This is a genomic window from Nocardiopsis sp. B62, assembly GCF_018070675.1.
Lineage (GTDB): Bacteria > Actinomycetota > Actinomycetes > Streptosporangiales > Streptosporangiaceae > Nocardiopsis > Nocardiopsis prasina.
The window spans coordinates 1-56,798 of the sequence record NZ_JAGPXK010000017.1; the positions used below are offsets into that span (position 1 = coordinate 1).

Annotated in this window: 55 protein-coding genes (1 of these 55 running past the window's edge); 22 read left to right on the plus strand and 33 right to left on the minus strand. The window is 70.3% G+C overall.

All coding sequences use genetic code 11. The features are described from left to right. On the minus strand, positions 1-232 hold a 232-nt coding region (locus KBX21_RS17870; protein ID WP_374225730.1), incomplete at its 3' end, for a hypothetical protein. A gap of 360 nt (positions 233-592) precedes the next feature. Further along, complete coding sequence (locus KBX21_RS17875; protein ID WP_210842581.1) at positions 593-1,264, minus strand: GntR family transcriptional regulator; 672 nt, start codon at positions 1,262-1,264, stop codon at positions 593-595. Positions 1,265-1,362: 98 nt separating this feature from the next. Between KBX21_RS17875 and KBX21_RS17880 the strand changes: the two genes are divergently transcribed. The 6 genes from KBX21_RS17880 to KBX21_RS17905 all read left to right on the plus strand — a co-directional run bounded on the left by KBX21_RS17880 (position 1,363) and on the right by KBX21_RS17905 (position 8,456). Then, a complete protein-coding gene (locus tag KBX21_RS17880) occupies positions 1,363-1,794 on the plus strand; it encodes a VOC family protein (protein WP_210842582.1) in 432 nt (143 codons plus the stop codon). 51 nt (positions 1,795-1,845) lie between these two features. Then, positions 1,846-2,511 carry an NAD(P)H-binding protein gene (locus KBX21_RS17885; protein ID WP_049578115.1) on the plus strand — a complete coding sequence of 222 codons (666 nt, stop codon included), beginning with the start codon at positions 1,846-1,848 and terminating at the stop codon, positions 2,509-2,511. A 644-nt stretch (positions 2,512-3,155) separates the two neighbouring features. Continuing rightward, positions 3,156-4,670, plus strand: coding sequence for an AMP-binding protein (locus KBX21_RS17890; protein WP_210842583.1), 1,515 nt, complete (start codon positions 3,156-3,158; stop codon positions 4,668-4,670). 290 nt (positions 4,671-4,960) lie between these two features. After that, entirely contained in the window at positions 4,961-5,905 is a 945-nt protein-coding gene (locus KBX21_RS17895) for a DUF3830 family protein (RefSeq protein WP_210842584.1), read from the plus strand. 59 nt (positions 5,906-5,964) lie between these two features. Next, positions 5,965-7,650, plus strand: a complete 1,686-nt coding sequence (locus KBX21_RS17900; protein ID WP_210842585.1) for a hypothetical protein — start codon at positions 5,965-5,967, stop codon at positions 7,648-7,650. A 101-nt stretch (positions 7,651-7,751) separates the two neighbouring features. Beyond that, complete coding sequence (locus KBX21_RS17905) at positions 7,752-8,456, plus strand: TNT domain-containing protein (protein WP_210842586.1); 705 nt, start codon at positions 7,752-7,754, stop codon at positions 8,454-8,456. Positions 8,457-8,757: 301 nt separating this feature from the next. Here KBX21_RS17905 and KBX21_RS17910 read toward each other — a convergent pair whose 3' ends face one another. Further along, complete coding sequence (locus tag KBX21_RS17910; RefSeq protein ID WP_210842587.1) at positions 8,758-9,120, minus strand: helix-turn-helix transcriptional regulator; 363 nt, start codon at positions 9,118-9,120, stop codon at positions 8,758-8,760. Positions 9,121-9,257: 137 nt separating this feature from the next. Here KBX21_RS17910 and KBX21_RS17915 point away from each other — a divergent pair, with 137 nt between their 5' ends. After that, a complete protein-coding gene (locus tag KBX21_RS17915; protein ID WP_049578111.1) occupies positions 9,258-10,367 on the plus strand; it encodes an NADH:flavin oxidoreductase/NADH oxidase in 1,110 nt (369 codons plus the stop codon). Positions 10,368-10,626: 259 nt separating this feature from the next. Here the strand turns inward: KBX21_RS17915 and KBX21_RS17920 are convergent, their stop codons facing one another. Together KBX21_RS17920 and KBX21_RS17925 are read right to left on the minus strand one after the other, a co-directional pair. Further along, a complete protein-coding gene (locus KBX21_RS17920) occupies positions 10,627-11,271 on the minus strand; it encodes a dihydrofolate reductase family protein (RefSeq protein ID WP_049578109.1) in 645 nt (214 codons plus the stop codon). 230 nt (positions 11,272-11,501) lie between these two features. Further along, positions 11,502-11,789, minus strand: coding sequence for a DUF397 domain-containing protein (locus tag KBX21_RS17925; RefSeq protein ID WP_156208149.1), 288 nt, complete (start codon positions 11,787-11,789; stop codon positions 11,502-11,504). Between the two features lie 406 nt (positions 11,790-12,195). On the opposite strand from KBX21_RS17925, the gene KBX21_RS17930 reads away from it, so the two are divergent. Next, positions 12,196-12,687, plus strand: coding sequence for an SRPBCC family protein (locus KBX21_RS17930; protein WP_247665935.1), 492 nt, complete (start codon positions 12,196-12,198; stop codon positions 12,685-12,687). 380 nt (positions 12,688-13,067) lie between these two features. On the opposite strand, the gene KBX21_RS17935 is transcribed toward KBX21_RS17930, so the two are convergent. After that, positions 13,068-13,259 carry a DUF397 domain-containing protein gene (locus tag KBX21_RS17935; RefSeq protein ID WP_374225731.1) on the minus strand — a complete coding sequence of 64 codons (192 nt, stop codon included), beginning with the start codon at positions 13,257-13,259 and terminating at the stop codon, positions 13,068-13,070. Positions 13,260-13,264: 5 nt separating this feature from the next. After that, positions 13,265-14,104, minus strand: a complete 840-nt coding sequence (locus tag KBX21_RS17940; protein WP_210842590.1) for a helix-turn-helix transcriptional regulator — start codon at positions 14,102-14,104, stop codon at positions 13,265-13,267. Positions 14,105-14,291: 187 nt separating this feature from the next. Here KBX21_RS17940 and KBX21_RS17945 point away from each other — a divergent pair, with 187 nt between their 5' ends. The 4 genes from KBX21_RS17945 to KBX21_RS26685 all read left to right on the plus strand — a co-directional run bounded on the left by KBX21_RS17945 (position 14,292) and on the right by KBX21_RS26685 (position 16,454). Then, entirely contained in the window at positions 14,292-14,549 is a 258-nt protein-coding gene (locus KBX21_RS17945; RefSeq protein ID WP_210842591.1) for a hypothetical protein, read from the plus strand. Continuing rightward, a complete protein-coding gene (locus tag KBX21_RS17950; protein WP_210842592.1) occupies positions 14,549-15,082 on the plus strand; it encodes a hypothetical protein in 534 nt (177 codons plus the stop codon). The genes KBX21_RS17945 and KBX21_RS17950 overlap by 1 nt, the downstream gene beginning before the upstream one ends. A gap of 233 nt (positions 15,083-15,315) precedes the next feature. Next, on the plus strand, positions 15,316-15,867 hold the full coding sequence (locus tag KBX21_RS17955; protein ID WP_210842593.1) for an ATP-binding protein: 552 nt from the start codon (positions 15,316-15,318) through the stop codon (positions 15,865-15,867). After that, positions 15,864-16,454, plus strand: a complete 591-nt coding sequence (locus tag KBX21_RS26685) for a hypothetical protein (RefSeq protein WP_247665936.1) — start codon at positions 15,864-15,866, stop codon at positions 16,452-16,454. The genes KBX21_RS17955 and KBX21_RS26685 overlap by 4 nt, the downstream gene beginning before the upstream one ends. 113 nt (positions 16,455-16,567) lie before the next feature. Here the strand turns inward: KBX21_RS26685 and KBX21_RS17965 are convergent, their stop codons facing one another. After that, positions 16,568-17,944 (minus strand): aspartate aminotransferase family protein, encoded by a 1,377-nt coding sequence (locus KBX21_RS17965; RefSeq protein ID WP_049578100.1) that lies wholly within the window; start codon positions 17,942-17,944, stop codon positions 16,568-16,570. A 276-nt stretch (positions 17,945-18,220) separates the two neighbouring features. Here KBX21_RS17965 and KBX21_RS17970 point away from each other — a divergent pair, with 276 nt between their 5' ends. The 6 genes from KBX21_RS17970 (at position 18,221) to KBX21_RS17995 (ending at position 25,956) form a co-directional block, all read left to right on the plus strand. Further along, positions 18,221-19,669, plus strand: coding sequence for a gamma-aminobutyraldehyde dehydrogenase (locus KBX21_RS17970; protein WP_210842594.1), 1,449 nt, complete (start codon positions 18,221-18,223; stop codon positions 19,667-19,669). Between the two features lie 48 nt (positions 19,670-19,717). Beyond that, positions 19,718-20,872 carry an ABC transporter ATP-binding protein gene (locus KBX21_RS17975; RefSeq protein WP_210842595.1) on the plus strand — a complete coding sequence of 385 codons (1,155 nt, stop codon included), beginning with the start codon at positions 19,718-19,720 and terminating at the stop codon, positions 20,870-20,872. Positions 20,873-21,443: 571 nt separating this feature from the next. Next, positions 21,444-22,718, plus strand: a complete 1,275-nt coding sequence (locus KBX21_RS17980) for a PotD/PotF family extracellular solute-binding protein (RefSeq protein WP_199776655.1) — start codon at positions 21,444-21,446, stop codon at positions 22,716-22,718. A 27-nt stretch (positions 22,719-22,745) separates the two neighbouring features. Then, a complete protein-coding gene (locus tag KBX21_RS17985) occupies positions 22,746-23,600 on the plus strand; it encodes an ABC transporter permease (protein ID WP_049578096.1) in 855 nt (284 codons plus the stop codon). Beyond that, positions 23,600-24,442, plus strand: coding sequence for an ABC transporter permease (locus tag KBX21_RS17990; RefSeq protein WP_049578094.1), 843 nt, complete (start codon positions 23,600-23,602; stop codon positions 24,440-24,442). Before KBX21_RS17985 ends, KBX21_RS17990 begins: the two co-directional genes overlap by 1 nt. 89 nt (positions 24,443-24,531) lie before the next feature. Further along, positions 24,532-25,956: an FAD-binding oxidoreductase gene (locus KBX21_RS17995; protein ID WP_210842596.1), complete on the plus strand. Its 1,425-nt coding sequence runs from the start codon at positions 24,532-24,534 to the stop codon at positions 25,954-25,956. Positions 25,957-26,362: 406 nt separating this feature from the next. On the opposite strand, the gene KBX21_RS18000 is transcribed toward KBX21_RS17995, so the two are convergent. The 17 genes from KBX21_RS18000 to KBX21_RS18080 all read right to left on the minus strand — a co-directional run bounded on the left by KBX21_RS18000 (position 26,363) and on the right by KBX21_RS18080 (position 41,544). Beyond that, the gene (locus KBX21_RS18000) at positions 26,363-27,418 is read right to left on the minus strand and encodes a hypothetical protein (protein ID WP_210842597.1); all 1,056 of its coding nucleotides are present in this window, start codon (positions 27,416-27,418) and stop codon (positions 26,363-26,365) included. Positions 27,419-27,900: 482 nt separating this feature from the next. Next, positions 27,901-28,398: a hypothetical protein gene (locus KBX21_RS18005; protein ID WP_156208148.1), complete on the minus strand. Its 498-nt coding sequence runs from the start codon at positions 28,396-28,398 to the stop codon at positions 27,901-27,903. 133 nt (positions 28,399-28,531) lie between these two features. After that, a complete protein-coding gene (locus KBX21_RS18010; protein ID WP_210842598.1) occupies positions 28,532-29,503 on the minus strand; it encodes a helix-turn-helix domain-containing protein in 972 nt (323 codons plus the stop codon). Between the two features lie 257 nt (positions 29,504-29,760). Continuing rightward, complete coding sequence (locus KBX21_RS18015; RefSeq protein ID WP_210842599.1) at positions 29,761-30,081, minus strand: MerR family transcriptional regulator; 321 nt, start codon at positions 30,079-30,081, stop codon at positions 29,761-29,763. An 854-nt stretch (positions 30,082-30,935) separates the two neighbouring features. Beyond that, positions 30,936-32,525 (minus strand): polyamine aminopropyltransferase, encoded by a 1,590-nt coding sequence (locus KBX21_RS18020; RefSeq protein ID WP_049569232.1) that lies wholly within the window; start codon positions 32,523-32,525, stop codon positions 30,936-30,938. A gap of 90 nt (positions 32,526-32,615) precedes the next feature. Next, the gene (locus KBX21_RS18025; RefSeq protein WP_210842600.1) at positions 32,616-33,011 is read right to left on the minus strand and encodes a hypothetical protein; all 396 of its coding nucleotides are present in this window, start codon (positions 33,009-33,011) and stop codon (positions 32,616-32,618) included. 12 nt (positions 33,012-33,023) lie between these two features. Beyond that, positions 33,024-33,536 (minus strand): DUF2617 family protein, encoded by a 513-nt coding sequence (locus tag KBX21_RS18030; protein ID WP_049569237.1) that lies wholly within the window; start codon positions 33,534-33,536, stop codon positions 33,024-33,026. A gap of 7 nt (positions 33,537-33,543) precedes the next feature. Further along, the gene (locus tag KBX21_RS18035) at positions 33,544-34,143 is read right to left on the minus strand and encodes a DUF4178 domain-containing protein (protein WP_049569241.1); all 600 of its coding nucleotides are present in this window, start codon (positions 34,141-34,143) and stop codon (positions 33,544-33,546) included. 334 nt (positions 34,144-34,477) lie between these two features. Beyond that, positions 34,478-35,332: a sulfurtransferase gene (locus KBX21_RS18040; RefSeq protein WP_049569247.1), complete on the minus strand. Its 855-nt coding sequence runs from the start codon at positions 35,330-35,332 to the stop codon at positions 34,478-34,480. Between the two features lie 9 nt (positions 35,333-35,341). Next, positions 35,342-35,746 (minus strand): hypothetical protein, encoded by a 405-nt coding sequence (locus KBX21_RS18045; protein WP_210842601.1) that lies wholly within the window; start codon positions 35,744-35,746, stop codon positions 35,342-35,344. Positions 35,747-36,019: 273 nt separating this feature from the next. Next, positions 36,020-36,457 (minus strand): hypothetical protein, encoded by a 438-nt coding sequence (locus KBX21_RS18050; protein WP_210842602.1) that lies wholly within the window; start codon positions 36,455-36,457, stop codon positions 36,020-36,022. Continuing rightward, complete coding sequence (locus KBX21_RS18055) at positions 36,450-36,812, minus strand: hypothetical protein (RefSeq protein WP_026129655.1); 363 nt, start codon at positions 36,810-36,812, stop codon at positions 36,450-36,452. Before KBX21_RS18055 ends, KBX21_RS18050 begins: the two co-directional genes overlap by 8 nt. 155 nt (positions 36,813-36,967) lie before the next feature. Continuing rightward, positions 36,968-37,219, minus strand: a complete 252-nt coding sequence (locus KBX21_RS18060; RefSeq protein ID WP_247665938.1) for a hypothetical protein — start codon at positions 37,217-37,219, stop codon at positions 36,968-36,970. After that, complete coding sequence (locus tag KBX21_RS18065) at positions 37,185-38,027, minus strand: hypothetical protein (protein WP_210842603.1); 843 nt, start codon at positions 38,025-38,027, stop codon at positions 37,185-37,187. Before KBX21_RS18065 ends, KBX21_RS18060 begins: the two co-directional genes overlap by 35 nt. 80 nt (positions 38,028-38,107) lie before the next feature. After that, entirely contained in the window at positions 38,108-38,830 is a 723-nt protein-coding gene (locus KBX21_RS18070; protein ID WP_210842604.1) for a MerR family transcriptional regulator, read from the minus strand. 88 nt (positions 38,831-38,918) lie between these two features. Beyond that, positions 38,919-40,967, minus strand: coding sequence for a hypothetical protein (locus tag KBX21_RS18075; protein ID WP_307869230.1), 2,049 nt, complete (start codon positions 40,965-40,967; stop codon positions 38,919-38,921). 139 nt (positions 40,968-41,106) lie between these two features. After that, complete coding sequence (locus tag KBX21_RS18080; RefSeq protein ID WP_210842606.1) at positions 41,107-41,544, minus strand: hypothetical protein; 438 nt, start codon at positions 41,542-41,544, stop codon at positions 41,107-41,109. A 152-nt stretch (positions 41,545-41,696) separates the two neighbouring features. Between KBX21_RS18080 and KBX21_RS18085 the strand changes: the two genes are divergently transcribed. After that, the gene (locus KBX21_RS18085) at positions 41,697-43,250 is read left to right on the plus strand and encodes an NAD(P)H-hydrate dehydratase (RefSeq protein WP_210842607.1); all 1,554 of its coding nucleotides are present in this window, start codon (positions 41,697-41,699) and stop codon (positions 43,248-43,250) included. A gap of 5 nt (positions 43,251-43,255) precedes the next feature. On the opposite strand, the gene KBX21_RS18090 is transcribed toward KBX21_RS18085, so the two are convergent. Both KBX21_RS18090 and KBX21_RS18095 read right to left on the minus strand, forming a co-directional pair. Continuing rightward, positions 43,256-43,756, minus strand: coding sequence for an NUDIX domain-containing protein (locus tag KBX21_RS18090; RefSeq protein WP_307869231.1), 501 nt, complete (start codon positions 43,754-43,756; stop codon positions 43,256-43,258). Beyond that, positions 43,753-44,418, minus strand: a complete 666-nt coding sequence (locus KBX21_RS18095; protein ID WP_017546835.1) for a TetR/AcrR family transcriptional regulator — start codon at positions 44,416-44,418, stop codon at positions 43,753-43,755. The genes KBX21_RS18090 and KBX21_RS18095 overlap by 4 nt, the downstream gene beginning before the upstream one ends. 99 nt (positions 44,419-44,517) lie before the next feature. On the opposite strand from KBX21_RS18095, the gene KBX21_RS18100 reads away from it, so the two are divergent. The 3 genes from KBX21_RS18100 (at position 44,518) to KBX21_RS18110 (ending at position 49,242) form a co-directional block, all read left to right on the plus strand. Then, positions 44,518-45,615, plus strand: a complete 1,098-nt coding sequence (locus KBX21_RS18100; RefSeq protein WP_374225732.1) for a hypothetical protein — start codon at positions 44,518-44,520, stop codon at positions 45,613-45,615. Then, positions 45,615-46,946, plus strand: coding sequence for an isoprenylcysteine carboxylmethyltransferase family protein (locus KBX21_RS18105; protein ID WP_210842629.1), 1,332 nt, complete (start codon positions 45,615-45,617; stop codon positions 46,944-46,946). The genes KBX21_RS18100 and KBX21_RS18105 overlap by 1 nt, the downstream gene beginning before the upstream one ends. 139 nt (positions 46,947-47,085) lie before the next feature. After that, positions 47,086-49,242 carry a PrsW family glutamic-type intramembrane protease gene (locus KBX21_RS18110; RefSeq protein WP_210842608.1) on the plus strand — a complete coding sequence of 719 codons (2,157 nt, stop codon included), beginning with the start codon at positions 47,086-47,088 and terminating at the stop codon, positions 49,240-49,242. Here the strand turns inward: KBX21_RS18110 and KBX21_RS18115 are convergent. The 6 genes from KBX21_RS18115 to KBX21_RS18140 all read right to left on the minus strand — a co-directional run. Further along, a complete protein-coding gene (locus KBX21_RS18115; protein ID WP_210842609.1) occupies positions 49,220-50,053 on the minus strand; it encodes a CoA ester lyase in 834 nt (277 codons plus the stop codon). The two genes, KBX21_RS18110 and KBX21_RS18115, sit on opposite strands and share 23 nt — an antisense overlap. Beyond that, positions 50,053-51,207 carry an acyl-CoA dehydrogenase family protein gene (locus KBX21_RS18120; RefSeq protein ID WP_210842610.1) on the minus strand — a complete coding sequence of 385 codons (1,155 nt, stop codon included), beginning with the start codon at positions 51,205-51,207 and terminating at the stop codon, positions 50,053-50,055. Before KBX21_RS18120 ends, KBX21_RS18115 begins: the two co-directional genes overlap by 1 nt. Before the next feature lie 96 nt (positions 51,208-51,303). Continuing rightward, positions 51,304-52,206 carry a MaoC family dehydratase N-terminal domain-containing protein gene (locus KBX21_RS18125; RefSeq protein ID WP_210842611.1) on the minus strand — a complete coding sequence of 301 codons (903 nt, stop codon included), beginning with the start codon at positions 52,204-52,206 and terminating at the stop codon, positions 51,304-51,306. A gap of 33 nt (positions 52,207-52,239) precedes the next feature. Next, positions 52,240-53,877 carry a DASS family sodium-coupled anion symporter gene (locus KBX21_RS18130; RefSeq protein WP_234003861.1) on the minus strand — a complete coding sequence of 546 codons (1,638 nt, stop codon included), beginning with the start codon at positions 53,875-53,877 and terminating at the stop codon, positions 52,240-52,242. Between the two features lie 25 nt (positions 53,878-53,902). After that, positions 53,903-55,558, minus strand: coding sequence for a FumA C-terminus/TtdB family hydratase beta subunit (locus tag KBX21_RS18135; RefSeq protein ID WP_210842631.1), 1,656 nt, complete (start codon positions 55,556-55,558; stop codon positions 53,903-53,905). Positions 55,559-55,611: 53 nt separating this feature from the next. Then, on the minus strand, positions 55,612-56,798 hold the 3' portion of the coding sequence (locus KBX21_RS18140) for a CaiB/BaiF CoA-transferase family protein (RefSeq protein ID WP_210842612.1). The gene runs 13 nt beyond the window's last position; 1,187 of the gene's 1,200 nt are visible here — the last part of the coding sequence; the start codon falls outside the window, past its right edge; the stop codon is at positions 55,612-55,614.

Genomic DNA, 56,798 nt, shown 5'->3' on the forward strand with positions numbered 1-56,798 from the left:
CCGCTTCCAGGTCCATGACCGGGTCGGGCTCCAGGACCTGGGTGGTCTGGACGGTGTACTGCATCCGGTTCAGGGCCGTGTTGAGCCGGTGGAAATCGAAGCGGGCGCGGGTGTGCATCTGCTCGGCGGCCGCCGCGATACGCACCGTCGGATGCGGGACGTCAAGGACGCCCTCCTGGTCAGGGTTCGGTTCAGGGGATGAGCCCTGATCGGGGGTGAACTCGAACTTCACGGTCCTGCCTCTCCACATCCGGCCGCGCACGTCTGCTGCTGGCTCCGTTGAGTGAGTCGCACCGCGAACACCCACGGTTCCGATTCTCCCGGATTTGGTCGCGTTTATTGGTACTCCGTCCTCTGAACAGAACGGGCCCCAGGGGAACCAACGGGACATTTCACGAGGTCATCGGCGTGTGAGAGTCAACATGGGGTTTGAAAGTGGGATGGCCGAAACCGGCCACATGACCGTCCAACAGCTGGTGCGGGCTCGCGGACAGAGCAGGTAGGAAGCCCCGAGGGCCGACCCGCTGATCTGATCTGTGGGATGGCCCTCGGGCTTACCGGGGGTGGGGAGCCGGGGCCGGGTGCCGCCTCCTCAACCGGCCTGGGGCGGGTCCGTGCCCAGCACGTCGATGGCGTGCTTACGGTGCTCGGCGAAGAGCCGCACCGCGGTCGGGGCGTCCCCGGCCCGCAGGGCCGCGACGAGGTCGGCGTGCTCACCGGGCACGTGCTCCAGGTAGCCGTCGCTGTTCGCGCGGATCCGGTTGACCAGGAAGAGGTGGACCTGGCACCGGATGGCCTGCCACGCCTGGTGCACGCGGCGGTGGCCGCTCGCGACGTAGACCGCGTCGTGGAAGGCGATGTCGCGGGCCGCCATCTCGTATTCGTCCTCGGCGCGCTCCATGCGGGCGGCGGCGGCCTCGATGGCCTCCAGGTCCTCGCGGCTCGCCCTCCGGGCCACCAGCCCCACGGCGAGGTTCTCCAGCGCGTCGCGCAGGCTGTCGAGCTCGGCGATGTCCTCGGCCGAGAGCTCGGTGACGGTGGCCCCCCGATGCCAGGCGCTGCGTACCAGCCCCTCGGTCTCCAGGCGCATCAGCGCTTCGCGCACCGGACCCCGGCTGACCTCCAGTTCCGCTGAAAGGTTCGTCTCGCGCAGCTGGGTGCCCGGCGGGTAGGAGCCATCGAAGATCGCCTCGCGGACTCGATCGGCGACTTCGTCGGCCAGGCCTCGGCGGCGTGCGGGTGCCACACGTGTCGGTTCGCTCATTGCCCCCTGCTTCCGTCAATGTCCTAATGTTAACATCCGGACAATGGGTGCCGGAGTCGATCCGCACCCCGTCGCGCCGTGAAGACTGGAGACCGAATATGACCGTGCTCGACTCCCCGATCCCGCGTTTCCACCTGGCCGTCCCGGTGGACGACCTGGACGCCGCCCGCCGCTTCTACGGAGACGTCCTGGGCCTGGACCAGGGGCGCAGCAGCGACACCTGGATCGACTGGAACCTTCAGGGTCACCAGTTCGTGACCCATCTGTCCCCCGAGCAGAACAAGCGCATCCACAACCCCGTGGACGGCCACGACGTCCCGGTGCCCCACTTCGGGCTGATCCTGACCGTGGCCAGGTTCCAGGAGCTCGCCGAGCGCCTGCGCGCCGCGCACACCGACTTCGTCATCGAGCCCTACGTTCGTTTCCAGGGCCAGCCCGGGGAGCAGTGGACGATGTTCCTGCTCGACCCGGCGGGCAACGCCCTGGAGTTCAAGGCCTTCGCCGACGATTCCCAGGTGTTCGCGGTCTGAGGTGCCCTGGGAACGGCGTCCGTCCACCCACACCAAGTTGAGGAGTCGACCATGAAGGTGTTCCAGATCGGTGCCGCAGGGGGCGTGGGCCAGCCACTGGCCCGCGTGCTCATCCAGCGCGGGGACCAGGTCAGCGGCATGTACCGTCGGCCCGAACAGGCCGAGACCGTACGTGCCAGCGGGGCCGTGCCGGTTCTGGGGGACCTGATCGCCGACACCGTCGGGCAGCTGGCCGACAGGTTGGCCGGTCACGACGCGGTGGTCTTCTCCGCTGGGGCCCACGGGACGGGCACGGACCAGACCTCCGCCATCGACGGCGACGGTCTGAAGAAGGCCGCCCAGGCCGCCGAACAGGCCGGGGTCAGGCGCTTCGTCCTGGTCTCGGTGTTCCCCGAGGCGCTGCGCGGGTCAGCTGAGCCCTCCCCGGGGTTCGAGCACTACGCCGCGGTGAAGAAGGAGGCGGACGCCTACCTGGCCGCCAGGGAGCTGGACTGGGTGATCGTTCGTCCGGGCACGTTGACCAACCAGCGGGGCGGTGGGCTGGTCACCGCCGGACCGGCCATCGTCTACGGGGACGTCGCCCGCGAGGACGTGGCGGCGTTCATCGCCGCGGTCCTGGCGGAGCCAGCCTTGAACCGGCAGATCGTGGAGCTGACCAGTGGCACGGAGCCGATCGAGCGGGCCGTGAGTCGTCTGGCCGAAACGCGTCGCGCCTGAGTCGTGCCCGGCCGGACACCGCCGCTCAGACGGTCCGGTCGGGTGCGGTCAAGTCCATGCTCCGCGCGAGGAAGACGGCCGTGAGCAGCGACCGCACCGAACGGCCGTTCCCGAGGGGGCGGCCGTTCGCCGTGTGCGCACCACGGTTTCGTGGACGTCGACGGACAGCCGTCGAAGGAACTCCAAGAGCTGCCTCGGGCTGGATGCTGGCCCGCTTCGCGTAGAGGGTCGCGACCGCCCAGTTCTGTTTGAGCAGGTTGATGCACCTTCGCGCCGTGTTGCGATCCCGGTGGGCCGTCCGGTGGAAGGACCGCGGCCTACCGCTCGTCGATCCTTCGCGGCGGCGGTCCTCGCGCTGGTCCTCGTGCCGTGGCGATGACGGGCTCCAGCTGGCCGGGGGTGCGACTCCCGTGTGCAGCGGGGCCCAGGCTTCGCAAGTGACCGGCGGCATGTCACCAGGCCACCCGGACGAGTGTGTTGCTGGATTCCCCACTCCCTTGGTGCTACTTTCGGATCTCGGAGCGGTTGTCTTTCATATTCTGGTCTTCCCGCGAATCCAGCTGATCCTGCCTTCCGGGAAGCGCTGAGGGGGCGATGGGGCTGCTATGCGACCAATGGGTTACATATCTCAAATAGTCCATGGCGTGGAGTCCGCTGGAGACCGGAACGTCATTGTCAACGGCGCTCACAGGATCACGGGCGAACAGCTGCTCCGACGCTGCTCGGCGCTCTCCAGGGCACTGGCCGACCAAGGTCTTCGGGCCGGTGACACCGTCGCCTACCTGCACGGGAACACCATCGACGCGGTCATCGCCCGCCTCGCCGTCCGGGCCCTCGGCGCCTGCTACGTGGGGCTCAGGCCCTTCTTCTCCACCGCCGAGAAGATGAAATTCCTCGTAGAGGGACGACCCGCACTTTTCCTCTTCGATCCGGATCGGTGCGACGAAGCCGTGTCCCTGAGTGCCCAAGCTGGCATTTCCCGTGCATTCTCCATCGGAGTCGCCGATTTCGGTGAGAACCTGCTGGAAATCGCCGCCCAGAAACCGGACGCACCCATGGAATGCGTTCACCGGGACGACGCCCTTTCCATGGTGACCTTCAGCAGTGGGAGCACGGGCGAGCCGAAGGGCATCGCGCACACCTTCGCCTCGTCGGCCGGGTTCCTCGACAACGCCCGCCACATGTACGGTCCGGGCCCCTGGCGCTTTCTTGTCGCGATCCCCCTCTCCGACCTGGGCGGGGAGATCGTGCAGTGGACCCTGGCCGTCGGAGGCACGGTCGTGCTGCTGGACGACTTCCGCGCCGACGAGGTGGCGCGGACCCTCGCCAGCGAGCACATCACCCACTTCTTCGGCTCACCCTCGATGGTTCACGCACTCGTCCACGAGCCGGGCCTGCGGAACGCGGACCTGTCGGATCTGCGCCTGGTCGCCTACGGGGGCGCCCCCTCCTCGCCGTCCCGGACGGCGGACGCCGTCTCGGCTCTCGGGCCGGTCCTCATGCACAACTACGGCATGCAGGAAGCCGGGTTCATCAGCTACCTCAGTCAGTCGGACCACATCCGGGCCGGGCGCTACCTGCTCAACTCCGTGGGCCGCCCGCTGCCGGACGTGGAGATCGCCGTCCGCGACCCCGAGGGCGGCGAACTGCCGCCCGGTTCCATCGGCGAGGTGTGCGTGCGCTCCACCACCCTCATGGCCGGCTACTGGCAGCGCCCCGACCTGACCGCCGAGGTCCTGCGCGAAGGCTGGTTCCTCACCGGGGACCTGGGCCGTGTCGACGACGAGGGCTACCTCTACCTCGTCGACCGGGTCAAGGACATCATCATCGTGGACGCCTACAACGTCTACCCGCAGCAGGTGGAGCAGGTGCTCACCGCCCATCCCGGCGTCGCCCAGGCCGTCGTCGTGGGACTGCCCGACTCCGACACCGGGGAGAGCGTCTACGCCGCGGTCGTCCCCTCCACGGAGGTTCCAGCGGACCGGGCGGTCGCCTTCTCCGCCGAACTCGCGGCCGCCGTGCGCGAAACCCTCGGTTCCTTCCACGAGCCCACACGCATCGACCTCCTCGCGAGCTTGCCGCTCACTCCGCGAGGCAAACCCGACAAGACAGCGATCCGGGGGCAGGCGGCCGACAGAGCCGGGTCCCCCCACGTCTGAGGCGTCCACCGCAGTCCGCCGACCGACATCACGTCCATTGACCACGCGCCGACAACGTCCCGCCGCACCACATCACGTCCATTGACCACGCGCCGCTGACGTCCGCCGCACGACACCGCGTCCACCGACCACGCGCCGACAACGTCCCGCCGCACGACATCACGTCCACCGACCGCCCCGACGCCCATTCGACGACCGCCGTCCCGCCGACGCCAGGTCCGACGATCACCAGACCCCCGACAACTCGACCGCCGGTCCACCGGACCGCTCGACCACACGGGAGCACCGTCATGCGCCAGCTCGAAATCGAATGGGTCCAGCCGCAGATCACCGTCACCGCCGACCTCACCGACGACAACCCGGACCTCGTGGACATGGTCTGGAACAGGCTCGTCCCCTACAACAGCCTCCAGAACCACGCGCTGGTCTCCGGAGACCACTTGTACCACCTCCTGCCCAGCTCGGAGACGGTCTACCGGACCCCCGAGTACAAGATGGAGGACCGCACCGTAGCGCCGGACGGTACCGTCTTCCTCTCCCAGCTCCAGCACATCGGCATCAAGTACGGGCCCCTCACGGAGTACCTGCCCGCCGCCCCGATCGGCCGCGTCGTCCCCGACGACGTCGACGCCCTGCGCGAGGCCGGGCAGCACTGCTGGGACGCCGCCTACAGGACCAAGGAGGCCGTCGAGATCCGCGTACGCCGCAAGGGCGACCAGGTGACCGACTACGCGCTTCCCCTGCCGCCCCGGGTCGGCATCCCCGACGTGCAGGACCTCATCGACGAGATCCACGACGCCACCCAGCGGTCTTGGATCGAACCGCCCGAGGAGATCGTCGACATCCACGCCGGCCGGATCAGCAGCCGAGCCGGGAGCCGGGACCAGTTCTTCTCGACCATGGTGTTCGTCAACGGCGAGGTGCGGCCGCTGGGCTACAACGCGCTCAACGGACTCCTTCGGCTGGTGCGCACCACCGCGCTCACGCTGGACACCCTTCGCGAGATCACGCCCGGCTTCATCCGAACCCCGTCGGAGTTCCTGGGTTACACCGGGTTGCACACGCTGGAGCGCTTCACCAAGGAGACCACGGACGCGCTCGCCCGGCTGGAGGACAGGGAGCAGTACTTCGCCCTGATCAGCACCCTGGCCCTGTACACGAACATGCTCAACACCTGGAACCTCCACCTGTTCCCGTGGGACCACGGCAAGGAGTACCCCTACGCGGAACGGTGACAACGCGGCCCGCCGGTCCGGGACGCCCGGACCGCACAGCGCACACGAAGGGGGAGGGCATGAACCGCCGAGTGTTCGAGGCAGTCCGCGAGGACCTGCGGAGAAGGATGCCCTCCCCGTCCGGGGAGGGAGGCGACGAACTGGCCGGGCGGATCCGGGTCGCCTTCGACTCGCTTCCACGGGAGACCGACTCCTGTGACCCCTGGCTGGGCGGCCCGCCGGGCGACTACGCCTGGCTGGCCGAGTACGAGAACCTGCCCGACGGCCCCCAGGACGCAGACCGCGTCCTCGGCTCGGCGGCCCGCGCCCTGCGGGGACAACTGCGCTGGCACTCCCCGGCCACCCTGTTCAACATGACCCCGCAGCCCCTGCTCGACACGGCGGCGATCACCGCGGTCACCGGTCTCCACAGCCCCAACGCGCTCTGGGACTTCTGTAGCGCCGGGGTGATCGAGGTCGAGCGGCAGCTCGTCCGGCAGTTCGCGCGGCGCGCGGGTTGGGCGGACACCGCCGGTGGTGTGTTCTCGTTCGGAGGCAAGGCCGGACTGCTCTACGCCGTCAGGATGGGGCTCAACCGGTGCGGCCCGGACTCGTACCGCGAGGGCCTGCCCCCGGGCCGCGTCCCGGCGGTCGTCACCACCGCCCACAACCACGACAGCCTCGAATCCGTCTGCGCGCTGCTCGGGCTGGGCACCGACGCGTGCGTGCGCGTGCCCGCCCCACCAGGACAGAACACCGATCCCGACGCCCTCGCCGAGGTGATCGACTCCCTGCTGTCCGAGGGCCGACCCATCGCCTGTGTCGTGCTCTCGGGCGGCAACATCCTGCACAACGACATCGACCCCGTGCACCCCGTCACCGCCGCGCTCGACCGGCTGTGCGCGGAGCACGCGCTGCCCTACCGTCCTCTGGTGCACTTCGACACCGTGGTCACCTGGCCGTGGCTCTTCTTCACCGACTACGACTTCGCGGGCGATCCCCTCGGCCTCGGTCCGGAGCTGGCGGGGCGCATCCGGGCCACGGCCGCGCTGGTCTCGCAGGTACGCGCGGCCGACTCGATGACCATCGACTTCCACAAGACCGGGCTGGCGCCCTACTCCTCCAGCCTCTTCCTCAGCCGTGACGCCGTCGAGCTGCACCGGTGGGTGGAGGGCGGCAGGGGAGAGGCCGAACACCGGCCTCACGGTGAGAACGTCCTGCTGCACACCATCGAGCACTCGCGCAGCGCGGCCCCCATCCTGGCCGCGTGGGTGGCCGTGCAGAGCGTGGGGGTGGACGGGTTCCGCGTGTACCTGGCGAACCTGCTCATGTCCAACCGGACCTTCATGGAACTGCTGCCCAGCCGTGGCTTCGAACTGCTCACCCCCTCCTCGGACGGGGTCGCCTCGGTCTACTGGCCGTCGCCGCCCGGCAGCGCACCGACCTTCGCCCTCCTCCAGGAGGCGGGGCCGTCCGAGATCGCGGCCGCCAACCGCTACACGCACGCCCTGTTCCGGCTGCTCGCCGGTTATGAGGGAAATCCGTACTCCAGGGTCGTCCTCGGCCATCTCCCGGCCTACGGCGCGGGGCCCGGGGGCGAGCCGGTCGCCGCGCTTCGGTTGGTCCCCGGGTCGGTCTTCCTGGACGAGACGACGTGCTCGCAGATCGCCGAACGCATGGAGCAGGTGAAGAAGGGGCTCGACGTGGCCGTCCGGTTCGGCACCGAGCCGTTGGAGGAGACCCGCGTCTACCACGTCCCGGAGTGAGGGGTCGTTCGTGGGTCGTGTGCGCCGCGCTCGTGATTGACTTCACTCCGTAGCTTCCTCATGACCCTCGGTGTTATCGGGGTCGAGTCGATCGGAGTCCGATGTCGAAGTTCCCTCTGCTGGCCGGGGTCACCCTCGCCCTGCTGGTTACCACCACCGCCACCGCCCCCGCTCACGCCGAGCCCTCGGACTGTCCGGTGCTGTCCCCGCCGCCCAGCGCGGAGGACCTGGAGCGCTACCTGTGCGGCGACTCCCGTCTGGGTCCGTCCGAGCTTCCCCAGGACGGCCCCGTGGGAACCCTGGTCGAGGGGTACGACCGGCTCGGTGGTCTGACCCCCGTGGAGTTCCTGGACCGCTGGTGGACCGTGGAGGGCAGCTGGGACTACCCGGAGCACGACGGTTTCGTGGTTGTCGACGGACAGCCGGTGAAGGAGCTCCAGGAGCTGCCCTCGGGCTGGATGCTGGACCGCTTCGGCTCCCCGTGGGGCTCGTTCCTCGCCCCGGCCGGTGCCTCCTACGAAGAGCGCGCGCTGCCGCCCAACTCGCTGAACACGTGGCCGGACGGGCCCGAGCACAACTACAACTGCTACGAGGTCACCGAGCCGGTCACCGCGTGGGTCGGCCCGATCGCCCCGCACTTCGAGCAGCCCGGCGGCGGCGAGCAGCTGCTCGTTCCGGCCGAGGAGGTCCCCGAGGCCGAGGGGGAGGGCAACGTGCCGGTCAACGACCTCCTGGAGTGGGGCTACCTGGAGCAGCGTCCCACCGAGGAGTGCGTCCTCGCTGACGGCTACGACCTGGGCGCCTGATCGAGCGCCCCGCGCCCTACTCAGGAACGGGGCTTCCGCCCCAGGGGAAGGAATTGTCGCCGTCGATGTTGGTCAGGTCCAGGTTCTGATCACCTGAACGGTCATGGTTGCTACCGGACTGCTCCGAGTGGCCGTCGTTCCTCTGGCAGCCGCGCCCACGAGCTCTCTGCCCCGGCTGTCAGGCTGCGCGCCGGATCTCCGTTGTCACTGACTCTGTTCAGCCGGTCCGAAACGGAGGCGGCGTCGGGGGGTCTGGCTGACATCCGAAGCGCCTGAGCTGTGCCCGGCTGGACACCTCCGCTCAGACGGTCCGGCCGGGCACCGTCGCGTCCATGCTCCGCGCCCGAAGGACGGCCGCGAGCAGGCCGGGGAAGCGCCCCTCCAGGTCCTCGGTGCGCAGTCGGCTCATGCGGGAGGTTCCCTCGTAGTGCTGGCGGATCACGCCCGCCTCGCGCAGGACCCGGAAGTGGTGGGTCGAGGTGGACTTGCTCACCGGTAGTTCGAAGGCGATGCAGGCCATGTCGTCGTGGCCCAGGGACAGGTCGTGGACGATGCGCAGCCGGATCGGGTCGGACAGTGCGCTGAGCACGTCCTCCAAGCGGATCTGGTCGGTCTCGGGGTGCTCGCACTGTCGCCCCTGGGTGGCGCGGGCGGCCTTGGCCATGCTCCGACCTCCTTTCCGTTCGGCTGGCATCTCAATGTACGAAGACGGTCGTAGTTTGACAAGCGCCGTAGTACGACTTGTACCGTACAAAGGTCGGTCCCGCCGACACCCGAGACCGCCTACGCGAAGGAACACCTGTGAGCACCCTGTTCACCCCGCTGAAGCTGCGGGGGCTGGAGATCCCCAACCGCGCGTGGATGTCCCCGATGTGCATGTACTCCGCACAGTCCGAGGGCCCCGAGACCGGCGTGCCGACCGACTTCCACCTGGCGCACCTGGCCGACCGGGCGGCGGGCGGCCTCGGCCTGGTCATGGTCGAGGCGACCGCGGTGCGCCCGGACGGGCGGATCAGCCCGTGGGACCTGGGCCTGTGGAACGACCGGCAGCAGGAGGCGTTCACGCGGATCACCGCCGCCGTCCGCGCCCACGGTGCGGTGCCCGCCATCCAGCTCGCGCACGCCGGACGCAAGGCCTCGGTGGACAAGCCCTGGCTCGGCAACAGGCCCGTCGCGCCCGCTGACGGCGGATGGACCACGGTCGGGCCCAGCGCCGAGCCGTTCCACGACCACCCCGCGCCCGCCGAGCTGACCGTCGAGGAGATCGGGCAGCTCGTGAGCGACTTCGCCACGGCGGCCGAGCGCTCCCTCGCCGCCGGGTTCGAGGTCGTGGAGGTGCACGGAGCCCACGGCTACCTGCTCAACTCCTTCCTCTCCCCGGCCGCCAACCACCGCACCGACGCCTACGGCGGCACCCTCGAGAACCGCATGCGGTTCCCGTTGGAGGTCGTCGAGGCCGTGCGGGCGGTCTGGCCCGAACACCTGCCCGTGCTCTTCCGCACCTCCGCCACGGACTGGATCTCGGAGAACTCCGAGGACCCGCGTGAGGGATGGACCGTCGAGGACACGGTGCGCCTGGCCAAGGAACTCCAGACCAGGGGAGTGGACCTGCTCGACGTGTCCAGCGGCGGTATGGTCCACGACGCTTCCATCCCCGCCGCTCTCGACTACCAGGTGCCCTTCGCCGAAAGGGTGCGCCAGGAGACCGGGCTGCCCACTGCGGCGGTCGGCCTGATCCTGGAGCCCGCCCAGGCCGAGGAGATCGTTGCGTCCGGTCGCGCCGACGCCGTGTTCCTGGGGCGTCAGCTCCTGCGCGAGCCGTACTGGGCCCACCGTGCGGCCGATGAGCTGGGCGCCGAGTCCCGCTGGCCCATCCAGTACGGCTACGCCGTGGGCCGCAGCAGGAAGTAGTGCCGACCCGGTTCCCCTGCGGTGCAGGGGGCATCGCAGGGGAACCGGGGGCCGTCCCCGGCACGGCCAGGGTCCACGTCACTCGGATTCTGGCCAGGCCGGGGATGGTTGTTTGCTGAGAATCGGCCCTGGTCAGGGGCGACGTCCGGTGGTCATAGGAGTTCCCGGTACCCGCGATGCCACCGGGTTGACGAGCCCAGCCACGGCCACGCTGGCGCCGATCGAGTTGTCGGCCAGAAACGGCGGTGCGCGATGGTTCCTACGGCCGGGTGAAGGTCATGTGAGTGACGCCGCTGGGGGTGGTCACCGACTCGACGTGGAAGCGCTCCTCCAGCCCTTCGAGTTCGTCGAACAGGCGCTCGCCACGGCCGAGGACGATCGGGACGACGGCGATGTGCAGATGGTCGATGAGGTCGGCCGCGAGGAACTCGCGGACCGTGGTCGGCCCACCACCGATCCTCACATCCAGCCCGCCTGCGGCCTCCTGCGCCTGACGGAGCACCTCCTGGGGCGGCGCGTCGACGAAGTGGAACGTGGTGCCGCCCTCCATCGTCACTGGGGGGCGGGGATGGTGGGTCAGGACGAACACCGGTGTGTGGAAGGGCGGATTCGAACCCCACCAGCCGTTCCAGTCGTCGTTCTCCCAGGGGCCACGCTGGGGGCCGAACTTGTTGCGGCCCATCACCTCCGCCCCGATGCCGATGTCCCAGGTGCCAGCGATGGCGTCATCGAACCCCGTGCTCCCGCCCGGATTGCCCTGCATCCGCTGGAAGGTCCTGGTCGGGAAGAACCACTCATGGAGCCGCGAACCAGCGTGGCCGAACGGGGTGTCGAGACTCTGCCCCGCACCGGTGGCGAATCCGTCGACGGAGATGGAGAAGTTGTGGACCCTCACGCGTGACACTGCGGGGACTCCTGCCCTCGAAGGGATGTGACTGCGAACCGGAACCGCTGACCAGAGCCTGGGCTCGGTGACAGCAGTATGCAGTCACTGGAGTCGGGTATGCGAGACGAACCGCTGTCCGGATGCGGGTCAAAACGGTGATGGAGTCACTTGGGGGCCGGTCGAGCCTCACTGTTGGGCTGGGAACCTTCGCCGGTGCGGAGGTTCCCACCCTGTGCTTGGCGTCGGAATCAGGCGAGGCGCAGGAACGCGGCCCATTCCGAGGTGGGGAAGGCCAGGGTGCCAAGCCCCCTGTTCTGAGTGTCGCGGACAGCGGCACCGCTGGGCAGGTCGGCAACCTCGACACACTCTCGCGCGGTGTTGCTGTAGGTGGACTTCCGGAACCGGGCCACCTCCACGCAGTTCTGCCGGGGCTGGCTGTAGGTGGACTTGCGGAAGGCAGCAACCTCCACGCATTCCCGCGCGGTGTTGCTGTACGACGACTTGTGGAACGTGAGTTCGTGGGCGTGGGCGTGCACGGGTGAGTCCTCCGATGGGGGATGGGGGTACTACTTCACTCATGCACCGTCCTGCCCACGATTACACCCCGAGTTCGGAGGAAAACGTCCCGTACTGGTGGCCACCTGCGGCCACACTGAGCCGGGCGGTGCAGGCGGCCGTAACCAAGGCGTACGTGATCCGCGACGGGGCCCTGCCGCCGATCGACCGGACCGCCGCCGACCGGCTCTTCTGCTCAGAAAGCACATGAGGCCCGGCATGAAGATGCGTGGGCCGTGAACCTCGGCCACCGCGCGCCCTGGCCCTCCGCTGACAGGGCGACAGGAACCATGAACATGCGGCCCGGGGGATCGTCACGTGACTGCATAACATGAGGTCAGGCTGCACGCGCACGCCATGTCACTCGGGAACTCGGAGAGCGCTGCCATGAAGTACACCGTCTCGATGGAGATCGCCCTGCCGCGGGAGCGGGTGGCACAGCTGCTCGCCGACCCGGCACACATGCCGAAGTGGCTGCGGGGCCTGGTGTCGCACGAGCCGCTGAGCGGGGGGCACGGGCAGGTCGGTACCAAGTCGCGGGTCGTGTTTCAGACGGGCAAGCAGAGGATGGAGTGCACCGAGACCGTCACGCGCCGGGAACCGGCGGACCTGCACGGGATCCCGGAAGGGCAGGTTGTTCACTTCGATCGCGAGATCGTCGGCGAGGGGATGTGGAGCGCGGCGCGCGACCGGCTGACCGAAGCCGGTCCGGGGACGACGCTCTGGGAGAGCGAGAACGAATACCGGTTCAGCGGCGTGATGATGCGGCTGGTGGGGCTCCTGATGCCCGGAGCCTTCCGCAAGCAGTCGCTACAGCACATGCAGGACTTCAAGGCCTTCGCGGAGCAGGGAGAGGACGTCCGCGAAGCGAAGGACTGACCCACGATCAGCGCTCGTCTCCCGAAGGGTGGGGAGCCGCAGACGTGACGGCAGGCCGACCCCTGAGCCCTCTTCCTCCTGCATCTCGGGGTGTAGGACCAGTACCGCTCGGATCTCTGCGCCCCGTTGTTGGCAGCAGCGCAGGGGGCGCAGGGTGTCCAGTTCTTCAGCTGAGCGATGGGTCGCGAACTGACTTGTACGCAGTCCTGTTCACGGTTACACCCTAGGTCAGGGGGAGAACGTCCCACACTGGTGGCCAGCTGCGGCCGCACTCAGTCATCGCGGCCTACTTCCAGCTCACGCGGCCCATGAGTACAGTGTTCGCGGGAACTGAAAAGGGGCTCCTCGCGCTGGCGAAGAGCCCCTTTCCCATGCGGGAACTACGGTCGCACGCTAGACAGCAGTGCTGACCATTCCTGGCTGGGGAAGGACAGGTGCCCTTCTTGCCGGTTTTGGGTGTCCCGAACAGCGGTCCCGGTGGGCAGGTCGGCGACCTCTACGCAGTTCTGTCCCTGGGGCTGACTGTAGGAGGACTTGCGGAACAGGTCGTTTGGGATAGTCGAGTTCATCATCGTTCCTAGGTGATCATTTCTGTCATACGTTCTACGGTCTCGTCTGGTGTGAGAGCCGCGATCCGCAGGTGGCCGAAGACGTTCCGGTAGCGCGCTACCTCGTCCGGTTCCTCCAAGTACAGCCCGTCAGTGTCCGTCTCTAGGAAGACGATCGACGGGTCGACCGCCTCAGGGAAGTCCATGATCACGAACGGCCCGCCGAGCCCCGGGCTGAGACGGTGGGCGGGAGTCATTTGGATGGTGGTCGTCGCCGCTGATGAGGCCTCCAGCAGGTACTTCACCTGACGTTCCAACGCCTCGGGATGATCGACTGCCAGGGCGAGTAGTGACGCCTCCGAGAACACGGCCCACAACTCCGGTGGGTCCGAGTTGAGGATGCGTTGTCTTTCGATCCGAGCGTCGACCGCACGCTGGACGCTGTGTTCATCGCCAACCTTCGCGGCCTTGGCGAGCACTCGTGAGTACTCGGGGACTTGGAGCAGGCCCGGGATCACTAGAGGCTCCCAGGTACTGATCACGCTCGCTTCGGCTTCGAAGCCGATGAACTTGCCTGACAGGACATCTCTGTACCGAGTCCACCAGCCGCTTTCGCGTGACTGACGCACCAGGTTGAGGATCTCCTCTCGCTCCCGCTCGTCTGTCACCGAATAGGCGTCGAGCAGGGCCTTCACCTCATGTACCTGAGGTCGCTTCTTCACCCCGGACTCGATGTTGCTGATGGTGGTGCGCGACATCTCGGCAGCCGGTGCGGCGTCATCGAGGGTCATCCGCGCGGCATCACGGCGTCGCCGAAGCTCATCAGACAGACGTCGGCGGCGGACGGTGGGGCTGTATCGCTGCGTCATCTTTCTCCCGGTGGCTGGGCGCACTTCGAATCCTAGATCCTTTGGGCCTTTGAACTGGACATTCAGGGATTTCCCGGGCGGGATTTCAGGCTGGTCTTGAAAATCGGAAATTCAGGTTCCATGATGATGTTAACTTGAAATCCCGTCCGGGTCTCCCGCCCGGCACCCGAACACCCGGAGCCGCGCTATGCCGCGATACCTCAACCTCTCCGAGCTGGCGCAAGTGCGCTGGCTGGCCTCGGAAGCAAGGCGCCGCCGTCGCCCCCGCAAGGCAGCACGAGTGCGCGACTACGCCTCAGCACTCCAAAGCCTCAAGAGGACAGCACCGTCGAACTCCTCCCGGCGTCCGCTGGTCCCCTCCCCTCGACGCCCGATGGACACCGTCCCCCTGGACGTCCTGCGGGACCTGGTCTCCGCACTCCAGCGGCTGGCGGTGGCGTTCTGATGCTCGACACCTGCACCGGTGACCTGCTCGCCGTCGCCAAGGACGCCCTCCAGGCCCCCGAGCACCTCTCGCCCCAGGAACTCTCCGACTGGTACTCCCACACCCTCCGCAACCGGCTCCCCCTGATCCTCGAAGCCCTGGGCATCGCCTGCGAGGAACAGGACATGGAGCTGGCCACCCAGATGATCGACCAGGCCATCGCGGAGCACCCCATCACCCGGTCCACGCCCAAGCTCCCGCTCCGACGCCCGTACGGGACTCCACCCACCGGCGGGCTCCTGGTCCCCGAGCGGGTCCTGTGCGATCTCCTCTACCGGCACTGGGCGATGACCATCGAGGGCACCGAGCCGAACCAGAAGTTCGTGGCCCGCCGCCCCTTCGGCTGGAAGGGGGAGGGCGATCCCTTCGAGCGGATCACCGCGTCCACCCGCCCGGAACTGCTGCGGCTGCTCGCCCACCGCCACCTCGGCACGGGCGACTCCTCGTCCGGCACCAAGCCGAAGCCCGGCACCCCCGAACCGCCGAAGGTCTGAAGCCGACCACCCAAGACCCCGCGTGCCCGCTGAGGTACCTCGCCCCCTGAGCGATCCGGTGGGCGCGCGGCCCACACTCGTCCTGCTCCTGGTCGGACCGACCGGCTCAACCCCGCGTCAGAACCGAATCCGAACCCGCCAGCGCCCCTGGGCGCACGAAAAAGCTCTGGCGGGTGCACCACCACCCCCAGAGCAGGCCGACACTCACCCCCGAAAGAGAAGGAACTGCCGACATGACCATTGTGCCGCACACTCCCGCCCCACTCCACTCGGTGACCGCGACCGCACCCTCCGCAGGACTCCGCTGGCCCTTCCGTGTCTACCCGGGCGACCTCTCCCAGACCTCCCGGGTGCGTTCCGAACTGGCCGCCGACCTGGGCAGGTTGGCCGGGCTGGCACCCCAGACCGTCGCCGACGTCATCCTCTGCGCCAGTGAGTTGTTCGCCAACGCCTGCGATCACTCCCTCTCCGGTGAGGACCCCGAAGGCCAGGTGATCCGAACCCTGCACATGCCCACCGCCACCACCCTCAAGGTGGTGATTATCGACGACGGCACCCGATCGGACACCGCCAGTCGCGCCGACGCCGCCGATCAGCTGGGACCGAAGCTCCCGCACCAGCGCACCCCCAACGAGTGGGACGAGGCCGAGCGAGGCCGGGGCCTGTTGCTCATCCACCACCTCGCGAGCCGCTGGGGCACTCGCTCGGTGCTGGACTTCCCCTTCTGCGCCGGGCTGGGCACCGTCGCCTGGGCCGAGTTCACGCTCCCCGGAGACCAGCCATGACCGACTTCGACACCGGCACCGGCCCTGACACCGACACCCGGCTGAGGTCGGTACTGGACGCACCCAGGGGGCACCGCTTCTCCCGCCCCGGCGAAACGAGCACCCGCATCCGCACCCACTGCCGCATCCGCACGCACACCCTCACCGAAGAGCCCACCACTCATCCCGGATCCGGGGACGCCGACCCTTCTCCCGGGCCGGACGGCTGGTTCGGTTCGGAGACCCAGCAGGAGCGGGAACGGCGGCTGCTGCCTCTGATGGTCGGCAATCCCAGGGTCGCCCACCGCCTCCGGCACGGGCAGCTCCCGCACTGGGTGATCGTGGCCCGCCAGCACCGCGAGCGGGCCGCGCGGGAGGCCAGGGAGGCGGCGGAGACCGCCGCCAGGGAACCGGTGCCCGAACCGCCCGAACGAGCGCGCGGCCGTCACCGGGCCCCGCTCCGGTGGTCGGGCTGGCCCGCCCTGGCCATCGGCGCGACCCTCCTGTGCGGCCTCCAAGCGGGGGTGGCGATCGGAGGAGGACTCGTGCGAGCCGCCGGGGCACTTCCCGCAACGAACCTTCCCCCGGGCTGCCTTCCGTTCCCCTGACCGACCCCCGGTCTGCGCACCCCACCCCTCGGCGAGAACAGCAGACCCGCCCCGGACACGCGCGTGTCCGGGGCGGGCCCCTGGCGTCCGACCAGGTTCGGGGAGGCGCCTGCCTACAGGCGGTCCCAGGCCTCGGTGAGGACCTTGCGCAGGATGCGCTCGATCTCGTCGAAGTGCTCGGGGCCGCAGGTCAGCGGCGGCGAAAGCTGGATCACCGGTTCGCCCCGGTCGTCGGCGCGGCAGATCAGCCCCGCCTCGAACAGCGCGGAGGAGATGAACCCCTTCAACAGGGTCTTCGACTCCTCGGCGGAGAAGGTCTCCTTGGTCTCCTTGTCCCGGACCAGCTCGATCCCGTAGAAGAAGCCCTCGCCGCGCACGTCGCCGACGATCGGCAGGTCCAGCAGCCGCTCCAGCGTGGCCCGGAGCACCGGTCCGTTCTCACGGACGTTGTCGAGGATGCCCTCGCTCTCGAACAGGTCGAGGTTGGCCAGCGCGGCGGCGGCGGCCACGGGATGCCCGGCGAAGGTGATCCCGTGCAGGAAGGCCGCGCCCTCCTCCTGGAAGGGCTCCATCAGCTTGTCCCGCGCGATCAGCCCGCCCAGCGGCACGTACCCGCTGGTGGCGCCCTTGGCGAAGGTGATCATGTCCGGCACGTAGCCGTACTTCGTGGCCCCGAAGTACTCGCCCAGCCGCCCGAAGGCGCAGATGACCTCGTCGGAGACCATGAGCACCCCGTGGCGGTCGCAGATCTCCCGCACCCGCTGGAGGTAGCCGGGCGGCGGCGGGAAACAGCCGCCCGAGTTCTGCACCGGCTCGACGTACACGGCCGCGATGGTCTCGGGGTCGTTCTGGAGGATGGCCTCCTCGATCTGGTCCGCCGCCCAGCGGCCGAAGGCCTCCGGGTCGTCGCCGTGCACGGGCGCCCGGTACAGGTTGGTGTTGGGCACCTGGATGGTGCTGGGGACCAGGGGTTCGAAGGGGCTCTTGATGGCCTGGAGGCCGGTGATGGACAGCGCCCCCAAGCTGGTGCCGTGGTAGGCGATGTTGCGGCTGATCACCTTGTGCCGGGTGGGCTGGCCGATCGCCTTGAAGTACTGGCGGGCCAGCTTCCACGCCGACTCCACCGCCTCGGAACCGCCACCCGTGAAGAACACCCGGTTGAGGTCGCCCGGGGCCAGCCCGGCCAGCCGGTCGGCCAGCTCCACCGCCCTCGGGTGCGCGTAGGTCCAGATCGGGAAGTAGGCCAGCTCACGGGCCTGCTCGGCGATGGCGTCGGCGATCTCCGTGCGCCCGTGGCCCACCTGGGACACGAACAGCCCGGACAGGCCGTCCAGGTACCGGTTGCCGTGGTCGTCGTAGACGTACTCGCCCTCGCCCCGGGTGATCACCGGGACCTCGGCTTCGTCGTAGGCGGCCATCTCGGTGAAGTGCATCCACAGGTGGTCCCGGGCGGCCCGTTGCAGGTTCTCGGAGTTCAGACGCGGTTCCACTCGGCTCTCCAAGTTCTCTGGGTGATGAGGGGGCAGGCACCGGACCGAGGTTCGGGCACCGCGCACACCCCGCGCCGCCTACTCGACCCTGTGCGCCCTGCTCAATAGAAATAGTCGCATCTGCCGGGGGTCTGTCAAGTATTCCGTCGAGTAATCCAATCTTCACAACGGAATCCCTTGGGAATGCTTGAAGTCACCCCGTGAGGGTGGCAATGTGACCAGTCACAGGCCACACACACCCGCGCGCCCGCTGCGCTCGAACCCAGGGAAGCCGCCGTGACCCAAGGGCCCGAAACCGTCCACCTGCGCAACTTCGTGGACGGTGCGTACGCTGACACCGTCGAGGGGCGCCGCAGCGAACTCGTCGACCCCGCCACGGGACGGGTCTTCGCCACCGCGCCGGTCTCGGGAGCCGAGGACGTCGACGCCGCCTTTCAGGCCGCGCGCCGCGCCTTCGACGGAGGCTGGCGGGACTGGACCCCGGCCGAACGGCAGATCGCGCTCAACCGGTTCGCCGACGCAGTCGAGTCCCGCGCCGACGAACTCGTCGCCGCCGAGGTCCGCAACTGCGGCAAGCCTGTCGGCCTCACCCGGACCGAGGAGATCGGTCAGGTCCTGGACGCCCTGCGGTTCTTCGCCGGGGCCACCCGCAACCTGGAGGGCCGGGCCGCAGGGGAGTACCTGCGCGACCACACCTCCTGGGTCCGGCGCGAACCCCTCGGCGTGGTCGGCCAGATCACCCCGTGGAACTACCCCATGGCCATGGCGGCCTGGAAGATCGGCCCGGCCCTGGCCGCCGGGAACACGATCGTGCTCAAGCCCTCGGACACCACCCCGGTCTCCACGCTCCTGCTTGCGGAGATCGCCGCCGAGTTCCTGCCCGCCGGGGTGTTCAACGTGGTCTGCGGCGACCGCGACACCGGCCGCGCCCTCGTGGACCACCCCATCCCCGCGCTGATCTCCCTCACCGGCTCCACCCGGGCCGGATACGAGGTCGCCCAGGCCGGATCACGCGACCTCAAGCGCCTCCACCTCGAACTGGGCGGCAAGGCCCCGGTGATCGTCTTCGACGACGCCGACGTGGAACGCGCCGCCGAGGGGATCGCCGAGGCCGGGTTCTTCAACGCGGGCCAGGACTGCACGGCGGCCACCCGCATCCTCGCCGCCCCCGGCATCCACGACGACCTCGCCGCCGCCCTCACCGAGCAGGCTCGCGGCACCGTCACCGCCGGGCCGGACCGCCCCGACGCCGCCTACGGCCCCGTCAACAACGCCGACCAGCTCGCCCGCGTCACCGGATTCCTGGAGCGCACCCCCGACCACGCCGAGATCCTCACCGGCGGCGCCCGCGTGGGGGACCAGGGCTTCTTCTACGCGCCCACGGTCGTCTCCGGGCTGCGCCAGGGCGACGAACTGGTCACCGACGAGATCTTCGGCCCCGTCCTGACCGTCCAGCGCTTCACCGACGAGGACACCGCCGTGGCCTGGGCCAACGCCGTGGAGTACGGCCTGGCCTCCAGCGTGTGGACCCGGGACCACGCCCGCGCGCTGAGGGTCTCGCGCCGCCTCGACTTCGGCTGCGTGTGGATCAACACCCACATCCCCATCACGGCGGAGATGCCGCACGGCGGGTTCAAGCACTCCGGCTACGGCAAGGACCTGTCCACGTACTCGTTCGAGGAGTACACCCGGGTCAAGCACGTCATGAGCTACATCGGTCCCTGACCGGGGCCGACCAGCCCCCGAACCCGACAGAACCCACAGGAACCCCCCATGGTCACCACCGCGAACAGCAGCACACAGGAGCCGGTGACGGCCCAGGAACGGCCAGGCTCGGCGATCAGCCTTGAGCGCGTGGTCAAGGCCTACCGGTCCGGCCCGGAGACCGTCCGGGCCGTCGGCGGCGTCGACCTGGAGATCGACCACGGCGAGTTCTTCTCGCTGCTGGGCCCCTCCGGATGCGGCAAGACCACCACGATGCGGATGATCGCCGGGTTCGAGGAACCCACCGAGGGGGTCGTTCGCCTCTCCGGCCGTGACGTCACCGGAGTCGCGGCCAACCACCGCGACGTCAACATGGTGTTCCAGAGCTACGCGCTCTTCCCGCACATGAGCGTCGCCGCCAACGTCGCCTTCGGCCTGGAACGCCGGAAGGTCCCCAAGCAGGAGATCCGCCGCAGGGTGGAGGAGATGCTGGAGCTGGTCGAACTCGGCCACCGCGCCAAGCACCGCCCGGCCCAGCTCTCCGGGGGACAGCAGCAGCGGGTCGCCCTGGCGCGGGCGCTGGTCAACGAGCCCGGCGCCCTCCTGCTCGACGAGCCCCTGGGTGCCCTGGACCTCAAGCTCCGCCAGTCCATGCAGGTCGAACTCAAGCGCATCCAACGCGAGGTCGGCATCACCTTCGTCTACGTCACCCACGACCAGGGCGAGGCCCTGACCATGTCGGACCGGGTCGCCGTGATGAACAACGGCCTCGTGGAACAGCTCGGCACCCCCGCCGAGATCTACGAGCGCCCCGCCACCAGGTTCGTGGCCGACTTCATCGGCACCAGCAACCTGCTCACCGGGACCGTCGGTGAGGCCGACCCGGCGGGGCACCACCGGGTCGACCTCGGCCAGGGCCTCACCGCGCTGGTCGCCGAACTCCCCAGGGGAACCTCGGCGGGCGCGTCCACCCACCTGACCGTGCGCCCGGAGAAGGTGCGGATCGGCACCGAACGCCCCGAGGGCGACCTCTGCGCGCTGCCCGGCACCGTCACCGAGACCGTCTACATGGGCGCGGCCACGCACTACCAGGTGGCGCTGGCGAACGGCTCGGAGATGACCGTCTACCAGCAGAACTCCACGGACTCCGCCCTGGTGGCCGGGCGCGGCGACCCCGTCTGGGTCTCCTGGTCACCGAGCCACTCGTACGCGCTGCCCGTCTGAGCCACACCCCTCCGGACCACCCACACTCCGCATCTGGACCAGCCCGCACCCCCCTGACTCCCCAGCCCGGTCCGACGCTCGGACCACCTCATACCCGGGCCAACCCAGGCTCCGGGACCACCCCACACCCCACCTGATTCCCCACACCCGACCTACTCCCGGACCACATCAGGACCGCCCCACCCGGGCTGACACTCCAGACCACCCCACCCGGGCCGACACCCGAAACCACCCCCCAACCCAACTCAGGCCCGGGGACCAGCCCACCCGAGCCGACGCCCAGCCCCCCACACCCGAGGCCAACCCACGGTCCGGGGAGCAGCTCACCCGGACCGACACCAGACCACTCCACACCCGGGGCCAACCCAGGCTCCGGGACCACCCCACATCCCATCTGACACCCGGGCCAACCCAGGCTCCGGGACCAGCCCACACCCGGGCACAGCGAACCCCACCAGCCTCACCCAGCGTCCACACACGACTCCACAGGCACCACCCCCACCTGGCCCTCCCCGCTCACCGGCCTCCCGCACTCACGGCACACCCCAGATCCGAAGTAGGGAACGACGACATGACCCACCCCTCCCGCGCGCACCTGACCCCGGCACTCCTGCGCGGACTCACCCGGGCCCGGCGCGGACGCCCCGTCCTGCCCGCGCCGCTCGGCCCGACCCGTCGCCGCACCCTCCAGGCCGGTGGCGCCGCCGCCGCGGCGCTCGCCCTGTCCGGCTGCGGGGTGGGCGGACAGCAGCGCGAACCCGAGTCCGGCGCCGACTACTGGGTGGACAAGGAGGAGACCGGATCGCTGCGCTGGGCCAACTGGCCGCTGTACATGGACCCGGACCGCACCCAGCTGGAGCAGTTCAAGGAGTCCACCGGCATCGACGTGGCCTACCACGAGGACGTCCAGGAGGCCGCGTCCTTCTTCGGGCAGATCCAGCCGCGCCTCGCCAACGGCGACGACATCGGCTACGACCTCATGACCGTGCCCAACGGGTTCGAGTTCAGCAAGCTCGTGGAACTCGGCTACCTGGTCCAGCTCGACCACGCCCAGATGCCCAACTTCGCCAACTACGCGGGCGAGGTGTACAAGAACAGCAACTACGACCCCGGCAACCGCTACAGCGTCCCCTACGCCTCCGGCATCACCGGGATCGCCTACAACCCCGAGTACGTCGACCGCGAGATCACCAGCCTCCAGGACCTGTGGGACCCCGCCTTCGAGGGCAAGGTCGGCATGTTCGCCGACCCGCAGGAGATCGCCAACTTCGGACTCCTGGCCAACGGCGTCCTGCCCGCCGACTCCACCAAGGAGGACTGGGAGGCCGCCGCCGAGAAGCTCCGCGAACAGCGCGACTCCGGGGTGGTGCGCGCCTACTACGACCAGGACTTCATCCAGCCGCTCACCAACGGCGACCTGTGGATCACCATGGCCTGGTCCGGCGACATCTACCAGCAGAACTCCGAGGAGGGCACGAACCTGAAGTTCGTCATCCCGGAGGAGGGCGCCACCCTGTGGACCGACAACCTGCTGATCCCCTTCACCTCGCAGGCACCCGTCGACGCCCTCAAGCTCATGGACTTCCTGTACGAACCCGAGATCGCCACCGGGCTCACCGAGTACATCAGCTACATCCCGCCCGTGCCGCACGCCCAGGAGGTCATGGCCGAGTGGGCCGAGGCCGAGAACGGCAGCGACCGGGGCGAGGCCCTCGACGCCATGGCCGAGAGCACCCTCGTCTTCCCCGAGGAGGGCGACTACCAGAACCTGCACAACTTCGTCACCCTGGAGACCGACCAGCAGGACGAGTTCGCCTCGATCTTCCAGGCCATCACCCAGAGCTGACCGCTCGACCGAACCCGAGCTGATCCCATGAGAAACCGAAAGACGACGCCCTACGTCCTGGTGCTCCCGGCGTGGATCTGGCTGGCGCTGTTCTTCGTGGTCCCCATCGTCGGAATGCTGTCGCTGTCCCTGACCACCGGAAACGTGGTCACCGGCTTCCAGCAGACCTTCGAGGTGGGCAACTACGTCACGGCCGTCGGCACGTACTGGGAGCAGATCCTGCGCTCCCTGTTCTACGGCGGCTGCGCCACCCTGGTGTGCATCGTGGTGGGCTACCCCATGGCCTACTGGATCGCCTTCCGCGCCGGGCCGCACAAGTCCACGTACCTGCTGCTGATCCTGCTGCCGTTCTTCGTGTCCTTCGTGCTGCGCACCATCTCCTGGCGGTTCCTGCTGGCCGACAACGGCGTCGTCCTCGGAACCCTGAAGTCGGTGGGGATGCTCCCCGCCGACGCCCAGGTCCTCAACTCCGCCCCCGCGGTGGTGCTGGGCCTGGCCTACAACTTCCTGCCGTTCATGGTGCTGCCGATCTACGCCGTCCTCGAACGCATGGACCCGCGCCTGGTCGAGGCCGCGCACGACCTCTACGCGGGCCGCGTCCAGGCGTTCGTGCGCGTCATCCTGCCGGTGTCCCTGCCCGGAGTGTTCGCCGGCGTGCTGATGACCTTCATCCCCACGAGCGCCGACTACGTCAACGCCTCCGTGCTGGGCGGCACCCACAACACGATGATCGGCAACGTCATCCAGACCCAGTACCTGGTGAACAACAACTACCCGATCGCCGCGTCGATCACCTTCGTCCTCATGGGACTGCTGCTCGTGGGCATCTTCAGTTACGCGCGGGCCCTGGGCACGGAACGGGTCATGGAGGTGCACACGTGATGAGCGCCAGCCTCGACACCCCCGCGCCGACGCCACCGGGCGCGGCGACCAACCCGGGTCCCCGCCCGCGCCGCCGCACCGACTGGGGCCGCTACTACACCTGGCTGGTCCTGGCCTGGCTGTTCACGCCCATCGTGTTCATGGTGGCGTTCAGCTTCAACGACCCCGCCGGAAAGCACAACATCACCTGGCAGGGCTTCACCCTGCACTGGTACGCCAACGCCTTCGCGCATGGCACGCTCAACGAGGCCATGTTCAACTCGGTGAGCATCGCCCTGCTGAGCATGGTGATCGCGGGCGCCCTCGGCAGCCTGCTCGGGCTCGCCCTCGGCCGGTTCTCGTTCCGGGGCAAGCAGCTCACCAACCTGGTGATGTTCTCCGCGATCAGCGCCCCCGAGGTGGTGCTCGGCGCCGCCCTGTTGTCCACGTTCCTGATGATGAACGTGACCACCGGCTACTGGACCACCGTCATCGCGCACGTGATGTTCTGCGTGTCCTTCGTGGCCATCACCGTGCGGGCGCGGGTGGTCACCCTGGACCCGGCGCTGGAGGAGGCCGCACGCGACCTCGGCGCCGGTCCGTTCACCACGTTCCGCCTGGTCACCCTGCCCATGCTGTTCCCCGCCATCATGGCGGGCGGGCTGCTGGCCTTCGCGTTGTCCATCGACGACTACATCATCACCACCTTCGTGAGCGGCGACGTCACCACGTTCCCGCTGTGGGTCTGGGGCTCGACCCGCGTCGGCATCCCACCGCAGGTCAACGTGATGGGCACCCTGCTGTTCGGGGTCGGGCTGATCATGGCGGTGGTCAACGTCGTCATGGCCCGCCGACGAAGGTGAGCGGCGGCCGGACCCGCGCACCCCATGCTGGAGGAACCGGCCGCCGAATCCCCGGCGGCCGGTCCGACGACGAGAGACGAGTGAGAGCCTTGGCCGACACCACGCGCGCCGCAGCGGAACGCGCCCTGGAGGGCGCCCGGCCCCGGGTCTTCTGGCTGGACCCGGACGTCCCCGGACACGAGGTCCCCGAACCCGCCCCGCGGCTGGTGGGCGACGTCCACGCCGACCTCGTCGTGGTCGGCGCCGGGTTCAGCGGACTGTGGACGGCCCTGGTCGCCAAGGAACGCGACCCCGAGCGCGACGTCGTGGTGGTGGAGGCCCGCAGCACCGGCTGGGCAGCCTCCGGGCGCAACGGCGGGTTCTGCGCGGCCAGCCTCACCCACGGCTACGAGAACGGCGCCGAGCGCTGGCCCGAGGAGATCGACGAGCTCGAACGCCAGGGCCTGGCCAACCTCGACGCCATCGAGGAGACCGTCCGGCGGTACGGCATCGACTGCGAGTTCGAGCGCACCGGCGAGACCCTCGTGGCCACCGCCCCCTGGCAGGCCGCGGAGTTCGAGGAGGCGGCCGAGGCCATCAGGGCCCAGGGCGGCACCGCGCACGTGTGGGACGCCGAGGAGACGCGGCGGCACATCGACTCACCCACCTACGTGGGCGGCCTCCACGACCCCGACGGCGTGGCCATGATCCACCCCGCCAAGCTCGCCTGGGGCCTGCGCTCCGCCTGCGAGGGGTTGGGCGTGCGGTTCTTCGAGAACACCCCGGTGCGCGCCATCCGTTCCGTTCCCGCCGGGCTACGGCTGGAGGCGCGGTCCGGGACGCTGCACGCGCCCAAGGTGGCCTGGGGCGGCGGCGCGTTCCCCGGCCCGCTGCGCCGCCTGCGGCACTACCTCGCCCCGGTCTACGACTACGCGCTGATGACCGAACCCCTCACCGACGAACAGATGGCGTCGATCGGCTGGAAGGGGCGCCAGGGGCTCTCCGACTCCGCCAACCTCTTCCACTACTACCGGCTCACCGCGGACAACCGCATCCTGTGGGGCGGCTACGACGTCGTCCACCACTACGGCGGGAAGGTGCGGCCCGAGTACGACCAGCGGCCCGAGACCTTCCAGAAGCTGGCCGAGCACTTCCTGGAGACCTTCCCGCAGCTGAGCGGTATCCGGTTCGGGCACACGTGGGGCGGGGTGATCGACACGTGCAGCCGCTTCTCGGTGTTCTTCGGCGAGGCCTACGGCGGCCGACTCGCCTACGCGGCGGGGTACACCGGCCTGGGCGTGGGGGCCACACGGTTCGGTGCCCAGGTGATGCTGGACCGGCTCGACGGGCTGGACACCGAGCGCACACGGCTGCGGATGGTTCGGGAGAAGCCCCTTCCGTTCCCGCCCGAGCCCGTCAGGTCGCTGGGCATCGAACTCACCCTCAGGGCCACCGCCGCGGCCGACCGCGACGAGGGACGGCGCAACCTGTGGCTGCGCGGCCTGGACTCGGTGGGGATGGGCTTCGACAGCTGAGCGGTGGCCCGCGGCCGGGCCCAGAGGCCGATCCGGGCACTCCCGCACACCCGGCCGGAAAACGGCCGTTTCCGGCAAGGATCGGAAAGTCTGTACCAAGGGTTGTCATGTGGGGCGATGAGGGCGGCGTGGCGTGCGCGCCGCCCGCCCGGCCGGGGCGAGGATGGTCATCGGGCCGCAGAGGGGTCGACGAAGGTGACCGGACCCCTCCCGCGGCCCGCCCCACCTCCCCGGTACCCACCGCGTGGCCGCCCACTGGCCCAAGTTGCAGGCCGCGCGGTGTCAGACGCATTCGGCGCCCGTACTCCGGTACGGGCGCCGAACGCGTGCGATCACCGGGGTCGAGAAACTTCCGCACACGAACCCGCACTCAGCCGGATCCTGTGACGGGTGTTCCCTGCGGCGATCACCAGCCCCGCCAGGATCGCCTCTCCTTCTCCGTCATGACCGCCGGTCCGCCCGGCGAGCCCTGATTCATCCAGTCCGAGATGTCGTTGTTGCCGACGAAGAGGTTGGCCGCCATGCTGCGCACCTGGTCCGGGCGCAGGCGGAAGGACCACCCGACGTTGTCCTCCAGGGGCACGACCAGGACGGTGCGGTCGGGGCCGACCATGGAGGCCCGGTCGGCGATCACCACCACCCCCTCACCCGGCTCCTCGTCGTCCTCGCCTTGGCGGACGACCGCCATCACCTGTTCCGGTGTGGCCCCCGCGAAGACCGGGTCGTCCACGATCTGCACGAAGGGGCCGTATTCCTCGGGGGTCTCGATCTGAGGGTCGAGGCGGTCCGCGTCCGCCGCGAGCGCGGCCCAGGCGTCATCGTCGCTGAAGTCGGTGCGCACGAGCAGCCCCGAGTTGTCCTGGGTGATCACGGGCAGGGGTGCGGCGGGAGCCTGGTAGAGGGGCGGAGCCGCCGCGGTCTCCAGGACCTCGCCCATCACGTCGGATCCGTCCAACCAGTCCTCGTAGGACTCGCCGGGTTCGAGTTCCACCTCGGCGGCGCCGCAGTCCCTGTGGTGCTCCAGGGTGTCCTCGATGCCGGGGCGGTGCATCACCAGGTAGGTCATGGCCGCCTGGCGGGGCGTGACGCGGAAACGGTAGAGGTCGTCGTCGTTGGGGAGGAAGGCCATGAGCGGGCGCAGGGCGGGATCGCGGGTGGTGCCGCGGTCGGCGATCAGGACCAGGTCGGGAAGCCAGGTGCCCTCGCTGCCCAGGGACTGGGCCAACTCCTCGGGGACGGCGCCCCGCCAGGCGGGGTCCTGTGCCACGAGCAGGCGCCGGGGGATGGGCCCCCGCGCCGGGGGCAGGGACTCTCCGGTGTGGACGATCTTGCCGGGCAGTTCGCCCATACGGTCGAGCACGTCGTTCCAGGCGTGGTCGTCACAGTCGCCGCGGACCAGCAGCGCGCCGGGCACGCGCTCGGTCTCGTCCTGGTGCGATGGGGGCAGGGTGGGGCGTGTCAAGGGGGTCTCTTCACGGTCGTAGCGTGCGGTCCGTTCCCTTTTAGCAGGAGGGGCCGACGAACCGGCGCCGCCCCGGGCCCGCGTTCGGACGATGCCCACCGGTTCCCGGAGCGGGTGGTGGGCGGTCCTCCCTGTGCGTGAACCCGGCCGGGTGGTGTGGGGTCCGTCCCCCCAGCACGTGAACCCGGCCGGGTGGTGTGGGGTCAGCGCTCCAGTGCGCGATCCCTGGTCTCGGTACCTTCCAACCCCAACGCCGAGTCACGCAAGACGCGCTGTGGGCTGAGAGGGGATCCTTCCAGGAAGCCAGAACCCTTCACGAGAGGAATCGCCGCACAGCTCAGGCCAAAGAGGATCCCCGCGATCATCGGTTGTGGAAGCTTCGCGCCACGCGGGGTCAATGCTCTGTCGCTTGCGACCTGCGCAACTCGCACCCGGACTGCTCACGTCCGAGAGGGGCGTGGACGACCTGCCACCGTGGCTGATCAGAAGTAGTAGTTGACGTTCGCCATGCTGACCGGGCTTTGGCTGCGCACCCGAATCTCCACAGTGGCGATGGTGTTCGAGGTCCAAGGAATGGTCGCGGTGCCGCTCTGACCACACCCGAGGTTCGTCCACGAGCGCGGGTGATAGCTTCCCATTCGCCCTTGCACGCAAGCGATCTGGTTGCTTCCGCTCACCACGTTCCAGGAGACGGTGCGCTGGGTGACACCCGGTGCGCTGGTCCAGGTGCACTGCTTCGAGATCGGCCCCCAAGCCCCGCCCGGCAGCGCAGATGCCTTGGAATTACACAGTGAGGCGGATTCCGCAGAGGCGGGAGCGAACTCAGCGTCTTGCGGAATCGACACGGCGCTCTGTGGTGCGGTGGAGGCGCCCGCCGCAGGCGCTCCCATGAGGGTCATGGGGATGGCCAGTGCGGCGGCGAGCACGCCGATCTTCGAGAGACCGGCGGTGAAGGCGGTGGGGGAGATGTGTCGGCGCATGAGCACCCTTCCGGCTCGGGAACTTCGATCACGGCCGACGCTAGGCACTTGTCGGTGGCGGTGTCGACGAAGGTCAAGAAACCGTGCGCACCAGGTCAAGGAATGCACCCGAATCCCGATCTGATGCGCGAGTTCACCCCTCAGCGCGTCCGGGACGCACGTCCCTGGGAGAGACGCCGTAGACATCGCGGAACGTCCGGCTGAACACCGCGGCGCTGGAGAACCCCCACTTCCGCGCGATCAGGTAGACGGGAACGTGCGCCAGGGCCTCCTCGGCCAGGTCCTGTCGGGCGCGGGCCAGTCGGCGCTTGCGTATCCACGCTGAGACGGTGTCGCCCTGTTCCTGGAAGATCCGGTGCAGGTACCGGACCGAGATGTGGTGGGCGGAGGCCACCGTGAATGGGGTCAGCTCCGGATCGCTCAGCCGCTGGTCGATGAAGCGCTTGATCCTCAGCAGGAGAGTCTGTCTTCGCGTCTCCGGGGGCAGCAGGTTCTCGGCCTCCAGCGCCTGGGCGAACATCCCGGAGAGCAGGTCACACAGAACCGTGGAGAGGCGGTCGACGTCGCTGGGGCCGTGGATGGTCGGGTCGTTCACCAGGGTCCGCAGGAAGTTCTTGGTCAACGCCCCGTATCCGGAGGAGGCGGAGAACTTGGCTCCAGCGATCCGGCCCACCAACTTCGAGGGGAGCGGTAGCCGGGACCTGGGGACCTCCAGCCCGATCCCGTGCTGTTCCACGTGTCCGCTGCACGCGCGTATGGAGAACGGGGTGGACGAGTCGATGACGCTGATCTCGTTCGCTCCCACATCGATCGACGTGCGGCCGAACCCGCCGTCCAACCGTCCGCGGAAGATCAGGGTCAGGTGGAGGTTCTCCGGGTCCGAGCCCCGGATGAGGGGTCGTGTCCTGGTGAAGACCACGGGTCGGAAGACGCTGGGCCAGAGCAGGACCCCGTCCAGGTCCAGGAGCTTCTGGTAGGCCTGGAACGTGTCGGGTTCGTCGCTGCTGAGCACCAGTGGGGCGTGCGTCCTTGCCACGCACTCCTGCCAGTACCCGAGTCGCTCCGCCGGGGGGATGTCCCGGGTGTGGAACACGGCTTCGATCACCAAGGGCTCCTTGTTGGGGGAATTCGTCAGAGTTCCATTCTGATCTGTCCTGTTGTGGTCAGGCCGGTACCCGCATCTCTGCGCTTCCGGTCAGAACGGAGGTCGAGGGGCCACAGCTGAATTCTGGAGTAATGCCCTTCGACCCTCCGTCAGCGGGTGCGCCAGGGACGCTCGTCGCGCGGACCCCGTGGAAAAGGAAAGACCCCGGCCCTGACGGGCGGGGTCTGCGCGGGGACACCGGCGGAGAACGGTCACGCTCAGCTGGGCGGTTCCGCGGCGCGCTGTTGCTCGTTGATGCGCAGGGCCTCCTCCAGCTGGTCCTCGAGGATGATGATCCGGCAGGCGGACTCGATCGGTGTCCCCTCGTCGACGAGTTCGCGAGCGCGAGAGGCGATCTTGAGCTGGTAACGGGAGTAGCGGCGGTGACCGCCCTCCGAACGCAACGGCTCGATCAGTTTGGCCTGACCCAGAGCGCGCAGGAAGGCCGGCGTCGCGCCGATCATCTCCGCCGCGGCGCCCACGGTATAGGCGGGATAGTCGTCATCGTCGAACCGGTGACCGGTCTCGGGACGGGGCAAGTGCGTGTCCTTCTTCTCCTGAACGCACGTCGAGGGCCCCAGCGCCGTATGGCGCTGGGGCCCGAGAGTTCAATACCACCTACCGGCCGCTGCCGGTCTTCCGCATCCCGAGGTCAAGCTGCTTCGGGATCGCGGGGATCGCGGTTGTGTGACCGTGGACCACCTTCTTCCGAATCGGGGCCTGCGGTACCCGAGCGGAACTTCTCCTCGCTCGGGCGATCCTGATGGCATCTACTCCTCTCGTTCTCACTTCGTGCACTGCTTTCGACTGCGGTCCAACCGGCCCCCGGCACCGTACAACCGTGCGCCGGTCAAGCCCTACCGCGTCCTTCTGTGGCCTCCCCTGTGCGAGCGGGAGCCCGGTACTGCCGAAAAACGGTGCAGCGTTACTTCGATACTGCGGTCCTACCGGCCCCCGGCGCCTTGAAGCACGTGCGCACCGTCGAGCCGTCCTGCTCTGTTTCCTGCACGGCGTCCCCCGAAAGAGCGAAACGCCGTTCACACGGTCCTACCGGCCCCCAACGCCGAATAACCCCGCGCTGGTCGAGCCCTACCGCGTCCTTCCTCCAGCTGTGGTCCCCCCTGTGCGAGCGGGAGCCCGGTACTGCGAAAAAACGGTACTGCGTTACTGCGGTCCTACCGGCCCCCGGTGCCTTGACGCACGTGCGCACCGTCGAGCCGTCCATCCCTCCACCGGCGTATCCGGTGGTCCAGCCGTGTGTCTCAGTGGCTATGGCAGAAAAGATAGCAGCGAGCGGCGTGCATGTCTACATCAGCCGCTACAGGTTTCCAGTCCTGCTGGAGGGAGTTTCGTCGGGGGGTTCCGGGGAAGGAAAGGGGGCTGGCCGAACCGGTCAGTAACCGCGCCAGGCCTGGCGGTCCTGGTGGTAACCGATGATCTTCGGGTGCATCATCGTCGAGGCCTCCACCTCGCCCTCCTGGCGGTCGATGGGGAACACCAGCGCCGCGTCAAGCAGGTCCTGGTCCAGGAAACGCAGCTCGGGGGCATCCTCCGGCAGGGTCAGTTCGGGGGCGCCACCCGGCTCAGCACCGGACACCCCCAGGTAGAAACCCCAGTTCCCGAAGGTGGGCACGTCCACGTTGTACGGGGTCACCGCCAGCCCCGCCTCCTCCAGCGAGTGGCTCACGCTCCAGTACGCGTCCGGGGCGAAGAACGGCGATCCGGCCTGCACGACCACCCGGCCCCCCGGCTCCAGAGCCTGCTCCAGCAGGGCGTAGAACTCGATCGTGTACAGCTTCGAGGTGCCCACGTCCGTGCCGTCCGGCAGGTCCGCGATGACCACGTCGAAGTTGGCCAGGTTGTCCCGCAGCCACTGGAAGGCGTCGGCGTTGACCACCTCCACACGCGGGTCCAGGAAGGAATCGTCGTTGAGGTCGCGAATCACCGGGTCCGTGGACGCCAGCTCGATCACGGCCGGGTCCAGGTCCACCAGGGTCACCGACTCGACGTCGTCGTAGCGCAGCAGCTCCCGGATGGCCAGGCCGTCCCCGCCCCCGAGCACCAGGACGTCCTCGCGCGCGCCGTCCATCGCCGGGTGGATCAGCGACTCGTGGTACCGGTACTCGTCCAGGGTGGAGAACTGGAGGTCGCCGTTGAGGAACATGCGCACGTCCCGGCCGTCCAGGGACTGGGTGAGCACGATCTCCTGGTACTCACTGCGCTCCGCGTGCGCGATCGGGTCCCGGTACATGGCCTGGCGGGCGTCCACCTCGAAGTTCTCGGCGAAGTAGTAGGCCAGACCCAGCACCGTCACGATGAACGCCAGCCCGACCGTCAGCCCCACGTACGCGAGCCGGGTCAGATCCGTGCGGAACAGCCACAGCACCACGGCCACGCCGATCACCGCGTTCAGCACACCCACCATCAGGGCGCCCTTGGGCAGCCCCAGCAGGGGGAGCAGCAGGAACGGGAAGGCCAGACCACCGATGAGGCCGCCCACGTAGTCGGCGGCGAACAGGTCGGCCACCGCCTCGGAGGCCTCCTGCTTGCGGATGCGCTGGATCAGCGTCATCAGCAGCGGGATCTCGATACCGATCAGCGTGCCGATCACGAACGCCAACAGCACCAGGGTGGGCTGGTAGGCGGAGGCGGACAGCCAGGCGAAGGACCCGTACAACAGCAGGACCGACAGACCGCCGACCAGGGACAACAGCCCCTCGACCACGGCGAACGACAGCGCCGGGCGGGCCTGGTAGCGCTTGGACAGCAGCGAACCCACACCCATGGCGAACACCATCACGGACAGGACCACGGAGGCCTGGGTGATGGTGTCGCCGAGCAGGTAACTGCCGATCGCGACGAGGGCCAGCTCGTACACCAGGCCGCAGGCGGCGCAGATGAACACCGCCAGCAGAACGAAGAACCGGGCCGCACGCGGCGGCACCGGGAGTCGGGGCCGTGCTTGGGCCGTGGTCTCGCTCAAGGTACTGCTCTCTCAGGAAGGGACACGAGGGTGTGGAAAGTGCGTCGGGGGGTCGGGCTGGACGCCAGCCCGACCCCCCGAACACGCGGACTACTTGCCGAAGCCCGAGCCTCCGCCGCGGCTGTCGCTTCCGCTACCGCCGCTGTTGGAGTTGGAGTTGGAGTTGTTGTTGTTCCCGCCACCGCCGCCGAAGCCGCCGAAGAAGAAGAACCCGCCGCCACCGCCGCCGCTGCGGTTGGAGCACTCGTCGGTCGGGGACGCGGACGGGCTGGGCGAGGCGCCGGACGCCGAGTTCGTGGTTCCGGCGGTGCCCGTCGCGTTGGTGGAGCTCGTGGCACTGGAGGTGGGGTCGGCCTTGGGCTCGCAGTCGGCGTTGTTGCTGCCGCCCGAACAGGCCGAGAGGAGGATCAGCAGCGCGGTGGCCCCGCCGATCGCGGCGATCTTGTGTCTGGGAGCGCGGGCTCCCCGGGTCGTGGTCGTGGCCATGTCGGCCTCCTCTTAGGGGGTCAGGGTCGTGGTCGTCGTCACCAGCTCGTCGCTCTGCGGGTAGGCGTGCCAGGTACGCCAGCGCAGGGACGCCCCACTGCCAGAGGTCAGGTGCAGCGCGGTGATCGCCAGAGGATCACCGGGGAAGGCGACGAGGAGCCCACCGGGTGAGTCGGAGGTCGCTTCGTGGATCTCCGCCACCCGGTGGGTGAGTTCGGCGCGAGGCAGCGACTCGACGATCGAGTCGAAGCGGTAGCCGCCCACCCCAGGCAGGGGGTGCTCGGCGTAACCGGGAAGCCCGCCGGAGGAACCCGGCAGGCAGGCGACCGTCTCCACCAGCGCCCCGCCGTCGGACTCCGGGCGCAGAACGACCTGGTGTGAAGCGCCGAGCACCCGCAGCTCGACCTCTCTGCCCGACACCGTGACGGTGCGGGTCGCGAGAGGTGCGACCAACGGGTGGTTCAGGGTCCAGACCAGGTCATCGGCCTTGGTGTCGACGAAGGGGGCGCTGATGCTCGCGCGCATGTGGGTGTCAGCTCCCGGGGAAGATCGTGAAGGTACCGGCGGCGACCTTGGTTCCGGTGCTGACTTCCCAGCTCCCGTGGTCGAAGCGCTCGAAGGCGAGCAGCTGGCCGTCCTCGGACTCGTAGTCGGCGTAGTCCATGCCACCCTCGGCCTTGAGACCGGTGGTGCCCTCGGAGCGGTAGGAGCCGGAGCCCTTCTCCTCGAGCTTGTAGGTGACGCCCTCAAGCTCGATGGACTTGCCCTGGGGGACCATGGTCAGGTCCGGGCGGCCGGTCCACAGGGCCAGCTCGACGTCGGGGTCCTCCTCGACCGAGAGCCAGCGCTTGCCGCCCTCGACCTCGAGGAAGTGCTCGGACCAGACGTAACCGCCCTCGGACAGGCGGAGGGTGCCGCGAATCCAGGTCCGCTCGTGGCCCCAGTCGATCATGTCGCCCGCCTTGATGGCGCGCGGGTCACCGGCGGTGTCAGTGGTGGAGGACGCGGCGAAGGGGTCCTGGGGAGGCGGGGGAGGGGTGTCCTGCTTCTGCGCCTGCGAGCGCTGCTTGTATATCAGGACCCCGATCACGATCCCGGCGATGAGAATCAGTAGCAGGAGGAGTTCGATCACCAGTGTTCCTCGATTCGCGGTGAAGCAGTCTTGGGGGTTCCCGGGGCCGGGCGGTCCTGTGTGTTCTGACGCCGGTTCGGGTGTTGTGGTTCCGCTCCTGGCCGGATCGGGTCAGGGAAAGAGGGCGTTGGGGGGAACTCGTTCGCGGGTGTCAGCGGTTGCAGGACCAGCACGTTCCGGATTATTCGGACCGTTGTCCCCCACCAGCCTAGGTGGTTTTCGGTCCTTCTGGGGGACCCGTACGCAGCGTGCCGGGGCCGCCACTGCCTGCCCGGACACGACGACGGGGCCCGCGCGGGAGGCGCGGGCCCCGTCATGGTGAACGGAGGCGGGGTCAGGGTCGGGAGTCGCCGGTCTCCAGCGGCAGGGAGTCGTCGCCGCCCCAACGGCTCCACGAGCCCGGGTACAGGCGGGTGTTGGTGAACCCCGCGTGCTCCAAGGCCAGGAGGTCGTGGCAGGCGGTCACCCCGGAGCCGCAGTAGGCGGTGACCGTACCGGCCGAGTCCGCGCCGAGGGCGGCGAAGCGCTCCCGCAGGACCTCGGGTGCGGCGAGCAGACCGTCCGGGCCCAGGTTGGCGGGCCACTCGGCGCTGCGCGCACCGGGGATGTGCCCGGCGCGGGCGTCCACCGGCGCGGGCTCCTCGCCGGTGAAGCGGCCGTGCACGCGGGCGTCGAGGAGGAGACGGTCGGGGTCGGCCAGCTCCCGCTGGAGGGCCTCGGTGCCGACGACGCGGTCGGCGGGCCAGGGGAGCGCGGTCCGGTGCGCGGGCTCGGCGCTCACCTCGCCCTTCTCGAGTTCGCCGGTCCAGGCCTGGATGCCGCCGTCCAGGAAGGCCGCCGAGGTGCCCAGGACCCGCAGCATCCACACCAGTCGCGCGGCCACCGAGCCGTTCGCGTCGTCGTAGACGACCACGGAGGAGGTGTCGCCGATCCCGAGGCGACCCAGGGAGCGGGCGAGGTCGGCGGCGGCCGGAAGCGGGTGGCGGCCTCCCTCGCCGCTGGCGGGCGCGGCAAGGTCGGTGTCCACGTCGGCGTGCACGGCCCCGGGGATGTGGCCGTTCAGGTGGGCCTCCCGGCCGGAGCGGCCGTCGAGGTACCAGCGGGAGTCGACGAGCACGACCTCGTCGCGGTGGTCACGGAGCCAGGCGGCGGAGACGGCCACCGGCAGGGACAGTGTCTGATCGGACATGCCGCCAGCCTAGGGCGTGGAGCGGTCCGTGCCGGGACGGAAGGCCGCGTAGGCCAGCCCGGTCAGGAGCGGGACGGAGAACCAGAGCTGGTACCAGAACACCGAGCCCAGGTCCGTCCAGGGCATGGTGGCCACCGAGGCCGCGCCCACGACACCGATCGCGAACGTCACCACGCTCCGTGACACGCGCGGCGCCGCGCCGGGCGGGCCGTCGAGGAACAGCCGGGCGGCCAGGAGGGTGACGCCCATGAACCACAGGGAGAGGAAGATCCGGTGTCGAGCGGGGTCGGGTACTGAGTCGTTCCAGGCCACGAGGGTCAGCCACAGGCCCGTGACGAGTAGGAGGGCGCCGCCCACCGCCGCGCGGGTGAGGGGCGTCCGGCTGGGGTGGCGCGTTCGCGTGTGTGCCTCCATAGGCCTCAGGCATGCCCGGAGGAGGCCGGTCCATGCCTGCGCGCCCGGGTCGGGTTCACCACAGGAAGCGAGAGTTTGAGGGGGTTGGTTCCCGAGGGGCCGCCAGCCAGGTGGGATGACATCCGTCAACCCGCGACCCGGGTGTAGGGGCGGAGAGGTCGGCGGTCTCCGGGGCGGGCCGCCATGATCCTGCCGTGCGTCGTGCTCGTCGTGATCACGGTGGTGGTGCGGCTTCCACCCGCCGGACCGGGTCAGCGCTGATCCCGTGACGTCCTAGGTGCGCGCCGCGTCCCGGTCCATGCGGTGGACGTGCAGGATCCACCACAGACCCAGCACCGGCAGGACCAGCGGGATGAACAGGTAGCCGCTGCCGAAGTGCGACCACACCGTGTCGTCCGGGAACGCCCCGGCGGCCAGCACGCTCACCGCCCCCACCACGAGCACCCCGATCATCTCCACGGACACCGACACCAGCGCCACCAGGCGCGAGGTGCGCCCGGCGCGGGCCAGGCCGACCGCCGCCACCAGGTAGATCAGCCCGGCGAGCACGGAGAGCCCGTACGCCAGCGGGGCCTCGTCGAACCGGGTGGCGAGCTGGTAGGAGCCGCGCGCGGTCGCCGCGAGCGCGAACACGGCGTACACCGCCACCAGGAGCCGGCCGGGGCCGGTGCGCAGGGTGCGGTCGCCGACGGGATCGGGCGCCTCAGACAACGGGACTCCACAGCTGCTCGACGCGGACCATGAGGACGGGGAGGATGAGGCAGGCGAAGGCGATCACGGCCGGGCCCCACTTGCTGCGCTCCATGAACCCCCACACGGCGCAGGCGGGCGGCAGCAGCGCGACGGTCGCGAGGTAGGAGACGAGCATGACCGTCTCACCCGGGCGTTCACCGCCGACCATCGCCACGGTGATCGCGCCGACCTGACCGAGCACCAGAAGCCACAGCACACCCATGCCCACCAGGTGGGGGACGAGCATCGGCTGGTCGCGGAAGGTGGAGACGAGACACCACACGGCCATCGCCAACGACACCATCTGAATGGTCATGGTCAGCCAGTCGACCACGCCGCCTCCGCTCGGGTACTCCGCACGTCCGCCCATGTCAGCGGACCACAACAAACTACGACGCATCGTAGTCGTAGCCGGGCACCACCCCGTACCCGGGGGAGGGCCCCGGACACCGGAGCACGGGCCGGGCCGGGGTCGCGTTCCTCGTGGGCCTAGCTGACCTCGGCCGTGATGGTCTCCTGGAGACCGAACAGCTCGGCCATCTCGACGGAGGCGATGTCGAGGTCGTCGCCGACCACCGCGATCTGGCCCTCCACGCGCTGACCAGGGCTGAGGGAGACGACGGAGAGCTTGTCGATGTCCGCGAAGAGTGTGTCCGACCAGTCGGAGCGGACCGTGCCGTCGGCGAGGACAACCGCCACCGGTGAGTCAGGGGGAGCGGTCGAGGTGGCCGACCAGGACACGCACGGCCTCCTCGGGTGAGTCGGCGTGGAAGCGGACGGCGGTCACGTGCTCCTCCTCACGGTCGAAGAAGCGTGCGGGTACCGGGACGCCGAAGTCGACCACGACATTGGTCCCGCCGAACACGGAGACCGTCAGCGTGCCCTCGTCCACTGAGACGGGGCCGCCCCGGTGGGCGCTCCGGGACACCCTCGCGGAGACCACCTCACTCGTGGGAAAGGCGAAGTCCGCGTTCGCGCCATGACGCACCCGTAGGAACCGCTCGCTCACCAGGTGGCCCTGCCTGCCGTGGAGGGACCAGAGACCGAGCGCGTAGAGGACGAAGTAGACGGCCACGGCGAAGAGCACCCAACGAAGCCAGCCCGGCCCGCCTACGAACAGGAGAGCGAGCACGGCGCCCGACAGCGCCAGCACCGACATGGACAGGGCGACGGCTGCGGTGGGCCCACCAGAGCGCACCGACGTGACTCCTTCGGCCCGCGACTCCCGGCGGAACAGACGGGGCAGGGCCAGGGTGACCAGCAGCTCCTGCTTCACGACGAAGGCGACGCTCGGCGGGAGGCAGGCGTCCAGGCCCGCCATGAAGGCCTGGGTTCGGCTGGCGCCACGGGAACGAGCCCTCCGGTAGGCGATCCGGATCGCTGCGAACTCCGCGACGACGACCCCGAGCAGGCACACCTCCAGGACGACGACGATGATCGCGGCCCGGGCCAGGTCGACCACTCCGGTGAGGACGAGGAGGAGGTTGGCGGCGATGACCACGAACGGCAGCCACCGCAGGAGGGCGGCCACCCGGGGATTGCGGAGCACGGAGTCCGTCCTTTCCGTCGGCGTCACGGAAGGGCCATGCTGGCGCCCTGACGTGGCGTCAGGGCAAGCCGGTTCGGGAGTCAGTCCGGGCTGGCGGAGAGGCGCGACACGACCCTGCCCAGGACGCGCCGCTGCGCCGGGGTGAAGGAGGAGAACAGTTCCGAGGTGAGCCCGTCGGCGGGGCCGGTGGGGCCCGCGTCCGTCACGAAGGGCCGCGCCAGGTCGACGAGGTCCTCCACCAGCTGTTCCGTCCCGGCCGACTTCTCCGTCTCCGGGGACAGCTCCATGAAGCCCTCCATGACCGGGCCCACGCGTGGGTCGGCCCCGGCTGCGCCGGGATTGTCGGGCGCTCCGCCGAAGAGCGACATGAGCTGGAGCGCGGTCCTCTCCTGTTCGACGAGGTCCGGGGCGACGCCCTTCTCGTTGAGCACGTCCACCCAGGCCGACCAGGGTTCCAACGGGCTCCCCGGGCCGAGCCGACCGGCGTCCTCCCGCAGCCGCGCGATCATCAACCGCCGCTGCTCCAGCCTCTCCTGCTGCCGGACGATCTCCGCCTCCCACCTGCCCAGCGCGGAGCCGAGGTCGGTGCCGTCGGCGTCGACCAGCCCGGCGCATCGGTCCAGCGGGAGGTCCAGTTCGCGGAGGGCGAGCACGGACTTCAGCGCGTGGAGCGTGGCGATGTCGTATCTCCGGTGGCCCAGTTCGTCCCTCTCCGGCTCGGGGACGGCGCCCCGGGAGTGGTAGAAGCGGAGCGTGCGAGGGGTCGTTCCGAGAAGGCGGGCGGCCTCTCCGATGGACAACATAGCCCCATTATCGCCGCATGGCCCGCGACGGAGCGGGGTGACGGGGTGGTCTCCCGGAGGCCGGGTACCACCCCGTTCACTCGAAGACTCAGCGCTTCCAGTAGAAGACGTCGGCGGTCGCCGAGGTGATCCGCGCCTCCGCCTTGCCGAACTGCGCGACCCGGACGCGCACCCGGCGCCCGGCGGCCAGGTTGCCCTTCCAGGAGTAGGTGAAGTGCGCCTTGCCGCCCACGTGCACGGGGCTGTCCAGCGGGCGGTTGCGGGCCACCTTCCAGCCGCCGTCACCGTTGGGCTCGTACTCGGTGAGGCGGATCTGCGCCTCGGCGCCGGAGTCGAGCCCCTCCAGGGTCACCCCGACCGAGACGTCGTAGTAGGCGCCCTTGGTCTCCTCGACCCCCACCAGGGCGTAGAACTCACCGGTCTCGCCGTCGTGCCGCCGGTCGAAGGCCAGGCTCGCCCAGCTGCCCGACTCCAGGGTCTGGGCGTTGTCCTTCTCGAACCTGCGGTGTGAGGGCATGTCGTCTCCTTCAGAGTTTCCGGGAGCCTGTGCGAAGGTGCCGTCCTTGACCAGCTGGTAGGCCTTGTCGCCGGGGCAGGACGTGGAGATGAAGTCACGGTGGCCGAGCACCCTCCCGGAGATGGAGGTGTCGGGTTCCATGAGCCACTGGCGCAGCACGCGGACCGCGTTGATCTGCTCGGGCGTGATGGTGTCCGAGGGTCCGGTGGCCAGGGTGCAGGAGTAGTGCGAGGAGTTCCCGCCGGGCTGGGCGGCCTGGGTGCGGTACAGCCCGCGCCCCTCCAGCACGTACCCGTGCGGACACGCCATGAACGAGTTGCCCGTGTAGTACACCGTGCCCCGGCGCCGGGCCAGCCAGGTGCCGTTGGGGGTGGTGGGGCACCACACGTGGCCGCCGTAGGTCTCCTCGCTGATGGAGAACGCCGCTTCGCGGGAGGCCGCGGCCTTCGGCGAGAAGTGGGTCCGACGGTGCAGCTCCACCCTCCACATGGCGTGGCCGGTGGAGTCGGCGGGCGGCACACGGGTCAGCGAGGTCGCGTGTCCGGCCAGGATGGCGGCGAACTGGAACGCCTCGGCCGCCGCACGGTTCCTCTGGCCGAGCGCCCGCGCGTCGTCTGTCCCGTTGTCGTGCCCCTCCGCCAGGAGGGACACCTCGACGAAGCGTTCGAGCTGCGTTCGGGTGAGGGAGCACAGGAACGCGTGGGTGGGAACCCGGTCCGGAGCCTGCTCCAGCAGGATCCGACCGGCGTCCACGGAGAGGTGGAACTCGACCAGGTCCTGGTTGGGCACCTCACGCCAGCGAGGAACGCCGTCCGAGTCCGAGCCGGTACGGGGGAACCGATCGCACGCGGGACCGAAGAGGTCCCCGAGGCAGGCCCTGATCCTCGCGACGTTCCGGGCGTCCTCCTCCCGCGGCTGGTGGATGACCACACCCGTGTCGGGTTCGCGGCCCCTGCCCGGGGGCTCCACGTGGCCCTCGGTCCAGAACCACCCGATCACCTCGACGAGGGAGTCGTCCCACTTGGGTTCGTCGGGCAGGCTGTCGCAGGGAGCGGACAGGGGAATCCCGTCCCAGTGGGTCAGCGACTCGGTGGTCGCCCACACCCGCTCCCGGCTCTGCTGTGTGCGTTCCGCGTGCCCGGTCGCGGCCCACGTTCCGTCCGCCGCCCTCTGGCGTTCGGTGCCCGTCCGTCGGTGGGACCGTTCCACGGGCCAGCGGTGCTGGGGGGTGGTCAGGGAGGAGTGCGCACGCCCCTCCATGCGGACGAGCGTGCGCTCGGTGGCGGGGAAGACGTTGACGGCCTGGACCGGCTGCCACTGGGAGGTTCCGGTCGTGTGGTCGAGGGTCAGGACCACGTCGCCCGCGCGGAGGTCGCGGAAGGTCCGCCAGCCGTCCTCGGTGAGGATCTGCGTCTCCTCGTCGGCGCAGTAGCCGATGTCCGCCCAGCCGCGGGAGGGGCCGGTGTGGAAGTTTCGGGTGTTGCGCCAGTAGGTCAGGCAGGCGGAGTGATCCTTGTTGGCGAGGTTCTGGTCGCCGCTGTCGTAGTGGATGACGAGACCGGAGCGGGGGTTGGCCTGCTCGGCGGGGGAGGCACCCCAGCCCAGATCGGACCTGGACACATATTTGCTTGGTCGAGGCATACACCTATTGTCCCCTGCGAGGACTTCTCTACGTGGTGAATCCGTGACAACGGGCTATATGTGAATAGGGTGATCTCTGAGCCAGGAATCCCTTTTGCGAATTCTGTGGCCGGAGTGGTTATCGGGGCCAGAGGAACACCACGGCCTCCGCCGCGACCAGGTGCGCGTCGGCCTCACCGAACTGCGCGGCCCACACCTCCACGCGATGTCCCGGCTCCAGCCGGTCCTTCCACGCGTACGTGAACCCCCCGTGCCCGAACCCGTGCGTGGTGACCTCCACCGGCAGGTCCCGGTGGGTCCGCCACCCTCCCGATCCGTCGGGAGCGAACTCGACCGCCCGCAGCCGCACCTCGTGATCCGGGGTGATGTTGGTCAGCGTCACCCCCACCGAGAGGTCGTACAACGCGCCGGAGGGTTCGTCGGCCCCCACCAGTTCGGCCGGGTCCGCCGGGGCCAGGCCGTTGCGGAGGTCGAAGCCGATCCGGTGCCACTCCCGTGGCTTCAGGGCCTGGGCGGTGGTCTTGACGAAGCGTCGGTAACCGGGAGTCGGGGGCATGGCAGTTCCTCGCGTCGGGGTCGGGTGGCCCTGCCACCTGCGGTCACATCAAAAAGTAATCGAGTAGGCACCATTCGTGCGTGTGGCGGTGTGGGCGCGTCCCGAGCCGGGTGCGCCACGATGGGGGGACCGCCCCTCGAAAGGTGTGACCCATGCGCTCCGCCCACTCCGTCAGCGCCGTCCGGCAGGCCGAACAGGCGCTCATGGCCCGACTGCCCGAAGGCACGCTGATGCGCCGCGCCGCCATGGGCCTGGCCGTCCACTGCGCCCGCCTGCTGCCCCGTGTCCACGGCGCCCGCGTGACCCTGATGGTCGGCGGCGGCGACAACGGCGGCGACGCCCTCTTCGCGGGGGCGGACCTGGTTGCGCGCGGTGCCTCCGTGCGCGCGGTGCTGGCAGGGAGGCGCGTCCACCCCGAGGGGTTGGCCGCGCTGGTGGCGGCGGGTGGCGGGGTGATCGAGGGTGTGACCACTGGGGCTCATGGGGCCACAGATATTTCTGAGACTGGTGGGGATGGTGGTCCGCGGATCGCAGTCGAGGCGGAGTCGGCGCTCCTGGAAGCCGACCTCGTCGTCGATGGTCTCGTCGGGATCGGGGGGCGCGGTGGCCTGCGCGAACCCTACGCGGCGCTCGCCGCCCTGGCCTCGGACTCGCGCGCCGTCGTGGTCGCGGTGGACCTCCCGAGCGGAGTGGACGCCGACACCGGGGAGGTCGCCGGGGAGGCCGTACGGGCGGACGCGACGGTCACCTTCGGCACGTACAAGCCGGGGCTGTTCGTCGACCCGGGGGCCGGGCGGGCCGGGCGGGTGAGCCTCGTGGACATCGGGCTGGGGCCGGAGCTGCCCGACGCCGACCTCGTCCGTCCACAGCCTGTGGACATCGCCCGGCTCCTGCCGATCCCCTCCGCCGAGGACGACAAGTACCGCCGGGGCGTGCTCGCCGTCCGCGCCGGATCCGACCAGTACCGGGGAGCCGCCGTCCTGTGCGTCGGCGGCGCGCTGCGAACCGGAGTGGGCATGGTCCGTTACGGAGGCGGTGAGGACGTCCTCTCCCTGGTGATCTCGCGGTGGCCGGAGGTCGTGGGGCTGCACCTGGACCCGACGAGCAGCACGGACCTCGCCCCGGGGCGGGTCTCGGCGGTGGTGGTCGGACCCGGTCGCGGCACCCACCCCGCCAACGCGGACGAGCTGCGGGCGCTGCTGGAGAGCGACGTCCCGGTGCTGCTCGACGCCGACGCGCTCAACCTGGTGTCGAGCAGCGTCTCCCTCACCGAACTCGTGCACCTGCGGAGCGCGCCGACACTGCTCACACCGCACGCCGGCGAGCTGTCCCGGCTGCTGCCGGACACCGACCGCGCCGAGATCGAGGCGCACCGGCTGGCGCAGGTCACCCGCGCCGCGAAGCTGTACAGGTCCACGGTCCTGCTCAAGGGGTCGACGACGGTGATCGCCCACCCCGGGGAGCGGACGGTGGTCAACCCCACGGGCACCCCGCTGTTGGCCACGGCCGGTTCGGGCGACGTGCTCTCGGGGGTGGCCGGGGCGCTGTTGGCCTCGGGCCTGTCCGCGCGGGAGGCCGCGATGTGCGCCGCCTACCTGCACGGACGGGCAGCCGTGCTGGCCCGGGGCGGTGCCCCGATCAGCGCCTCGGACCTGTTGGACGCGCTGCCGCTCGCCGTCGCGGAGCTTCGGCGCGCGGCCGACTGAAGCCGTCAGGAGCGGGAGCGGGCGGCCTCCAGGCCCAACCGGACGATGTCGGTGATGAAGTAGTCGCCGGGGTCGCGCGCGTCGCGCAGCAGGTGCAGCTTCGCGTCGTCGACCCACATGTACTCGGTGTGCTTGTCCGCCTCCAGGACCGGGGCGGACAGGTCGCCGTCCACGCGGACCAGGTAGTCCACCTCGCGGCGGGTCACGCCGTCGCCCGGGTCCCAGTCCAGCCGGTACAGCTCGGCGACCACGGCAGACAGGGTCCAGCCGGTCTCCTCGTGGATCTCGCGGGCCAGGGCCCCGAGCATGGTCTCGCCGTCCTCCACGTGGCCGCCGACGACGTCCCAGCAGTTCGGGAACACCTTGCGGGTGGCCGACCTGCGCTGGGCGAAGGCGCGCCCCTGGGCGTCGACGACCACGGCCCCCGCGACCCAGCGCTCCCCGTCGGCGGTGTCGGGGAAGGTGATCCCCTCGGCGATCTCCACGTTCACGGTGTTCTCCTTCACGGGTGGTCCTGTGCGGGGGTCCCCTCGGGCGCGGAGCCTCGGCGGGGCAGGCGCAGCGTGAGCAGTTTGGCGCGCGGTGCGAGCGTCCCGGCCAGGTCGAACACGCCCTCGGTGCGGCTGCGGTCCTCGTCCAGCACGGAGAACAGGTTGACGCCCAGGTAGAAGGTGATCGCCGCGTTCGCGACCTCCTGGGCGGGCAGCAGCCGACCCAGGGCCGACCCCCCGAGCACACGATCCCACTCCCCGGCGATGAAGTCGATCCAGGGGCGGGAGCGCTGGTTGATCTCCGCGCGCAGTTCGGGCTTGGTGACCGCCGCCGCGACCAGCTCGGAGAACTCGGCGATGTAGCCGCGCTCCAGGTCGGTCCGGTAGACGCGGGTGGCCACCTCCACCAGCTCCTCCAGGGTGTGGGCGGCTCCGGCCATCTCGCGGTACAGGGCCATGCGCTCGGCGCTGGACCTGTCGAGCGCCGCGAGCAGGAGTTGGTCGACCCCGCCGAAGTGGTAGAAGACCAGCGCCGAGTTGGCCTCCGCGCGGGCGGCGATCGCCCGGGCCGAGGCTCCGGCGTAGCCCTCCTCGCGCAGGACCTCGCTGGCCGCCGTGATCAGGCGGTCCCTGGTCTCGGCGCTGTTCTTGCGGCTCCCGCCGCCGGTCCTGGACATGGTCCTCCCTCGGGTCGGGGTTCATCATACGGTTTAATCAAGTGATTAAACCGTGTGCTTTAATCATGTCGTCAAAGTGCGACAGCGAGGAGTGCCACCGTGACGCAGCCCCCCGAGTTCTCCGCCGCCCCCGAACCGGGGCGGGACCCCGAGACGAGCCATCCCCGCGACGCCGAGATCGCGGAGCGCTGTGCGGCCCCCCACCGCTCCTTCGAGCCGATCCGGGGCGTCCCTGCGGACGGGGAGGGCCTCCCCAGGCCCTCGACGGCCCGGTGGGTCCTGGCCGGGATCGTCCTCGCCGCCTTCGCCGCCCTGCTCGCCGTACGGGTGACCAGGTTCGGCGGCCTCGACCAGACCGCCCTGTTCTACGTGGGGCTGCCCGCGTTCCTGGCCCTGCTCGTGATCCTCTGCGTCCGGGCCCGCGGCGGGCTCGGCGCGGCCATGGCCGTCACCACGGTCTGCCTGCTGCTGGCCGGACCGATGCTCGGCGAGGGGATGGTCTGCCTGGTCATCTCCGCCCCGCTCATCTACGGCGTCGTCGCCCTGGTCGCCTGGGTGGTCGCCTCGATCCGGCGGCGCGGCCGGCGCCACCCCCACGCGATGCTGGCCGTCCCGATCCTGTTCGCCCTGGCCATGGAGGGGATCGGCGGGTTCTCCCTGCTGCCGCGCGAGGACTCCGGAACGGGTGCGGTTCTGGTCGGCGCGACCCCCGCCGAGGTCGCCGCCGCGCTGGCGGCCCCGCCCGGGTACGACGCCCCCGACGCCTTCCTGCTGAGCGCTGTCCCCTTTCCCGAACCGGTCGAGGCGCTCGGTTCGGGCCTGGAGGTCGGAGACACCAGGACCGTCCACTTCACGCCGCGCCGGACCCTCGCGCCCGGCGCGGAGCCCACCCCGCGCCACCTGGGGCTGGAGGTCGCGGAGAGCGACGTGCGCGCGGACGGCGGCCGGGTGGTCTTCGAGGTCACCGAGGACACCGCCTTCGCCAACTGGATGGAGATGGAACGCGCCGTGGCCACCTGGCGGGGCGAAACCGACGGGACCCGGCTGGCCTGGGAGATCGAGTACACCCGCACCTACGACCCCTCCTGGTACTTCGGGCCGGTGCAGTCGCACGTCACGGGCCTGGCCGCCGACTACCTCGCGCGGACCTTCCAGGCGGAGGCCCAGGCGCTCACGGGCGGGGAGCCCCGGCGTTGATTCCCGCACTCACCCCCGCCCCGGAACTCCCCTCCCTGCTGGTCCGGGGCGCGGGCCTGCTCCTGCCGCTGCTCGCGGTCACCGCCGCGTGCCTGTGGCGGGCACCCCGGCCCCGGGAGGTCGCTGCGATGATCGTCGCCTCGGGCTGGGCGCTGTTCACCCTCCTGCCGCTGAACCTGATCGCGCTGCGGGCGGGCTGGTGGTCCTTCCACGCGCAGGGCGCCGTGTGGCAGGGGCTGCCGGTGGACCTGCTGCTGGCCTGGGTGCTGCTGTGGGGCGCGCTGCCCGCGATCATGCTCCGGATCCTCCCGGTCCCGCTGGTCACCGCGGTGCTCGTGTGGCTGGACCTGATCCTCATGCCGCTGGCCGAACCGGTGGTGGTGCTGGGGCCGCTCTGGCTGCTCGGGGAGTTCCTGGGCGCCACCCTCTGCCTGATCCCCGCGCTGCTGCTCGCCCACTGGACCCGGCGCGGCCAGCTGGTCCACGCCCGGATGTGGACACAGGCGGTGCTTGCCCTCGGCCTGATGGTCGTCCTGCCGGTGTACGTGCTCGCCACCGCCCCGGCCGGGCTCGCATGGACACCGACCACCTCCTGGCGGTGGTGGACCGCCTCCCCGGAGACCCTGACCGCCGGGGCGCAGGTGCTCGCCCTGGTCTGCCTGCCCGGTCTCGCGGCGGCACGGGAGTTCGCGGCGGTGGGCGGCGGGACACCGCTGCCCTACGACCCGCCCGCACGGCTGGTGACCAGCGGCCCCTACGCGTACGTGCGCAACCCGATGCAGCTCACCGTCACCCTCCTCTACCTGGTTTTGGGCCTGCTCCACCCGCCGCTGCTGCTCGGTGTCCCGGTCGCCCTCGCCTACGGGGCCGGGTTCGCCGCCTGGCACGAGGGCGGGCAGCTGCGGGCGGCCTTCTGCTCGGACTGGGACACCTACCGCGCGGGGGTGCGCGCGTGGCTGCCGCGATGGCGGCCGTGGCCCGGGAGGGCGCGGGGCACCCTGTACGTGGCGGCGGACTGCGGCCCGTGCCGGGGCGTGGGCGCCTGGCTGGCGGCGCGCGGACCGACGGCCCTGACCCTGCTCCCGGCCGCCGAGCACCCCGAAGTGCTGTACCGGCTCACCTACGAGACCGCGGAGGGGGTCCGGTGGAGCGGCGTCGCCGCCCTGGCCCGGTCCATGGAGCACCTGCACCTGGGGTGGGCGATGGCCGGGTGGGCGCTCTCCCTGCCGGTGCTGCGCCACTTCGTCCAGCTGTGCGGGGACGCCTTCGGCGTCGGGCCGCGTCCCTCCAGGAAACCGGACACACCGGCCATCTTGTCCAGTTCGGGCTGACGCGAGCCCACACCTGAACAATCGCCGCGAACTCACATGTTCCACGGGACCCCCTCGCCGTTATGCTCGGGCGGGGCCGCGCCTCCCTTCGGAAACGCCCGGCCCACACCGCACCCAGCCCCCCGGCACGAGGAAGTCCATGGAAGAACAGGCGATGCTCGCGCGCGACCTCGTGCTGCGCGTCTGTGCCGGTCCCACCGAGTTCGCTCCCCAGTGGCTCCGGGCCAGGGGCAAGGTCACCGCCCCCTTCGTGATGGCGCGCGACCGCGACCTCATCCGGGGCCTCGTCGAGGCCGGACGGGCCCTGGGGGTCGACCGGCTCCTGGTCTGCCGCACCCGCGCGGAGTACTCCTACGACCCGGTGACCGAGGTGCCCCTCGACACCGACACCCTCATCGACCTCATCCGGGGGTGGGGGCCCACGCCCACCGACTTCCTCGTGTGCGTCGAGGACTTCTCCGCCGCCGTGCTGGTCTCCGCCAGCGAACTCACCGTCGCCGCCGGGCCGGTCGACTTCGTCCGCGAGATCGTCGGCCCGGACATCCCCGGGGTCCGCGCGAACTTCGCCACCAGGGCCCTGGACGGCAACCGGCCGGACCTGCTCCGGGCCGCCCAGCACTACAACTGCGTCGATCCCGGCGCCCGGCACGCGCGGGCCCCCCGCAGCCCCGGCCCCGACCTGGCCGAACGGCTCGCCCGAAGAGCCGAACGCGCCCGCGGGCGCAACCCCGGAACGGTCCGGTTCCTGCGCGCTCTGCGCGGCACCTGGGGCTGGGCCATGCTCGGCGTCCTGCTGCTCGCACCCCTGGCGGTCCCGGCCCTGGCCGCCGCCCCGCCCGCCCTGTTCCTCACCTACCTCCTGCTCTTCCAGCTGGCGCTGCTGGCCCGCTCCCGGACCGTCTCCTTCGCCACCCTGCTGAGGGTGGCCGCGCTCGGGGCCCTCCTGCTCTGGCCACTGGCACTGGCCTCCGCGCTGGTCAGCGGAGCGCTCGGGTGGGACATCGACGACGTGCTCAGCCAGACCTATGTGGCCGTCACCGTCGAGGAAACGGGCAAACTCCTCCCGCTGCTCCTCCTCGTGCTGCTCGCCCGCCGCCGCGTGCGCCGCCTGTCCGCCGTGGACTTCCTCCTCCTGGCGGCCGCCTCCGGGGCCGGGTTCCAGCTGGCCGAGCGGCTGTTCGTCGGGATCTCCGCGCCCCTGGCCGACCCCGTCACCGGGCTCGTGAGCGGGGCCGCGCCCGAACCGTACGCGGGGCACGCCGTCGCCACCGGCCTCATCGGCGCGGCCCTCGGTCTGGCGATCGTCGGACGCCGGTACGGGGGCTGGCTGTGGCTGCTGCCGGTCCTGGCCACCTCACTGGTGTTCCTGGACCACCTGGACGTCAACGCCCGCGCCGCCGGGGCCCGGCTCGACGCGTTCTCCACCTTCGTGCACACGCTGTTCGGCGGCGGCTCGCTGACCCCGTGGCTGCTGCTGCTCGCCCTGCTGTTCGCGGTGGCGATGGACTACCGGGTGATCGCGACGGCGGCGGAGACCACGCCCCCGCTGCCCGGCCGGACCCCGCTGCCGGGGCTGCGCCGGTGGGCGCACGGCAGGTCGGTCGCCCTGCGGGTGCGCATCCCCGCCGACATCGCCCCGACCTTCCGCCGGATCGCGCTGTCGTGGGTCAACCTGCCCGCCACCCTCGCCACCACGGTCACCACCATCGCCCACGAACTCGCCACCGCCACCATGGCCGCCAAGCAGGGCCCGGGCGCGCTCGGCGACGCGCTCCGGTTCCTGCGCTGGCGCCGGGCCAACGCGATGGGTGAGGCCCGCTCACGGGGGAGGAACTGGCGCCGCTACCCCTCCGAGGAGGAGCTGGCAGACAGCGCCCGCGACCTGGCCCGGAGGATCGGCCTGGCCGGAACCGGGGGCCTGCTGGTGGCCGCCACCGCGCTGCTCGCCCTCGGCTCCGGACCCGTGCCGGGCGCGGTGCCGGAGGGAACCCCCGGCTACGAGGGCACCCCCGGCTACGCGGTACGGGCGGTGGAGCTGATCCTCGGCTGGCTCACGGCGGCCGACACCGCCACCCTCGTGTGGACCGCACTCGTCGGGCTGGCGGTGCTCAGCCTGCTCACCATGGGCAACGCCGTGCCGCACGCCCACCCGCGCATGGGCGAGTTCCTGCGGGCCCCCACCGCCAACACCGGCGCCATTCTGGGGATGCTCGCCCCCGGTCAGGTCGGGTACGCGTTCCTGGGACTGGTCGGTCTTATCCTGCCCGCGAGGGTCAACCAGCTGATCCGCCGCTGAACCGCAGGATCGTCCGGGCCCGTTCGATGACGGGGGCGTCGACCATGCCCCCCTCGAACCCGAACGCGCCGCCGTGCGCCTCGGCCGCCGAGAGCACCCGGCGGGCCCAGGCGACCTCGTCCTCGGTCGGCAGGAAGGCCGAGCGGACCGCGGGCACCTGCCGGGGGTGCACGCACGCCTTGGCGTCGAAGCCCGCGTCCGCGGCGTCGCGCGCCTCGTGGCCCATCCCCGCGACGTCCTCGATGTCGGTGTACACCGTGTCGATCGCGAACCGGCCGGACGCCCGCGCGGCGAGCAGGACCGTCCAACGGGCGTGCTCGGCCACGGGCGTCCGGCCCCGGCCGGGACGCTGGCGCCCGCCCAGGTCGGCGGCCAGGTCCTCCCCGCCCCACATCAGCGCGACGCAGTTGTCCGCCCGGGCGATGGACGGCGCCTCCAGGACACCTGCCGCCGTCTCGCACAGGGCGATGACGGGCCGGGGCGCCAGCGCCTCCACCTGCTCCCGGGAGGCGGTCATGGGCAGCATCACGACGGCGTCGGGCAGGTCGGCGAGGGCACGGACGTCGTCCTCGTGCCACCGGGTGCCCACCGCGTTGACGCGCACGACGATCCGTCCGGTCCCGAGCTCGCGCAGGGCGTCGACCGCGTGCCCGCGCGCGACCGCCTTGTGCTCCGGGGAGACCGCGTCCTCCAGGTCGACGATCACGGCGTCCGCGAGCCCGGCCGCGCCCCGGACGCGGTCGGGCCGGTCGGCGGGGCAGAACAGCGGTGCGGGTCCGGGCCAGGGGAGGGGTCGGGTTCGCGAGGGCATCAGTCCAGCCCGCCGCGCTTGACCAGCTGGGAGACGATGACGTTGCGCTGGATCTCGTTGGTGCCCTCGCCGACGATCATCAGGGGCGCGTCGCGGAAGTAGCGCTCCACGTCGAACTCGGTCGAGTACCCGTAGCCGCCGTGCACGCGGATCGCGTCCAGGGCGATCTCCATCGCCGCCTCGGAGGCGAACAACTTGGCCATGCCCGCCTCCATGTCGCAGCGCAGCCCGGCCTCCGCCTTCTCCGCCGCGTTCAGGATCAGCTGGCGGGACGCCGTGAGCTTGGTGGACATGTCCGCGAGGTAGTTGCCGATGGACTGGTGGCGCCACAGCGGCTTGCCGAAGCTCTCCCGCTCCTGTGCGTAGCGGAAGGCGTCGTCGAAGGCCGCGCGGCCCACCCCCAGGGCACGGGAGGCCACCTGGATGCGGCCGGTCTCCAGCCCCTTCATCATCTGCGCGAACCCCCGGCCCTCCTCGCCTCCCAGGAGGGCGGCGGCGGGGGCCCGGTAACCGTCGAAGCTGAGTTCGCAGCTCTCGACCCCCTTGTAGCCGAGCTTGGGCAGGTCCTTGGACACGGTCAGCCCGGGGCCGTGTTCGACGAGGAGGATCGAGACGCCCCGGTGCTTGGGCTCGGCGGCCGGGTCGGTCTTGCAGAGCAGGGCGATGAGCTGGGACCGGCGGGAGTTGGTGATCCACGTCTTCGTCCCGTCGACCACGTACTCCTCGCCGTCACGGCGGGCGACGGTCGTCATGGCCTGGAGGTCGGAACCGCCGCCGGGTTCGGTCAGGGCCATGGTCGCCCGGATCTCGCCGGTGGCCATCCTCGGCAGGTAGTGGTCCTTCTGCTCCTGGGTCCCGTAGGCGAGGAGCAGCTTGGACACGACGGTGTGTCCGCCCATGGCACCGGCCAGGGACATCCAGCCGCGGGCCAGCTCGGCCGTCACGAGCGCGTAGCAGGGCATGGACACACGGGAGTCGCCCCAGGGTTCGGGGATGGCCAGGCCGAAGACCCCCATCTCCTTCATCTGCCCGATGAGCTTCTCCGGGTAGGTGTCGGAGTGTTCGAGGTCGCGTGCGACGGGGCGCACCTCGCGATCCACGAACTCGCCGACCAAGGAGACCACGGCCTGTTCTTCACTGCTCAACTCGGTCATCGCGGGTTCCTTCTCTGCTTCTTGCCTGTGACTGTGCCGGTGCGCTGGCGGCCTCGGCTGGCTGGTGGTCGTGGTGGGCGGTGGTCGTGGCGGGGTTCAGGGCGCGAGGACGGCGGACGCGCTGATCGATGTGGGACCGCCCTCGGCCGAGGCGGACAGCACGAGCTCGTCGCCGTCGACGGCGTGCCCGTCGGCGATCACCCGCTGGCCCGAGAACACCGGCGTGTGCAGGCGGAACGCGAACGACTCCACCATGCGGTCCGGGTACGCCGTGCGGGGGATCTCCATCAGGAGCAGGGCCAGGAGGGGGCCGTGCACGACCAGCCCGGGGTAGCCCTCCACGTCCGTGCAGTAGGGGAGGTCGTAGTGGATGCGGTGGGTGTTGTAGGTCAGGGCGCTCACCCGGAACAGGAAGGTGGGATCGGTGTCGAGCACGACCCGTGTGGTGCCCGGCGGGGGCCCCGCGTCCGTTCCGGCGAGTGCCTCCTCGGGCAGCGTCGCGGGCCGCTCGGGCGAGCCGCCCCGCGTCGGGCGCCGGTCCCCGGAGGGCTGGGAGCGGTAGACGACGTCCTGGTCCTCGACGAGCAGCACCTCGTCCCCTCGGCGGAACCGGGAGCGCACGGTCACGAACACCATCTCGCCGCTGCGACCCCGCTTGACCTCGATCCGTTCGAGCGAGGAGTCGCGGGTGACCTCGTCCCCGATCCGGATGGGGGCGTGCCAACGTACGCGTGCGCCCGCGAACATGCGGCGGCGGTCCGGGACGGGTGGGAGGAAGGCCCCCTCGGCGGGGTGCCCGTCCTCGCCCAGGTCAGACCGGGACGGGTGGTCGAGCAGGTGGAACCAGTGCCACATCGGGGGCAGGGGGTCTCCGGGCGCCAACCGCGTCGGCAGGTCCAGCGCCCGCGCGAACGCCTCACCGGGCCACGGGTCGACGACCCCGGTGACGCTCACCGGCGCGGGGTCCCAGCCCTCGACGGCCTTGCTGAGAAGGGACATGCGTGTTCCTCCGTCTTTCTCTCTTGTGGTCGGTCAGAGGCCCAGGACCCAGGAGGCCAGGGTGAAGATCGCCAGTGGGACCAGGGCCATGGCCACGAGGTTGAGCCAGACCCCTCCACGCATCATCTGACCGATGGTCACGTGGCCCGAGGCGATCGCGATGGCGTTGGGCGGGGTCGCGATCGGCAGCATGAAGGCGAACCCGGCGGCGAAGACGGTCGTCATCACCAGCAGCAGCGGGTCGTGTCCCAGGCCGGCCGAGATGCCGGCCATCACCGGGACGTACGTGGCGATCGTGGCGGTGGTGCTGGTCAGCTCGGTCAGGACCAGGATCAGTACGGCGACCACCACGACCGTGACCACCACCGGGACGCCCGAGAGGAACGCGACGTGTCCGCCCAGCCAGTCGCTCAGCCCGGTGTGGGTGATCATCGCGGACATGCTGAGGCCGCCGCCGAACATCAGCAGGATTCCCCAGGGCACATCGGCGGCGTCCTCCCAGCGCATCAGCATCTGGCCCCGGCGGGCGTGGACGGGCAGGACGAAGCAGGCGATCGCGGCGACGACGGCGATGCCCGCCTCCGAGACGCGCCCCAGCCACGGTGCGAGCTCGGCCAGCGGTGCCCAGCTCGCGAGGAAGGGGACGAAGACCCACGACAGCGCGGTCGCGGTGAACAGGGTCGCGATGATGCGCTCGCCGCGGCCCATGCGGCCCAGATCGCGCAGCTGGCTGCGGACGAGGTCCTCGCCGCCGGGAATCTCCGTGATGCGCGGGGGGAAGACGAACCGGGTCAGCAGGAACCAGGCGATCACCAGGAACAGCATGGACAGCGGCGTTCCCACAAGCATCCACTGGGCGAAGGTGATCTCGATGCCGTGGGTCTGGGACATGTAGGCGACCACGAACGCGTTGCCCGGAGTGGCGACGATCGTCGCCGTCGTGCTCATCGTGGCGCCGTAGGCGATGCCCAGCATGAGGCAGACCGAGAAGTTCCGGTCGACCTCGACGCCGTCCCTCCTGAGCAGCGCCAGGATGGACAGCCCCATGGGCAGCATCATCATCGCCGTGGCCGTCGAGCTCACCCACATGCTGATCAGCGCGGTGGCGAGCATGAACCCGCCGATCAGACGGGTGGGCCTGGTGCCCACCGCCAGGACGATGCGCAGGGCGACCCGCCGGTGGAGCCCCCACCTCTGCATGGCCAGGGCCAGGACGAAACCGCCCAGGAACAGGAACACGATGTCGGAGGCGTAGGGCGCGGCGACCGTGGTGACGTCCGCGACCCCGAACACGGGGTAGAGGGCGATCGGCAGCAGCGCGGTCACCGCGAACGGCACCGCCTCGGTCATCCACCAGACGGCCATCAGGACGGTCACGGCCGCGACCACGCACGCGGAGGTCGTCAGCTCGTTCTGGCCGGTGGCCAGGAGGGCGAACACGGCCAGCCCCAGCACGGGGCCCAGCCCGAGCCCGATCGCGCGCCGCAACGGCATGCGCTCGGTCTCGGCGGTTCCGGTCCCGGTCGTGCCGGTTCCTGATTCGAGGGTGGCGTCGTCGGGCGGAGCGCCGGGGGAGGCCTCGGGGCGCTCGTCCGAGGTCTGCGGCGCCGCGTCTGCGGGCACCGGCGAGGCCGTTCCTCGACCGCCGCCGCGACCGTTCTGTCTTGCCATGGGGGGTTCCTCTGTCCGGACGGGGTCAGACCCCGGGGCGGGGGGTGATGTTCAGGGTCGGGGAGGCGATGGGCGCGAAGAAGTCGTCACCCTTGTCGTTGATCACCAGGAAGGCCGGGAAGTCCTCGACACGGATCCGCCAGACCGCCTCCATGCCGAGGTCGGAGTGGTCCAGGACCTCGACCTCGCGGATGCACTCCTCGGCCAGCCGTGCGGCGGGTCCGCCGACGGACCCCAGGTAGAAGCCGCCGTGCCTGCGGCACGCGTCGACGACCTGCCGCGAGCGGTTCCCCTTGGCCAACATGACCAGCGAACCCCCGGCCCGCTGGAACTCCTCGACGTAGCCGTCCATGCGTCCCGCCGTGGTCGGGCCGAAGGAACCGGACGGGCGACCGTCCGGGGTCTTGGCCGGACCGGCGTAGTAGACGGGGTGGTCCCGCAGGTACGCGGGCATCGGCTCGCCGCGCTCCAGGGCGGCCCGGACCCGGGCGTGCGCGATGTCGCGGGCGACCACGATGGTGCCGTCGAGACTCACCCGCGTGCCGACGGGGACACCGGAGAGCTGTGAGCGGATCCGGTCCATGGGCTGGTCCAGGTCCACGCGCACCGCGTCCTGGGAGAGCCGTTCGTCGGAGACCGGCGGCTGGAACCGGGCCGGGTCGGTCTCCAGCCGTTCCAGGAAGGCGCCCTCCGGGGTGATCACCGCCTTGGCCTGGCGGTCGGCGGAGCAGGACACCGCCATCGCGATCGGAAGCGAGCCGCCGTGGCGCGGCAGCCGCACGACGCGGACGTCGTGGCAGAAGTACTTGCCGCCGAACTGGGCTCCGTAGCCGATCCGGCGGGTCAGCTCGTGCACGCGCCGCTCGAAGGCGTGGGCGCGGAAGCCGTGGCCCAGGGGCGATCCCCGATCGGGCAGCGCGTCGAGCTGTCGCGTGGAGGCGAGCTTGGCGACGGTGAGCGCCTGATCGGCGCTCGAACCGCCCACGACGATCGCCAGGTGGTAGGGCGGGCAGGCCGCGGTGCCCAGGGAACGGAGCCGCTCCTCCAGGAAGGCGAGCATGCGCTCCTCCTCGAGCACGGCCTTGCTCTCCTGGTACAGGAAGGTCTTGTTGGCGCTCCCGCCGCCCTTGGCCATGAACAGCAGCTCGTACCGGGGCTCGTTGCCCGGCAGGAGCTTGACGTCGATCTGCGCGGGCAGGTTGGTGCCCGTGTTGACCTCGTCCCACATGGTCAGCGGTGCCATCTGGGAGTAGCGCAGGTTGAGGCGGGAGTAGGCGTCGTAGACCCCGGCCGAGATCTGCCGGTGGTCGTCCCCGTCAGTCAGCACCGCGTTGCTCCGCTGCCCGATGACCACGGCCGTGCCGGTGTCCTGGCACATCGGAAGCACGCCCCCGGCGGCCACCGCTGCGTTGCGCAGCAGGTCGGAGGCGACGAAGCGGTCGTTGCCGCTGGCCTCGGGGTCGTCGACGATCGAGCGCAGCTGCGCGAGGTGGGACGGGCGCAGCAGATGGGCCATGTCCTCCATGGCCTGCCGGGTCAGGGTCCGCAGCACCCGGGGCCCGACCTCCAGGAAGGGGCGACCGGCGACGGTGCGCGACCGGAGGCCTTCGGTGCCGACGAGGCGGTACTGGGTGGTGTCCGGACCCAGGGGGAGCGGTGCGGTGTAGGGGATCTCCGACACGGGTGTCTCGGGCAGGGGGGTCTGCGAGACGCCCTCCTCGGGCAGGGGGTTCGTCACGAGGTCCTCCCGGTTCCGGCGGGACCGGCCGAAGAGGCGCCGCCGCTCGGGGACTCCGCGAGTTCGGCGAGCTCGGCGCGGATGGCCTCAGTGTGTTCCCCCAGAGCCGGGACCGGTCCCATCACGGGCTCGACGCCCCCCGGAGTCACCGGTGGGAGCAGCGCCCGGACGGGTCCTCGCGGTGTGTCGACCTCGCGCCAACGGTCGCGGGCCGCGAGCTGGGGGTGGTCGGCGAACTCGGCCATGGTGCGCAGGCGCGCGTTGGCGATCCCCGCCCCGTCCAGCCGTTTGGTCGCACCGTCCGCGGTGAGGTCGGCGAAGGACGCCTCCACGGCCTCCGCGACCCGCTCCTGGTTGCGCACACGGTCGCTGTTGGTCGCCAGCTCGGGGGCGGAGGCGAGTTCGGGGCGGCCCAGCACACGCGTGCACAGGGCCTGCCACTCGCGGTCGTTCTGCACCGCGAGGAACACCTCGGCGCCGTCCCCGGTACGGAAGGGGCCGTAGGGGGAGATGGAGGCGTGGCGGGCCCCGGTGCGCCGGGGGGCCGTCCCCCCGTAGTTCGCGTAGTAGTACGGGTAGCCCATCCACTCGCCGAGGGCGTCCAGCATGGCGACGTCCACGTGGGTGCCCGAACCGGTGGCCTCGCGTTCGTACAGGGCCGCCAGGATCCCGGAGTAGGCGTACATTCCGGCGGAGATGTCGGCGATCGACACCCCGGCCTTGGCGGGTTCCTCCTCGGAGCCGGTGATCGACAGGAGCCCGGCCTCGCACTGGATGAGCAGGTCGTAGGCCTTCTTGTCGCGGTAGGGGCCCTCGGTGCCGTAACCGGAGATCTGACAGGTGATCAGCCGCGGGTTGCGCGCCCGGAGCGCGTCGGCGCCGAACCCGGCCCGCTCGGCGGCGCCGGGCGCCAGGTTCTGCACGAACACGTCGGCGCGGTCGATGAGCCTGCCGAGCAGTTCCGCGTCGCCGGGGTCCTTGATGTCCAGGGCGAGGCTCTCCTTGCCCCGGTTGATCCAGACGAAGTGGCTCGACATCCCCTGGACGGTGGTGTCGTAGCCGCGTGCGAAGTCGCCCGAGCCGGGGCGCTCCACCTTGATCACCCGGGCGCCGAGGTCGGCGAGCTGACGGGTGGCGAAGGGGGCCGCGACCGCCTGCTCGATGGAGACGACGGTGACACCGT

What these genes read in the sequence shown, in the direction of transcription:
- KBX21_RS17875 (WP_210842581.1), bottom strand. Translation starts at nt 1,264, where the DNA reads ATGAGCGAACCGACACGTGTGGCACCCGCACGCCGCCGAGGCCTGGCC.
- KBX21_RS17880 (WP_210842582.1), top strand. Translation starts at nt 1,363, where the DNA reads ATGACCGTGCTCGACTCCCCGATCCCGCGTTTCCACCTGGCCGTCCCG.
- KBX21_RS17885 (WP_049578115.1), top strand. Translation starts at nt 1,846, where the DNA reads ATGAAGGTGTTCCAGATCGGTGCCGCAGGGGGCGTGGGCCAGCCACTG.
- KBX21_RS17895 (WP_210842584.1), top strand. Translation starts at nt 4,961, where the DNA reads ATGCGCCAGCTCGAAATCGAATGGGTCCAGCCGCAGATCACCGTCACC.
- KBX21_RS17900 (WP_210842585.1), top strand. Translation starts at nt 5,965, where the DNA reads ATGAACCGCCGAGTGTTCGAGGCAGTCCGCGAGGACCTGCGGAGAAGG.
- KBX21_RS17905 (WP_210842586.1), top strand. Translation starts at nt 7,752, where the DNA reads ATGTCGAAGTTCCCTCTGCTGGCCGGGGTCACCCTCGCCCTGCTGGTT.
- KBX21_RS17910 (WP_210842587.1), bottom strand. Translation starts at nt 9,120, where the DNA reads ATGGCCAAGGCCGCCCGCGCCACCCAGGGGCGACAGTGCGAGCACCCC.
- KBX21_RS17930 (WP_247665935.1), top strand. Translation starts at nt 12,196, where the DNA reads ATGAAGTACACCGTCTCGATGGAGATCGCCCTGCCGCGGGAGCGGGTG.
- KBX21_RS17935 (WP_374225731.1), bottom strand. Translation starts at nt 13,259, where the DNA reads ATGATGAACTCGACTATCCCAAACGACCTGTTCCGCAAGTCCTCCTAC.
- KBX21_RS17940 (WP_210842590.1), bottom strand. Translation starts at nt 14,104, where the DNA reads ATGACGCAGCGATACAGCCCCACCGTCCGCCGCCGACGTCTGTCTGAT.
- KBX21_RS17945 (WP_210842591.1), top strand. Translation starts at nt 14,292, where the DNA reads ATGCCGCGATACCTCAACCTCTCCGAGCTGGCGCAAGTGCGCTGGCTG.
- KBX21_RS17950 (WP_210842592.1), top strand. Translation starts at nt 14,549, where the DNA reads ATGCTCGACACCTGCACCGGTGACCTGCTCGCCGTCGCCAAGGACGCC.
- KBX21_RS17955 (WP_210842593.1), top strand. Translation starts at nt 15,316, where the DNA reads ATGACCATTGTGCCGCACACTCCCGCCCCACTCCACTCGGTGACCGCG.
- KBX21_RS26685 (WP_247665936.1), top strand. Translation starts at nt 15,864, where the DNA reads ATGACCGACTTCGACACCGGCACCGGCCCTGACACCGACACCCGGCTG.
- KBX21_RS17975 (WP_210842595.1), top strand. Translation starts at nt 19,718, where the DNA reads ATGGTCACCACCGCGAACAGCAGCACACAGGAGCCGGTGACGGCCCAG.
- KBX21_RS17980 (WP_199776655.1), top strand. Translation starts at nt 21,444, where the DNA reads ATGACCCACCCCTCCCGCGCGCACCTGACCCCGGCACTCCTGCGCGGA.
- KBX21_RS17985 (WP_049578096.1), top strand. Translation starts at nt 22,746, where the DNA reads ATGAGAAACCGAAAGACGACGCCCTACGTCCTGGTGCTCCCGGCGTGG.
- KBX21_RS17990 (WP_049578094.1), top strand. Translation starts at nt 23,600, where the DNA reads ATGAGCGCCAGCCTCGACACCCCCGCGCCGACGCCACCGGGCGCGGCG.
- KBX21_RS18005 (WP_156208148.1), bottom strand. Translation starts at nt 28,398, where the DNA reads ATGCGCCGACACATCTCCCCCACCGCCTTCACCGCCGGTCTCTCGAAG.
- KBX21_RS18025 (WP_210842600.1), bottom strand. Translation starts at nt 33,011, where the DNA reads ATGGCCACGACCACGACCCGGGGAGCCCGCGCTCCCAGACACAAGATC.
- KBX21_RS18030 (WP_049569237.1), bottom strand. Translation starts at nt 33,536, where the DNA reads ATGCGCGCGAGCATCAGCGCCCCCTTCGTCGACACCAAGGCCGATGAC.
- KBX21_RS18040 (WP_049569247.1), bottom strand. Translation starts at nt 35,332, where the DNA reads ATGTCCGATCAGACACTGTCCCTGCCGGTGGCCGTCTCCGCCGCCTGG.
- KBX21_RS18045 (WP_210842601.1), bottom strand. Translation starts at nt 35,746, where the DNA reads ATGGAGGCACACACGCGAACGCGCCACCCCAGCCGGACGCCCCTCACC.
- KBX21_RS18070 (WP_210842604.1), bottom strand. Translation starts at nt 38,830, where the DNA reads ATGTTGTCCATCGGAGAGGCCGCCCGCCTTCTCGGAACGACCCCTCGC.
- KBX21_RS18080 (WP_210842606.1), bottom strand. Translation starts at nt 41,544, where the DNA reads ATGCCCCCGACTCCCGGTTACCGACGCTTCGTCAAGACCACCGCCCAG.
- KBX21_RS18085 (WP_210842607.1), top strand. Translation starts at nt 41,697, where the DNA reads ATGCGCTCCGCCCACTCCGTCAGCGCCGTCCGGCAGGCCGAACAGGCG.
- KBX21_RS18095 (WP_017546835.1), bottom strand. Translation starts at nt 44,418, where the DNA reads ATGTCCAGGACCGGCGGCGGGAGCCGCAAGAACAGCGCCGAGACCAGG.
- KBX21_RS18110 (WP_210842608.1), top strand. Translation starts at nt 47,086, where the DNA reads ATGGAAGAACAGGCGATGCTCGCGCGCGACCTCGTGCTGCGCGTCTGT.
- KBX21_RS18115 (WP_210842609.1), bottom strand. Translation starts at nt 50,053, where the DNA reads ATGCCCTCGCGAACCCGACCCCTCCCCTGGCCCGGACCCGCACCGCTG.
- KBX21_RS18120 (WP_210842610.1), bottom strand. Translation starts at nt 51,207, where the DNA reads ATGACCGAGTTGAGCAGTGAAGAACAGGCCGTGGTCTCCTTGGTCGGC.
- KBX21_RS18125 (WP_210842611.1), bottom strand. Translation starts at nt 52,206, where the DNA reads ATGTCCCTTCTCAGCAAGGCCGTCGAGGGCTGGGACCCCGCGCCGGTG.
- KBX21_RS18130 (WP_234003861.1), bottom strand. Translation starts at nt 53,877, where the DNA reads ATGGCAAGACAGAACGGTCGCGGCGGCGGTCGAGGAACGGCCTCGCCG.